This is a genomic window from Kitasatospora sp. SUK 42, assembly GCF_015776785.2.
In the GTDB taxonomy this organism is placed as follows: Bacteria; Actinomycetota; Actinomycetes; order Streptomycetales; family Streptomycetaceae; genus Kitasatospora.
This window is the reverse complement of the sequence record NZ_LFMD02000002.1, coordinates 1,116,938-1,174,147: the sequence shown is the minus strand read 5'-3', so window position 1 is coordinate 1,174,147 and position 57,210 is coordinate 1,116,938. Positions and strand designations below refer to the sequence as shown.

Here is a 57,210-nt window from a genome sequence, read left to right as displayed (position 1 = left end):
CGGCCAGCCCGTCCAGCCGGGGGCGCAGCGCCGCCGCCCCGGCGTCCGTGGTGTAGGCGAGCTTGGCGCCGCCGGTGTGCCAGAACCGCAGGTCGGCGTCCAGGGCGCCGCTCGCGCTGAGCGTCACCTTCAGCGGGTACTCGGGCCGTCCGGAGGCCAGTCGGGCGGACCGGCGCGCGGGGTCGTTGACCAGCAGGCGGGGGTTGTCGGCGCGCAGCGTGTTGCCGCCGACCAGGATCGCGTCGGCGGCCGCGCGCTCCTCGTCCACCCGGTCGAAGTCGGCGGTGTTGGAGAGCAGCAGGCGGTCGGGGGAGGCGTCGTCGAGGTGGCCGTCGAGTGACACGGCGGCGCTCAGCAGGACGAAGGGGCGCTGGCCGGGGCCGGGCATGGGCGGGACCGTTCTGTCGGGTGCGCCTCCACGGTACGGCGGCCGGGTGCGGCGCGGGTGCCCCATGGCCGACATGTGAGACGGTTCTTCTCGCCATGCGGAACGCGGCGTAGCGTCGGGCCGTTCGCGGAAACGGAACGCCGACCACGATTCGAGGGGCATCACATGACCGGACCGCAGCCCGCCGCCGTCTACACCCACGGCCACCAGGAGGCCGTACTGCGCTCGCACCGCTCCCGTACGGCCGCCGACTCGGCCGGCTACCTGCTGCCCGAACTGCGGCCCGGGCAGGCGCTGCTGGACGTCGGCTGCGGGCCCGGCACGATCACCGCCGACCTGGCCGAGCTGGTCGGCCCGAGCGGGCGGGTGGTCGCGCTGGACACCTCCGCCGAGGTGCTGGAGCAGGCCGCCGGGTACGTCGCCGGCCGCGGCCGGGCCAACGTGGAGTTCGCGCTCGCGGACGCGCACCGGCTGCCGTACCGGGACGGCGAGTTCGACGTCGTGCACGCCCACCAGGTGCTCCAGCACGTGGCCGACCCGGTGGGCGTGCTGCGCGAGCTGCGCCGGGTGACGGCGCCCGGCGGGGTGGTCGCCGTCCGGGACGTCGACTACGCCTCGATGACCTGGTTCCCGGAGGTGCCCGCGCTGGACCGCTGGCTGGAGCTGTACCGGCGGACCGCCCGCGCCAACGGCGGCGAGCCGGACGCCGGCCGGCGGCTGCTCTCCTGGGCCCGCGAGGCCGGCTTCACCGAGGTGACCGCCGGGGCGGGCACCTGGACGTACGCGACGCCCGAGCGGCGGGCCTGGTGGGGCGGGATGTGGGCGGACCGGGTGACCGGCACCGCGTTCGGGCGGACGGCGGTGGAGCGGGGCTTCGCGGACCGGGCCGAACTGGAGCGGATCGCGGACGGCTGGCGGGAGTGGAGCGCCGCCGGGGACGGCTGGTTCTCCATGCTGCACGGCGAGATCCTGGCCCGCGGCTGAGCGGGAGACCGGGGGAGACCGGGGGAGGGCCGGGGGTCGGGGCTGCGGGCCGGGGGAGGGCCGTGGCCTGGCCGGGGTCGGACGGGAAAGTCCGGGCAGGCGTTCGGAAAGATCGGGTAAAGTCGCGCGACCGTTCACATCGGGCCCGTTCGGGTCCGATCCGAGCTGCGAACGCCGAGCAGACGCCCGTCCCGGCGGGTTGGGGGAGTCCACGTGTCCAAGCCTGAGCCGGCCCCGGGGGAGGACCCCCGGGTGGACCTCCGCAAGGACGCCGCCGAACCCCCGACCGCCGCGCCCGAGCCGCCGACCGCTGCGCCCGCGCCCGAGCCCGCCGCGGCCCCCGAGCCGGTCGACCCCTGGGCCCCGCCCGCCGGCCACCCGCCGCAGGCCGCCCCCCTGACCTCGCAGGCCCCGCCCCCGCCGCCACCCCCGCCGCTGCCCGCCGGCGGCTGGGCCACGGTGCCGCCGTCCGCCCGGTCCGGCCTCCAGCCCGGCCAGGCGAACCAGCACCAGCAGCAGCAGTACCCGTACCCCTACGGCTACCCGACCCCGTACAACCCCCAGCCGGAGCCGTCCACCAACGGCTTCGCGGTCGGCTCCCTGGTGACCGGTCTGTTCCTGCTCGGGCCGGTGGCCCTGGTGCTCGGGATCCTCGCGCTCAACCGGATCGGCCGCCGCGGGGAGCGCGGCCAGGGCATGGCGGTGACGGGCGTGGTGCTCGGGGTGGCCGGCACGGTGCTGCTGGCGCTCGCCCTGGGCGCGGGGGACTTCGGCCCCGCGAACAACGGCCGGTACGGCCAGGCCGGGAAGCCCCCGGCCGGGTCGGTCCGCTGGTCCGCGCTGAAGGCGGGGGACTGCTACAACTCCCCGGACGGCGGCTCGGTGACCGACGAGAACGGTGACGAGACGGTCTTCTGGGTGCGCCGGGTGCCCTGCGCGGACCCGCACCACGGGGAGGTGGCCGGCACCGCGAAGGTCCCCGACGGCAGCGGCTCGTACCCGGGCGAGAGCGCGGTGCGCGAGCAGGCCGTCGAGCTGTGCCGCACGGTGCTCGACGACTACGCGCTGGACCAGTGGGCCGTCCCGGACGGCATGAGCGACGTCTACCTCTACCCGAGCGAGGGGAACTGGGAGTCCGGCGAACGGCTCGTCACCTGCGGCTTCGAGGACCGCGACGACCAGCACCGGGGGACGGTCCGCACCGACCGGGCCGGCCTGACCTCCGCCCAGCTGGCCTACCTGGAGGCCGTCCGGGGCTTCAACAGCACGTACGCGGACGCACCGGCTAAGGATCTCGACGAAGCCGGGCCCGACTACCAGGCCTGGGCCCGCCGGATGGCGGCCGCCTCCCGGGCCGAGGCCGCCGCGCTGCGCCGGCCGACGGTGGACTGGCCGGCCGAGGCGAGGTCGGACGTCGGGAAGCTGGCCGAGGCCCAGTCGCAGGCGGCCGCCGCCTGGGACACCGCGGCCTCCGGCACCGACCTGGCGGGGGACCTGCGCCGGGCCCGGGCGCTGGTGGCCAAGACGGTGCCGATCAGCGTGGAGATCCGGCGCGCGCTCGGCCTGTCCACCGGCGAGCAGGCGCCCGACCTGCGGGTCTGAGCCGCCACCGGGAGCCCGGTTACCCATCGTTTACCGCGCCCGTACCCGCCGGTAGCCCGTCGCCCGTAGGGTCGCGGACGTGCCCCCGGCCCGACCCCCACGCGGGCCGGGGGCACCCGGGCGCGCCCGGACCGGGGCGCGTACGGCCGGGGGGTGCGCGCGGGCGGGCGGCGCGTGGGCCCGGGGCGCTGGCGCCGGGGGCGCCCGTCGGCGGGGAACCGGATAGCCTCCCGGCATGGGCACCTTCCGGGTGATGCGGCAGGACGACAACGGCAACCGGTTCACGGTCGCCAAGGGCCTCGACGAGGCCGAGGCGCGGCGCCTGGCCGGCGAGTTCGAGGCGCGCGGCCACAAGCAGCTGTACTGGGTCGAGTCCGAGGCCGGGGACGCGGCCCCGTAGGGTCGGGGCATGGACCAGACCGGCGAGACCACCACCGGGCCCCGGATCGTCGTCGGCGGCGCCCTGATCCGCGACGGACGGGTGCTCGCCGCCCGCCGCAACTCGCCCGAGGCGGTGGCCGGGCGCTGGGAGTTCCCCGGCGGCAAGGCCGAGCCCGGCGAGACCGAGGCGCAGGCGCTGGAGCGGGAGCTGCTGGAGGAGCTGGGCGTACGGGCGCGGGCGCTGCGGCGGCTGCCCGGCGCGTGGGCGGTCCGGCCGGGCCTGGAGCTGCGGTTCTGGGTCGCCGAGCTGCTGTCCGGCGAGCCGCGCGCGCTGGAGGACCACGACGAGCTGCGCTGGCTGGGCCCGGCCGAGCTGGACTCCGTGGACTGGATCGAGCACGACCGGGACGTGCTGCCGCACGTCGCCGGGCTGCTCGCCGACGGGCGCGACGCGCAAGCCGCCAGATAGGTCAATCAGACAAGACGACCCGACGACCGGGATAGCCTGGGTCGTGCTGGGTATGTCACTTTTCGGCACTATTCGTCACCATCGGTGAGCCGTCCCAGCCGGCGACGCCGATCCCGACCAGAGCCGGAGGCCCCGTCGGTGTCGACTACCGGAAACGGTGGCGGGGGAGCGCGGCGGGCAGGTACCGCAGGGAGCGCCGCCGCCCGCGCCCGACTGCGCCGCGCCGCCCGTCCGGCCGCCCCGCAGCCGCCCTCCGGCCGCCGCCGCGGCGGGCTCACCGCCCCCGAGGCCACGCGCCCCGTCCAGCCCGCTCCGACCCTCGCCGTCCCCGGGCCCGGCACTCCGCCGGGCCCGCGCGGCCGCCCCGGCCGGGCGTTCCCCGGCGGGCCCGCCGACACCGCCAGGGGCTTCGGCGCCCCCGCCGAGGGCAGCCTGCTCGACATGCTCAAGGTCGCCATCGCGATCCTGGACACCGCGGGCCGGGTGGTGCTCTGGAGCCCGGCCGCCGAGGAACTGCTCGGCTGGCCGAGCGAGCTGCTGGTCGGCCGCCGGATCGACGAGCTGATCCCCGACCCCGCGCAGGTCGTCCGGATCCGGACCGCGATCCAGGACACCCTGCGGTACGGCCGCTGGGCCGGCTACGCCGAGCTGCGCGACCGGGACGGCCTGCCGGTCGCCGTGGACGCCCGGATCTCCCTCCTGGTGGACGGCGACGGCACCCCGTTCCTCCAGGTCAACATGGCCGAGGCGGCCGCCGTCGGGGCCGTCGAGCGGGACCTCGCGGTGCGCGACGCGCTGTTCGAGCAGTCCCCGCTGGGCATCGCCATCATGGACACCGACCTGCGCTACACCGCCGTCAACCAGACCCTGGCCGAGATGAACGGCGTCGCCCTGGAGGACCACGTCGGCCGCACCACCGGCGAGACCCTGCCCGAGCGGGCCGCTGACGAGATCACCGCGATCCAGCGCCAGGTGCTGGCCACCGGCGAGCCGGTCATCGACGTCACCCTCGCCTCCCCGGTCACCACCCGGGCCGGCTACCGCTCGATCTCCTACAGCCGGATGACCGACCGCTCCGGCCGGGTGCTCGGCATCTCCGGCACCGTGATGGACGTGACCGAGCGCTACCGGGCCGTCGCCAAGGTCGAGCACGCCCGGCGCCGGCTCTCGCTGCTCAACGAGTTCGGCTCCCGGGTCGGCGACCTGCTCGACGCCGCCCGGATCGCCCAGGAGCTCGCCAGCGCCGTCGTCCCCCGGCTCACCGACCACTCGGCGGTGATCCTGCTCCAGGCCGTCGCGCACGGCGACGACCTGCCCCGGCACGGCCACGACCGGCGCACCTCGCTGCTCCAGCTCGGCACCGCCTCCGTCCAGGACGGCCCCGAGGTCGAGGTGATGCTGCGGCGCGGCGCCCGGATCACCTTCGCCGAGGACTCCGCCTGCGGCCGGGTGCTGCGCACCGGCCTGCCCGAGCTGCTCTCCGGCTCCGACCAGCTGGACGACGTGACCTACCCGGGCGACCCCAAGATGCAGGCCGCCCACGACCTGGGCGTGCACTCGATGCTGGTCGTCCCGCTGCGCGCCCGCGGCATCGTGATCGGGCTGCTGCTGGTCAGCCGGGCCGGCTACCGCGAGGGCTTCGACCGGGACGACCTCGCCTTCACCGTCGAGCTCGCCGACCGGGCCGGCAGCTCGCTGGACAACGCCCGCCTCTACGCCCGCGAGCGCACCGCCGCGCTCACCCTCCAGCGCACCCTGCTCCCGCAGCAGGTCCCGCAGCCCACCGGCGTCGAGGTCGCCTACCGCTACGTGCCCGGCAGCAGCGGCACCGAGGTCGGCGGCGACTGGTTCGACGTCATCCCGCTGCCCGGCGACCGCACCGCGCTGGTGGTCGGCGACGTGATGGGCCACGGCCTGCGGGCCGCCGCCACCATGGGCCGGCTGCGCACCGCCGTACGGGTGCTGGCCGCCCTGGACCTGCCGCCGGACGTCCTGCTGCGGCACGTCCACGAGCTGGCCGACGACCTCGCCCAGGGCCCGGACGAGGCGCTGCTCGCCACCTGCGTCTACGCCGTCTTCGACCCGGGCACCGGGAAGCTGACCGTCGCCAAGGCCGGGCACATCCCGCCGGTGCTGGTGGTGCCAGGCGAGGAGAACGGCGAGCCGACCCGCACCGGCAGCCCGCTGCCCGGCGGCGCCGGCCGGATCCTCGACCTGCCCTCCGGAGCGCCGCTCGGCGTCGGCGGAGTCCCGTTCGAATCCGTCGAACTGAAGATCCCCGAGGGCAGCCTGCTCGCGCTCTGCACGGACGGCCTGGTGGAGTCCCGCGACAAGGACCTCGACGTCGGCCTCGGGCGGCTGATCACCGTGCTCCAGGAGCCGTACCCCTCCATCCAGGCCGCCTGCGAGGCGGTGCTCGACACCATGGAGCAGGGGCGCGAGCCGGACGACGTCGCGCTGCTGCTCGCCCGGCTCGGACACGGGCAGGCCGGCACCCCGACGGCCGGCTGGACCCTGCCCGCCGAGCCCACCGCCGTCTCCCGGGCCCGCCGGCTGGTCCGCGGCACGCTCGCCGAGTGGGGCGTCGAGGAGCTCACCGACACCGCCGAGCTGCTGGTCAGCGAGCTGGTCACGAACGCCATCCGGTACGCCAGCGCCCCCATCGGGGTGCGGCTGACGCTCGGTGAGACGCTGCTGGTCGAGATCTCCGACCCGCTGCCCGACCCGCCGCGGGAGCGGCACGCGGCCGAGGCCGACGAGGGCGGCCGGGGCCTGGAGCTGGTCCACCGGCTGGCACTGCACTGGGGCGCCCGGGCGGAGGGCATCGGCAAGGTCGTCTGGTTCGAGCTCGCGCTGCCGGGTAATGAGCCCGACGGATCATGAGCGGATCATGAGGCGAGTAGAACGCGAGTAGAACAGTGCTGCATATGCCATCGGGCGCCCAGGGGGAGCGCGCGCTCCGGAAGGGGGCGCGGGCGTGGCATTGTGGTTGCGCGGGCGGTAGGACAAAAACCTTCGCCCGATCTGATGTTGTGATGTTGAGGGCGTGTGAACGCACCCCTCGATGATGAATACTCGGTCTTCTCGACATCCGGACGGTCGCGGGTTGGAGGGGTCGGTCCGTTGAACAGCACTCCGGCGCGGAACGCGCCGAGCAGCAGCGGTCATGCCGTCGTACCCGGGCAGGCCGGTTCCTCGCACCTGCCCGTCCCGGCGGCGCCGCCGGACACCAGGAGCACGGGCCCGGGCCACGGCGTCCGGCCCGCCGCCCGCCCCGCGGCCTACCCCGCCGCCGAGGAGCGGTCCTGGGGCGCCGGCGACCCCGGCTCGATCTACGACTACATCCGGGTCGCGACCTTCGCGATCGGCCCCGACGGGCGGATCAGCCAGTGGAGCGAGCGCGCCGCCGAGTTCTTCGGCGTCCCCGCCGCCGAGGCCGTCGGCTCCGACCCGATCACCACCTTCGTCCCCCGCGAACTGTGGCAGCGCGGCCGCACCCGGCTGGAGCGCACCCTGGCCGGCGAGGAGTGGGTCGGCACCACCCCGTACCGGGACGCCGCCGGCGGCGAGGGCCTCGCCGAGCTCTACCTGATGCCCGACAGCGCCCTGCCCACCGCGGGCGCCACCTGTCTGGCCGTCGACCTCGGGCGGCTGCGCCGGATCGAGACCGACCTCGCCGCCTCCGAGGCCGTCTTCGGCCAGACCCCCACCGGCTTCGTGCTCTTCGACGACCGGCTACGGCTCCAGCGGGTCAACGACGCCTTCGCCTCCGGCATGGGACTCGTCCCCACCGACCTGGAGGGCCTCACCGCGCACGACCTCTTCCCGCCCTCCGAGGCCGACCGGCTCACCGCCGCCCTGCGCAAGGTCCTCGCCACCGGCGAGCCCGTCTTCGACCTGCGCTTCCACGGCGCCGTCCCGACCCGCGAGGGCAACCGGCTCTGGGCCATCTCGCTGTACCGGCTCAACGGCTCGGCCGGGCAGCCGATGGGCGTGGCCGGGCAGGTCTCCGACGTCACCAGCCGGCACGTCGCCGAGCGCGAGGCCGACGGCGTGCGCCGCAACCTCGCCCTGCTCAACGAGGCCAGCGCGCACATCGGCTCCACCCTCGACCTGGAGACCACCGCCAAGGAACTGCTGGACGTCGTCGTCCCGCCGTTCTGCGACCTCGCCACCGTCGACCTCTACACCGCGCTGCTCTCCGGCGAGACCGTCCCCAGCGCCGGGCGGCTCGGCGACACCGTGCTCACCGACGGCAGCGGCGAACTGCGCCGGGTCGCCGTCTCCAGCGTGCTCGGCGGCGCCTCCTCGGTGCTCGGCTCGATCACCAGCCTGCCGATCGCCGAGGCCGGCGGCACCCTCTGCTACCCGCGCCGCTCCCCGCACGCCCGGGCGCTGCGCACCGGCCGCAGCGTCGTCCCCGACCCCGGGCGCGACCCGCTGCTGCGCTCCACCCTGATCGTCCCGCTGGTCGCCCGCGACCAGGTGCTCGGGCTGGTCCAGCTCTCCCGGGCGATCGGCAGCGAGCCCTTCGACGCCCGTGACGTCGCGATCGCCGAGGAACTCGTCGCCCGCGCCGCCGTCTGCATCGACAACGCCCGGCTCTACCGCCGCGAGCACGAGCGCGCGCTGATCCTCCAGCGCAGCCTGCTGCCCCCGGGCAATCCGGCCGCCAGCGGCCTGGAGATCGCCTGCCGCTACCTGCCCAGCAACAACAACACCGAGGTCGGCGGCGACTGGTTCGACGTCATCCCGCTGCCCGGCAACCGCACCGCCCTGGTCATCGGCGACGTGATGGGCCGCGGCCTGCGCGCCGCCGTCGCCATGGGGCAGTTGCGGACCGCCGTACGCACCCTCGCGATGCTCGACCTCGACCCGGCCGAGGTGCTCGGCGCCCTGGACGAGATCGCCCGCGGGCTGGGCGACGACTCCGTCCCGGTCGGCCCGCCCACCCAGTACGGCCGGCTCACCTCGACCGCCGACGAGGAGGCCCGCGAGGTCTACCTGGCCACCTGCGTCTACGCGGTCTACGACGCCGTCACCCGCCGCTGCGTGTTCGCCAACGCCGGCCACCTGCCGCCCGTTCTGCTCAGCCCCGGCGAGCCCGCCCGGATGCTCGACGTGCCGCCCGGCCTGCCGCTCGGCGTCGGCGGCGAGCCCTTCGAGGAGGTCGAGCTGACCCTCCCGGACGGTGCCGTGCTCGGCCTCTACACCGACGGCCTGGTGGAGAGCCGCAAGCACCAGCTGGACGAGGGCCTGCGCGCCTTCCGCGCCGCGCTCGCCGACCGCGGCAAGGGCCTGGAGGACCTCTGCGACCACGTCCTCGGCGAGCTGGACCCGCACCACGGCGAGGACGACATCGCGCTGCTGATGGCCAAGGTGCACGCCTTCCCCGAGGACGCCGTCGGCAACTGGTTCCTGCCGCCGGAGCCCACCTCCGTCGCCAAGGCCCGCGAGCTGGCCTGTAGCTGGCTGCTCTCCCGCGGCCTGGAGGAGCTGGTCGACACCACCGAGCTGCTGGTCAGCGAGCTGGTGACCAACGCGCTCAAGCACGGCCGGGGCGAGATCCGGCTGCGGCTGCTGCGCGAGCGCGGCCTGGTCTGCGAGGTCTGGGACGACGGCTACGCGCAGCCCCGGCAGCGGCGTGCCCAGGAGACCGACGAGGGCGGGCGCGGCCTGCAACTGGTCAGCCTGCTGGCCGAACGCTGGGGCAGCCGGCGCACGCCCAAGGGCAAGATCGTCTGGTTCGAGCTGGCGCTGTAGGCCGCCCTGGTGGGCCGTCCGGGTGCTGTCGCCCGGCGGCCCGCCGTGTCGGCGCGGGCGGGGCCGCCCCGGCGGCGTTCCATGTCCGCCATGCGCGTCCGCCAGCTCACCGCCGCAGCCGCCGCGCTGCTGCTCACCGCCGGTCTCGGCGGTTGTTCCGACGGCCCGGCCCCGGGCCGTACCCCCGAACCCGCCCCGGCCCGGGCCGATCCCACCGCCACCACCGGCGACGTCCGGGCCACCGACCGCACCGCCGTCCGGGACGGCGGCACGCTGCGGTGGGCGGTGGACGGCGTCCCGGCCACGCTCAACGTCTACCAGCAGGGCGCGACCGCCGACTCGGCGCTGGTCGCCCACGCCCTGTACCCCTCGCTGTTCCGGCCGGACGAGCACGGCCGGTTCGTCCCCGACCCGGACTACCTGGCCAGCGCCGAGTCCACCCCGTACGGGCAGCTGCCGCAGGTGGTCACCTACCGGCTCAACCCGCACGCGGTCTGGAGCGACGGCACCCCGCTGTCGGCCGCCGACCTCGCCGCCCAGCGGGGTGCCCTCTCCGGCCTGGACCCGGACTACGAGGGTGGACACCCCGCCGGGTACGACGCGATCGACTCGGTCGTCCAGGGTGCCGACCCGCACGAGGTCAAGGTGACCTTCCGGCAGCCGTACGCCGAGTGGCGATCGCTGTTCGGGCCGCTCTACCCGGCCGCCGAGACCGCCACGCCCGGCGCCTTCAACCGGGCGCTGACCGGCAAGGGCCACCCGAGCGCCGGGCCGTACACCCTCTCCCGGTACGACGCCGAGGGCGGGCGGGTGACCGTGGTGCGCAACCCGGCGTGGTGGGGGGACAAGCCGAAGTCGGACCGGATCGAGTTCCTCGCCGCGCCGCCCGAGCAGCGGCTGGACCAGCTGAACCAGGAGCAGCTGGACGTCGCCCCGCTCACCGCGGCGGTGGACCGGGCGGTGCCCGAACCGTCCTCCGCGAGCCCCTCGGACGGCTCCGCCGGCCAGCCCGCCGCCGCCCCGCCGGCCGCGGCGCCCGAGGCGGCGGAGCTGGCGCTGCGGCGGGCCGAGTCGCTGCCGGGCGTCACCGTGCACCGGGCCGCCGCCGCCTCGCTCACCCAGCTCACCGTCAACGCCGACCGCGGCCCGCTCACCGACCCGGCCGTCCGGCAGGCGCTCGGCCGGGCGGTCGACCGGCGGCGGATCGCCGAGGCCGCGCTCGGCCCGCTCGGCCTGCCGGCCGCCCCGCTCGGCAGCCACCTGTTCGCCGAGGACCAGGAGGGCTACCGGGACAACAGCGCCGCGGCCGGACCGGCGGACGCCGCCCGGCTGCTGGACGAGGCGGGCTGGAAGCGGTCCGGCGACGGCGTCCGGAGCAAGGACGGCAAGGACCTCGCGCTGACCCTGCTCGTCCCGGCCGGCTCCGCGACCGCCAAGCGCACCGCCGACGCGCTCACCGCCGACCTCGCCGAGTCCGGCATCGAGGTGAGGCCGGTGGCGGCGGCCGCCGAGGACTTCGTCAAGGACCACCTGGCCAACGGGGACTACGACCTGGCCCTCTTCTCCTGGCCGGTCGGCCTCAGCCCGGCGGGCGAGCAGCGGGCCACGTACGCCAAGCCCCGGCCGGACCCCGACGGGACCGTCGCGGTCGGCAGGAACTACGGCCGCAGCGGCTCCGACGAGATCGACCGGCTGTTCGACCTGGCGGTCGCCGAGCTCGACCAGACGACCCGGCTGGACCTGCTCCAGGAGGCGGACGTACAGATCTGGCGGCTCGGGCACTCGGTGCCGCTCTACCAGCGGCCGGAGCTGGTCGGGGTGCGGACCGGGGTGGTCGGGGCGGGTGCGTGGGGCTTCGGCTGGCCGCGCTTCCAGGACGTGGGCTGGAGCCGCTAGGCGCCGGATCGGGCGGGTTCGGAGGCACTCCCTCCGGGCCCGCCCGTTCGCGCTCCCGGAGTGGTCGGAGCGCGAACGGGGGAGTGTCGGAGGGTGACCGCCGGATGAAGAGCACGTGACCCGCTTGTGATCTTGATCCCGCTCGACCAGCTCGTTTCTGCTCCCCTGGGCGCTTCCCCGTACCATAGGGAAAAGCCGAGGCATGTCCAGATGCCCGGCGGGTGGACCGGTAGTAGAAGGCGGAACGGGTGGCGGCGGCCGACAGGGCCGCAGGTGCGCGTCCCGCGGCCGGGCCCGCCGTAACCCACGATTCCGGGAGAATCCGCTAGGCATGCCCACGCGCAACGACATCCGTAACGTCGCCATCGTCGCCCACGTCGACCATGGCAAGACCACGCTGGTCGACGCCATGCTGAAGCAGGCCGGCGCCTTCGCCGCCCACCAGCAGCTCGACGACCGGATGATGGACTCGAACGACCTGGAGCGCGAGAAGGGCATCACCATTCTCGCGAAGAACACGGCGGTCAAGTACCACCCGAAGGACGGTGGCGCGCCGATCACCATCAACATCATCGACACCCCGGGCCACGCCGACTTCGGTGGCGAGGTCGAGCGCGGTCTGTCGATGGTGGACGCGGTGGTCCTGCTGGTCGACGCCTCCGAGGGTCCGCTGCCGCAGACCCGCTTCGTGCTCCGCAAGGCGCTCAGCGCCCGCCTGCCCGTCATCCTGTGCATCAACAAGACCGACCGCCCGGACTCCCGGATCGACGAGGTCATCAACGAGACCTACGACCTGTTCCTGGACCTGGACGCGGACGAGGACCAGATCGAGTTCCCGATCGTCTACGCCTGTGCCCGTGACGGCGTCGCCTCGCTGACCAAGCCGGAGAACGGCACCGTTCCCGCCGACAGCACCAACCTGGAGCCGTTCTTCTCCACGCTGCTGGAGCACGTCCCGGCCCCGAGCTACGACGAGGGCGCCCCGCTCCAGGCGCACGTCACCAACCTGGACGCCGACAACTTCCTCGGCCGCATCGCGCTGCTGCGCGTCGAGCAGGGCGAGCTGCGCAAGGGCCAGACCGTGGCCTGGATCAAGCGCGACGGCTCGATCCAGAACGTCCGCATCTCCGAGCTGCTGATGACCGAGGCGCTCACCCGCAAGCCGGCCGAGGTGGCGGGCCCCGGTGACATCTGCGCCGTCGCCGGCATCGGCGACATCATGATCGGTGAGACCCTGGCGGACCCCGAGAACCCGATCGCGCTGCCGCTGATCACGGTGGACGAGCCGGCCATCTCGATGACCATCGGCACCAACACCTCGCCGCTCGTCGGCCGTGGCGGCTCCGGCAAGGGCGCGGACGCCAAGTCCGGCGCCAAGGTCGACCGCAAGGTCACCGCCCGCCAGGTGAAGGACCGCCTGGACCGCGAGCTGATCGGTAACGTCTCGCTGCGCGTGCTGGACACCGAGCGTCCGGACGCCTGGGAGGTGCAGGGCCGCGGTGAGCTGGCGCTGGCCATCCTGATCGAGACCATGCGCCGCGAGGGCTTCGAGCTGACCGTCGGCAAGCCGCAGGTGGTCACCAAGGAGGTCAACGGCAAGACCCACGAGCCGGTCGAGCGCCTCACGGTGGACGTGCCGGAGGAGCACATGGGTGCGGTCACGCAGCTCATGGGCATCCGCAAGGGCCGGATGGACAACATGTCCAACCACGGCTCGGGCTGGGTCCGGATGGAGTTCGTCGTCCCGTCCCGCGGCCTGATCGGCTTCCGCACCGAGTTCCTCACCAACACCCGCGGCACCGGCATCGCGCACTCGATCCACGAGGGCCACGAGCCGTGGTTCGGCACCCTGACCACCCGCAACAACGGTTCGCTGGTCGCCGACCGGGCCGGTGTGGTCACCGCCTTCGCGATGACCAACCTCCAGGAGCGCGGCGTGCTCTTCTGCGAGCCGGGCACCGAGGTGTACGAGGGCATGATCGTCGGTGAGAACTCGCGCTCCGACGACATGGACGTGAACATCACCAAGGAGAAGAAGCTCACCAACATGCGGTCCTCGACCGCCGACGTGGCCGAGTCGATCGTCCCGCCGCGCAAGCTCTCGCTGGAGCAGTCGCTGGAGTTCTGCCGCGAGGACGAGTGCATCGAGGTGACCCCGGAGACGGTTCGCATCCGTAAGGTCGTGCTCGACCAGAAGGACCGCGGACGCACCGCCTCGCGCGCCAAGAAGGCGTGATCCGGACGCTCTGAACGGCCATTGGCCGGAATGCTTCGCCCCCCTTTCCTTTGGAGAGGGGGGCGAACTTTTTCAACTACTCCAAGTTGTCGGGGCGGTTATTCACGGAATAGCGCTCATCACACCCGAGTGTCCGCTGAGCGAACGTGACAGTTCGTCATCCGTGACGACTGTCCGTCTTGTGCCTGTCTGGCTATGTCTCAAATGTCCGGTTTTCGAAACTTACCGACTGTTCATGTGACCTAATTGAGATCGTCACTGGTCACTTTCGTGTCCGTGCGTGACGGATAGTGGGTGCAGTCAGGCTCGGGTCAAGGGTGAACGCGCAGGGGTGCGCGCCGAAACCACGAGCGCGGACGGCACACGGGCCCGGTGACAACCGTTCCGTCGTGCCCTCCTCGTTGCAACGTCGAATTCAGGAGGCACACCGATGCGCGGTGCGAGCCAGGCCAAGTGGGTTGTCGCAGCTGTTGCTGTCGCCCTCGCCGCGACTGCTTGTAGCAGTGGCAGCAGCGACTCCTCCGGGGGCAGCTCGGACGGCGGCGCGGTCAACGCCACGGGCACCTTCAGCTACCAGAGCGGGGAGCCGCAGAACCCGCTCCAGCCGGCCAACGCCAACGAGACCATCGGCGGCCGTGTCATCAAGAACCTGTTCAAGGGGCTCGTCGACTACGACCCCGCGACCGGTGCGCTGCGCAACCAGGTGGCCGACAAGATCGAGACCACCGACGCCAAGAACTACACCGTCACGCTGAAGTCCGGCTGGACCTTCCACGACGGCACCCCGGTCACCGCCGCGTCCTTCGTGAAGGCCTGGAACTGGTCGGCCAACGTCAAGAACAACCAGATCAACTCGTCCTGGTTCTCCGACATCGTCGGCTACGACGCCGTCCACCCGGACAAGGGCGACCCGACCGCCACCGAGATGACCGGTCTGAAGATCGTCGACGACACGCACTTCACCATCGAGCTGACCAGCCCGGTCTCGTACTTCCAGTACAAGCTCGGCTACGCGGCCTTCTCGCCGCTGCCCGAGGGCTTCTTCTCCGACCCGGCGGGCTACGGCCAGAAGCCGGTCGGCAACGGCCCCTACCAGTTCGTGTCGTGGGAGCACAACAAGGCCATCACCGTGAAGGCCTTCGACAAGTACGCGGGCAGCGACAAGCCGAAGAACGGCGGCATCGTCTTCCGCAACTACGCCACCGGTGAGGCCGCGTACAAGGACCTGATGTCCGACACCCTGGACGTCCTGGACCAGGTCGACTCGACCGACCTGCCGAAGTACAAGGACGACCTGGGCAAGCGCGCGGTCGACCAGGCGCAGGGCGCCATCCAGAACATCAGCTTCGCGCTGTACCAGGGCGACTGGAACGCCGCGGGCAAGGAGAAGGTCCGCCAGGGCCTCTCGATGGCGATCGACCGTGACACCATCACCAAGACCGTGCTGAACGGCAACCGCATCCCCGCCGACTCGTTCGTGGCGCCCGGCGTCATGGGCTACAAGGCCGGCACCTGCGGCGACGCCTGCAAGTACAACCCGGAGAAGGCCAAGCAGCTGATCCAGGAGGGTGGCGGCGTCCCCGGGAACAAGATCACCATCCTGTACAACTCCGACGGCAGCCACAAGGAGTGGGTGGACGCGGTCTGCAACTCGATCAAGCAGGCGACCAACGTCGAGTGCCTCGGTGACCCGAAGCCGGACTTCAAGACCGTCCGTGACATCGTCACCAAGCAGCAGGTCCCGAGCATGATGCGCACCGGCTGGCAGCAGGACTACCCGCTGAACGCCAACTTCCTGCGTGACGTCTACGGCACCGGTGCGGCCTCCAACGACGCCCACTACTCCAGCCCGGAGTTCGACAAGCTGTCGAAGGAGGCGGACGCCGCCACCTCGGTCGAGAAGACCGCCGAGCTGTACCAGCAGGCCGAGGCCGTTCTGGCCAAGGACATGCCGGCCATCCCGCTCTGGTACTACAAGACCAGCTCCGGCTACTCGAACAAGGTCCAGAACGTGAAGTTCGACTCCTTCGGTGACCCGGTCTTCACCGACGTCGAGGTCAAGAAGTAATTGGTCGGCACCGCCTGACCCGGTGCCAACGGCCGGTGCCCGTCCCATCCCCACAAGGGCGAGGACTGGTACCGGCCGTTGGCACGCCGACTTATCTCTTGCCGGGTTGACGGGCCCGGCAGAGCCATACATGGAGGCACGATGGGGCGTTTTGTCGCGAGGCGACTGCTCCAGATGATCCCGGTCTTCTTCGGAACGACCCTGCTCATCTTTGTGATGGTGCACGCGCTGCCAGGTGACCCGGTGGCAGCGATGTGGGGCGACAAGGCGCCGGACCCGGCGCAGGTCGCAGCCCTGAGGCACCAGTTGGGTTTCGACAAGCCGATGCTCCAGCAGTACTTCGACTACATGGGGGGACTGCTCACCGGCGACTTCGGACAGACCATGGCCAAGCGGCCGGTGCTCGACGTGATCACCGAGGCGTTGCCGGTCACCGTCCGGCTGGCGCTGTTCGCGTTCGCCATTGAGATCGTGCTCGGCATCGGCATCGGCCTGTTCGCCGGTCTGCGCCGCGGCAAGGCGTTCGACAAGGGCGCCCTGGTCATCACCCTGCTGCTGATCTCGATCCCGGTGCCGGTGCTCGGCTTCATCTTCCAGACGGTCTTCGCGGACAACCTGAAGTGGGTCACGCCGACCGTCCAGGACTCCAACGACATCACCCAGTTGGTGCTGCCGGCCTTCGTGCTCGGCTCGCTGTCGCTGGCGTACGTGGCACGTCTCACCCGTACCTCCATAGCCGAGAACATCAAGGCCGACTACGTCCGCACCGCGGTGGCCAAGGGCCTGCCGCGGCGCAAGGTGATCGGCACCCACCTGCTGCGCAACTCGCTGATCCCGGTGATCACCTTCCTCGGCACCGACCTCGGTGCCCTGATGGGCGGCGCGATCGTCACCGAGGGCATCTTCAACGTCAAGGGTGTCGGCAACGCGCTCTACCACGCGATCAACCTGAAGGAGGGCTCGACGGTCTCCGGCTTCGTGGCCTTCCTGGTGATCGTGTACCTGGCCGCCGGCCTGATCGTCGACCTGCTTTACGCGGTCCTGGACCCGAGGATCCGTTATGCCTGACCTGACCGAGAAGAAGACGGCCGAGGAGATCCCGGCCCAGGCCGCCGTCGCGGCGGACGCCAAGCCCGAGAAGGCCCGCAGCCTCGGCTCCGACGCCTGGCACGACCTTCGGCGCAAGCCGATCTTCGTGATCTCCGCGCTGCTGATCCTGCTGCTGATCGTCATCGCCATCGCCCCGGGCCTGTTCACCTCGGTGGACCCCCGGGCCGGCGACCTGCGCCTGCACTACCTGTCGAAGCCGAACTACAGCCACTTCTTCCAGGCGGACTGGTTCGGCTACGACCTCCAGGGCCGCAGCATCTACGCCCGCGTCGTCTACGGCGCCCGCGCGTCGGTGGTGGTCGGCATCTGCGTGACCCTCGGTGTGACCATCCTCGGTGGCATCGCCGGCATGGTCGCCGGTTACTTCGGCGGCTGGGTCGACACGATCATCTCCCGCGTCACCGACATCTTCTTCGGCATCCCGCTGCTGCTCGGCTCGCTGGTGATCCTGAACGCCTTCACCTCGCGCACGATCTGGAGCGTGGTCTTCGCGCTGGTCGCCCTGGGCTGGACCCAGATGACCCGTGTCATGCGCGGCTCCGTCATCACGGTCAAGCAGGCCGACTTCGTGACGGCGGCCAAGGCGCTCGGCGCCGGCACCGGCCGGATCATGTTCAAGCACATCCTGCCGAACGCGATCGCCCCGGTGATCGTGGTCGCCACCATCGCGCTCGGCGGCTACATCGCCACCGAGGCGACGCTGAGCTTCCTCGGCATCGGCCTGCAGGACCCGACCATCTCCTGGGGCATCGACATCAACTCGGCCCAGAAGGTGATCCGTACGGCTCCGTTCGCCCTGTTCTTCCCCGCCGGCATGCTGAGCCTCACCGTGCTGGCCTTCATCATGCTCGGCGACGCGGTGCGCGACGCCCTCGACCCGAAGCTCCGCTGAGAGAAGAGGTGACGACCCGATGACCACCGTGATCGAGAACAACCAGCAGCCCGACCGTCTCGAAGTCGGAACCCCGCTCCTGGAGGTCAAGGACCTCCACGTGGAGTTCCACACCCGGGACGGCATCGCCAAGGCCGTGAACGGCGTCAACTACTCCGTCGCGGCCGGCGAGACCCTCGCCGTGCTCGGCGAGTCCGGCTCCGGCAAGTCCGTGACGGCGCAGACCATCATGGGCATCCTGGACATGCCCCCGGGCAAGGTGACCCAGGGCGAGATCCTGTACCGCGGCCAGGACATGCTCAAGATGAGCAACGAGGAGCGGCGCCGGGTCCGCGGCCGGAAGATCGCGATGATCTTCCAGGACGCGCTGTCCGCGCTCAACCCCGTGCTCAGCGTCGGCTACCAGCTCGGCGAGATGTTCCGGGTGCACCAGGGCGCCTCCCGGGCCGAGGCGAAGGCCAAGGCCATCGAGCTGATGGACCGGGTGCGCATCCCCGCCGCCAAGCAGCGGGTGAACGACTACCCGCACCAGTTCTCCGGCGGCATGCGCCAGCGCATCATGATCGCCATGGCGCTGTCGCTGCAGCCCGACCTGATCATCGCCGACGAGCCCACCACCGCCCTGGACGTGACCGTCCAGGCCCAGGTGATGGACCTGCTCGCGGAGCTCCAGGCCGAGTACAACATGGGCCTGATCCTGATCACCCACGACCTCGGCGTGGTCGCCGACGTCGCGGACAAGATCGCCGTGATGTACGCGGGCCGGATCGTCGAGACCGCCCCCGTGCACGACCTGTACGCCAAGCCGGCGCACCCGTACACCAAGGGCCTGCTCCGTTCGATCCCGCGCCTGGACCAGAAGGGCCAGGAGCTCTACGCGATCAAGGGTCTGCCCCCGAACCTGCTGAAGGTGCCGACCGGCTGCGCGTTCAACCCCCGCTGTGACGTCGCCACCGACCTGTGCCGCACGGAGACCCCGGCGCTGCACCAGGTGACCGGCAAGGACGGCGTGGAGCTCACCGGCCGCCGCAGCGCGTGCCACCTCTGGAAGGAGACCCTCCATGGCTGAGACCATCCTGGAGGTCAAGGACCTGGTCAAGCACTACCCGCTGACCCAGGGCGTCCTCTTCAAGAAGCAGGTCGGCGCGGTCAAGGCGGTCGACGGCGTCTCCTTCCAGCTGGACAAGGGTGAGACGCTCGGCATCGTCGGCGAGTCCGGCTGTGGCAAGTCCACCCTGGCCAAGGTGCTGATGAACCTGGAGCGGGCCACCGCCGGCCAGGTGCTGTTCAAGGGCGAGGACATCTCCCGGCTGTCCGGCGCGGCCCTCAAGTCCGTCCGCCGCAACATCCAGATGGTGTTCCAGGACCCGTACACCTCGCTGAACCCGCGCATGACGGTCGGCGACATCATCGGCGAGCCCTTCGAGATCCACCCCGAGGTGGCGCCCAAGGGCGACCGCCGCAAGGCCGTCCAGGACCTGCTGGACGTCGTGGGTCTGAACCCGGAGTACATCAACCGGTACCCGCACCAGTTCTCCGGCGGCCAGCGCCAGCGCATCGGCATCGCCCGCGGCCTCGCGCTCAAGCCCGAGATCATCATCTGCGACGAGCCGGTCTCCGCCCTGGACGTGTCCGTCCAGGCGCAGGTGATCAACCTGCTGGAGCAGCTCCAGGGCGAGTTCGACCTCTCGTACATGTTCATCGCCCACGACCTCTCCATCGTCCGGCACATCTCCGACCGCGTCGGCGTGATGTACCTGGGCAAGATCGTCGAGATCGGCACCGACGAGCAGATCTACGAGAACGCCACCCACCCGTACACCCAGGCGCTGCTCTCCGCGGTGCCGGTGCCGGACCCGGCGGCGCGCGAGAGCCGCGAGCGGATCATCCTCAGCGGGGACATCCCCTCGCCGGCCAACCCGCCGTCCGGCTGCCGCTTCCGCACCCGCTGCTGGAAGGCGGAGGAGCGCTGCGCGGAGGAGATCCCGCTGCTGGCGATCCCGACCACCCTGGAGGGCCCGGCCGCGCACGACTCGGCCTGCCACTTCGCGGAGGTCCGGGAGTCGGCCGCGGCCTGATCCCCGACGCACCCGGAAGGGCCCGTGGCTCCGGCCACGGGCCCTTCCGGCATTCGGCCGGTCCGGCGCCGCGTCAACTCCGCGGCAGGTCAGGGCGCTCGTCCGGGTGTACCTGGCTCGCGCCGTCGGCGGGTCGCGCTTCTCATGGGGTGTGATGCGACACACACCCAGAGGAGGGACCTTCATGCCCGTAGCCGCTCGTACTCGGTGGGTCCTCGCCGCTGCGACGTCCGTGGCCCTGGTGGCCACCGGGTGCAGCAACGGCGGCGGGGGCGGTAGCAGCCCGGCGGACGTCGGGAAGACCTTCAGCTACCAGAGCAGCGAGCCGCAGAACCCGCTGCAGCCCGCCAACGCGAACGAGGTCGGCGGGGGTCGCATCATCCAGAACCTGTTCCGTGGCCTGGTGGACTACGACCCGGGCACGGCCAAGATCCGGATGCAGGTCGCCGACAAGATCGACACCAGTGACTCGCAGACCTTCAACGTCACGCTGAAGGACGGCTGGAAGTTCCACGACGGCACCCCGGTGCACGCCAAGAACTTCGTGGACGCCTGGAACTGGGCCGCCAACCCGGCCAACGCCCAGATCAACAGCTCCTGGTTCTCCGACATCGAGGGCTACCAGGACGTCCACCCGACCACCGGGAAGCCGACCGCGGACAGGATGTCCGGACTGGCCGTCGCCGACGACCTGCACTTCACGGTCAAGCTCAACCACAAGGTCTCGTACTTCGAGTACAAGCTCGGCTACATCGCCTTCTCGCCGCTGCCCGACGGCTTCTTCAACGACCCGGCGGGGTACGGGCAGAAGCCGGTCGGCAACGGCCCGTACGAGTTCGTCAGCTGGTCCCACAACACCGAGGTGGTCACCAGGACCTTCCCGGACTACCAGGGCGTGGACAAGCCGAAGAACGGCGGCATCGTCTTCAAGATGTACACCACGTCCGAGGCCGCCTACGCGGACCTCCAGTCCAGCAACCTGGACGTGATGGACCAGGTGCCGCCGTCCGCGCTGGCGACGTACAGGAGCGACCTCGGCGACCGGGCGATCGACGCCCCGCAGGGCGCGATCCAGAACATCGGCTTCACGCTCTACCAGGCCGACTGGTCCTCGCCGGACAGGGCCAAGGTGCGCCAGGGCCTGTCGATGGCGATCGACCGCGACACCATCACCAGGACCGTGCTGCAGGGCTCCCGCAAGCCCGCCACCGCCTGGGTGGCCGAGGGCGTCGAGGGCTACAAGGACGGCACCTGCGGCGACTACTGCAAGTTCGACCCGGCCAAGGCCAAGCAGCTGATCCAGGAGGGCGGCGGCGTCCCCGGCAACAAGCTGCTGATCACCTACAACGCGGACGGCGGCCACAAGGAGTGGGTCGACGCGGTCTGCAACTCGATCCGGCAGAGCACCGGCGTGGACTGCCTGGGGGACCCGAAGCCCGACTTCAAGACCTCGCGCGCCGCCATCACCGGACACACCGTCAACGGCGCCTTCCGCACCGGCTGGGTGCAGGACTACCCCCTGAACGCCAACTTCCTGTCCGACGTCTACCGCACCGGCGCCGCCTCCAACGACTTCGGCTTCAGCGACCCGAAGTTCGACGCGGCGGCCACCAAGGCCGACGAGGCCCCCAGCGTCGCCGACACGGTGACCGGCTACCAGCAGGCCGAGGCCGTGCTGCCGAGCGGCATGCCGGCCATCCCGCTCTGGTACTACCGCACCAACTCCGGCTACTCCACCAAGGTGCAGGACGTGAAGTTCGACTCCTTCGGGAACCCGGCCTGGACCCAGGTCGAGGTCAAGGGCTGACGCCCACCCCGGGGGCCGACCCCCGCACACGGCCCCGCCCTCCCCGCACGGAGGGCGGGGCCCGGTCTCTCGGCCGCCCGGCGCCCCCGGCCGGCCACGTAGGAAGGAGGCCCGGATGGGCAGTTACGTGCTGCGGCGGGTGCTGCAGATGATCCCGGTGTTCTTCGGCACCACGCTGCTGATCTTCCTGATGGTCTACACGCTGCCGGGCGACCCGGTGTCGGCGCTGTTCGGCGAGAAGGCCGCCGACCCCGCCGTGGTGGCGAGCATCAGGCACAAGTACTTCCTGGACCAGCCGGTCTGGAAGCAGTACCTGCACTACATGGGGAACCTCTTCCAGGGCGACTTCGGCACCAGCTTCACCGGCCGCCCGGTCTCCGACATCATGGCCGGCGCCTTCCCGGTCACCATCCGGCTCGCGCTGCTGGCCTTCGTCTTCGAGATGGTGCTGGGCCTGGCCCTCGGCCTCGTCTCCGGCCTGCGGCGCGGCAGCCTGCAGGACACCCTGGTGCTCATCCTGACCCTGGTGGTGATCTCGATCCCGGTCTTCGTGCTGGCGTACATCGCGCAGACGGTCTTCGCCACCAACCTCGGCTGGGTCACCCCGACCGTGCAGAACAGCTACGACCTCTCCCAACTCATCCTGCCAGCCGTAGTGTTGGGCTCGCTCTCGCTCGCGTACGTGGCCCGGCTGACCCGCACCTCGATCGGCGAGAACCTGCGGGCCGACTACATGCGCACCGCCGTCGCCAAGGGCCTGCCCGGGCGCACCATCGTCCTGCGCCACCTGCTGCGCAACTCGCTGATCCCGGTGATCACCTTCCTCGGCACCGACCTCGGAGCCCTGATGGGCGGCGCGATCGTCACCGAGGGCATCTTCAACGTGCAGGGCGTCGGCAACGTCCTCTACCGGGCGATCAACACCAAGGAAGGCCCCACCGTGGTCGGCATCGTCACCGTCCTGGTGATCGTCTACCTGGTCGCCAGCCTGCTCGTCGACCTGCTCTACGCGGTCCTGGACCCGAGGATCCGCTATGCCTGACATCCACGACGAGGGCCCGTACGAACCGCGGCCCAAGCCCGGCGTCTCGCGCCTCGACTACGCAGGGGAGCAGGGCATGGCGGTCGAGCAGGAGACCCTGGTCGAACGGGACGTGGAGAAGCGGGAGGAGGCCCGCAGCCTCTGGGGCGACGCCTGGCGGGACCTGCGCCGGCGGCCGATCTTCCTGGTCTCGGCGGTGCTGATCCTGCTCCTGGTGGTGATGGCGGTCCTCCCCTGGGCCTTCACCGACGCCGACCCCCGCAGGGCCGACCTGGTGCACGACTACCTGCGGCGGCCGGACTGGGGCGACTTCTTCGGGGCCGGCTGGTTCGGCTACGACGCCCAGGGCCGCTCCATCTTCGCCCGGGTGGTGTACGGAGCCCGCGCCTCGATCACCGTCGGCGTCTTCGTGACCGCCGCGGTCACCGTGCTCGGCGGGCTGACCGGCATGGTCGCCGGGTACTTCGGCGGCGCCGTGGACGCGGTGATCTCCCGGATCATCGACATCTTCTTCGGCATCCCGCTGCTGCTCGGCTCGCTGGTGCTGCTGAACGCCTTCTCCACCCGCACGGTGTGGAGCGTGGTCATCGCGCTGGGCGTGCTCGGCTGGACCCAGATCGCCCGGGTGATGCGCGGCGCGGTGCTGACCGTCAAGCAGTCCGACTACGTGGTGGCCGGCCGGGCGCTCGGCGCCGGGACCGGACGGCTGATGTTCCGCCACATCCTGCCGAACGCGATCGCCCCGGTGATCGTGGTCGCCACCATCGCGCTCGGCGGCTACATCGCCACCGAGGCGACGCTGAGCTTCCTCGGCATCGGCCTGCAGGACCCGACCATCTCCTGGGGCATCGACATCTCCTCCGCCCAGAAGGTGATCCGCACGGCTCCGTACGTGCTGTTCTTCCCGGCCGCGGCGCTCTCCGTCACCGTGCTGGCCTTCATCATGCTGGGCGACGCGGTGCGCGACGCCCTCGACCCGAAGCTTCGCTGAGCGTGGGGAGCGCATCGTGAGTACAGCCGCGGAAGCCGCCGGGCGCGAGCGGGAGGCGCCGTACGAGGGGCCGCTGCTCGACGTCAGGGACCTGCACGTCGAGTTCGTCACCCGGGACGGCGTGGCCCGGGCCGTCAACGGGGTCGACTACAGCGTCCGGGCGGGGGAGACGCTGGCCGTGCTGGGCGAGTCCGGCTCCGGCAAGTCGGTGACCGCACAGGCGATCATGGGCATCCTGGACACGCCGCCGGCCCGGATCCCGCGCGGCGAGATCCGCTTCCGCGGCCGGGACATGCTCAAGATGGGCAAGGACGAGCGCCGGAGGATCCGCGGCCGGAGGATCGCGATGATCTTCCAGGACGCGCTGTCCGCGCTCAACCCCGTGCTCAGCGTGGGCTTCCAGCTCGGCGAGATGTTCCGGGCCCACCAGGGCGCCTCCCGGGCCGAGGCCCGGGCGAAGGCCGTGGAGCTGATGGACCGGGTGCGCATCCCGGCCGCCAAGCAGCGGGTGAACGACTACCCGCACCAGTTCTCCGGCGGCATGCGCCAGCGCATCATGATCGCCATGGCGCTGGCCCTCGAACCGGACCTGATCATCGCCGACGAGCCCACCACCGCGCTGGACGTCACGGTGCAGGCCCAGGTGATGGACCTGCTGGCGGAGTTGCAGGCCGAGTACCACATGGGGCTCATCCTGATCACCCACGACCTCGGCGTGGTCGCCGACGTCGCGGACAAGATCGCCGTGATGTACGCGGGCCGGATCGTCGAGACCGCCCCCGTGCACGACCTCTACGCGCGGCCCGCGCACCCGTACACCCGGGGCCTGCTGGACTCCATCCCCCGGCTGGACCAGAAGGGGCAGGAGCTCTACGCGATCAAGGGTCTGCCGCCCAACCTGCTGCGGATCCCTCCGGGCTGCGCCTTCAATCCCCGCTGCCCCCGGGCACAGGCCGTCTGCCGGGGCGAGGTGCCGGAGCTGTACCCGGTCGCCGAGGACGACGGCAGGCCGCTGGAGGGACGCGGCAGCGCCTGCTTCTTCTGGAAGGAGACCCTCCATGACCGTTGAGGGAACGACCCCCAACGGGGCCACCGCACTGGGCGCGGCGGTGCCGCAGGAGGCCGCCTTCGCTCAGGAGGTGCCGCGCGGCGAGCCGATCCTCGAAGTCCGGGACCTGGTCAAGCACTTCCCGCTCACCGAGGGCGTGCTGTTCAGGAGGCAGGTCGGCGCGGTCAAGGCGGTCGACGGCGTCTCCTTCCAACTGGAGAAGGGTGAGACGCTCGGCATCGTCGGGGAGTCCGGCTGCGGGAAGTCCACGCTGGCCAAGGTGCTGATGAACCTGGAGCAGGCCACCGGGGGCTCGGTCCGGTACAAGGGGGAGGAGATCTCCCGGCTGTCCGGCAGCGCGCTCAAGGCCGTCCGGCGCAACATCCAGATGGTGTTCCAGGACCCGTACACCTCGCTGAACCCGCGCATGACGGTCGGCGACATCATCGGCGAGCCCTTCGAGATCCACCCCGAAGTGGCGCCCAAGGGCGACCGCCGCAGGGCCGTCCAGGACCTGCTGGACGTGGTCGGGCTCAACCCGGAGTACATCAACCGGTACCCGCACCAGTTCTCCGGCGGCCAGCGCCAGCGCATCGGGATCGCCCGGGGGCTGGCGCTCAAGCCGGAGGTGATCATCTGCGACGAGCCGGTGTCGGCGCTGGACGTGTCGGTGCAGGCGCAGGTGATCAACCTGCTGGAGCAGCTCCAGGGCGAGTTCGACCTCTCGTACATGTTCATCGCCCACGACCTCTCCATCGTCCGGCACATCTCGGACCGGGTCGGGGTGATGTACCTCGGGAAGCTGGTCGAGATCGGCAGCGACCTGGAGATCTACGACCACGCGACCCACCCGTACACCCAGGCGCTGCTCTCCGCGGTGCCGGTGCCGGACCCGGCGGCGCGCGAGTCGAGGGACCGGATCGTGCTCACCGGGGACGTGCCCTCGCCGGCCAACCCGCCGTCCGGCTGCCGCTTCCGCACCCGCTGCTGGAAGGCGCGGGACCGCTGCGCGGAGGAGGTCCCGCTGCTGGCCTCGCCTTCCTGGCTGCGGGGGGCGGCGTTCCACGCGTCGGCGTGTCACTTCGCCGCGGAGCGCGAGACCGGACAGGGCGCGGCGGAGCGCGAGGGCACCGCCTGAGGCGGCCCGCTACCTGGTGAAGCCGACGTTCTCCCAGACGATGTCGGACAGGCCCTGCGCGCCGATGTTGGCGAGGTCGGCGCGGGCGCCGAACAGCTGCGGGCGCTGGTAGAGCGGCAGCACCCCGGCGACCTTCCAGAGCTCGCCGTCGGCCTGGTTGATCGCCTCGGAGGCGGTGGCGGCGTCCGGCGCGGCGGCGGCCCGGTCGAGCGCGGCGTCCACCGCCGGGCTGCCCGCGCCGACGTGGTTGGTGCCGCCGTTCTGGGCGAAGTTGGCGCGGTTGCCGGCGGTCGGGAACGGGGTGCCGATCAGCGCGTAGGCGGCGATGTCGAAGTCGTTGCGGTTGACGTACTTGTCGAAGAACTCGTTGACGGGGGCGGTCACCGTGGTGACCTTGATGCCGACGTCCTTGAGCATCGCGGTCACACTGGCCGCCTCGTTCTGGGCCACGGTGACCCCGGTCGGGATGAGCATCCGCAGGTTGAGCTCCCGGCCGTCCTTGCGTCGTACGTCGCCGTCCATCTTCCAGCCGGCCGCGTCCAGCTTGCGGGCGGCCTCGGCGGGGTCGTAGCGGGACAGGCCCAGGGAGTTGTCGCGGTAGCCGTTCTGGTTGGCGACCAGCAGGTGGTTGTTGAGCGGGACGGCGGGCCAGTCCAGGCCGTTGAGGTCGGAGCGGATCAGGGTGTCCCGGTTGATCGCCTGGAACACCGCCTGTCTGACGTTCGCGTCGGAGAGCGCCGGGGTGCGGGCGTTCAGGGTGAACTGGCGGAAGTCCGGCCCGCCGGCCCGGCGGATCGCGGCGCCCTTGGTGTTCTTGATGGTCTGGTAACCGGCAACGTCCGGGCCGCTGTTGAAGAGGTCGATCCGGCCCTGGGCGAAGGCGGTGCCCATCGCGTCGGGCGGCATCACGTGGAAGACGATCCGGTCCAGCATCGGCTTGTCGCCCCACCAGGCCGGGTCGGCGACCAGGGTGACGGTCTGCGCGGCGCGGTCCAGCTGCTCGACCTTGAACGGGCCGGCGGTGACCGGGATCGCGTCCAGGTAGGCCGAGTTGAACAGCTCCGGGGTGGCGACCCGGCCCGCCGGCAGCAGCGGGGCGTTGGCGGCGCTGTTGAACATCGACTGCCACTCCGAGAACGGCCGGTCGAAGGTCATCACGGCCTGGAACTCGTCCTTGCCCCGCTCGACCGAGGAGACCAGCTCGAAGCCGGTGCTGCTGGACGGGTGGTAGGCCGGGTCCTTCCCGTTCAGGGCACGCCAGTTGGCCTCGATGTCACGCCAGGTGATCGGGGTGCCGTCGGACCAGTGGGCCTTCGGGTTGAGCGTCCAGACGACCACCTGGTGACCGTCCCGGACCTCGGCGTGCGCCTCCTGCAGGTAGGCCGGGTTGACGGTCTGGGTGCCGGCCGCGTCCGAGCGGAAGAAGGTGGGCAGCAGCGGCTTGGTGACGGCCACGGTCGAGGACTCGCTGCCGTCGGTGTGGATCGGCGACCACTGGTGGGAGAACTGCGGGATCGCCAGGTTCAGGGTGCCGCCCTGGCGCAGCTGGGCCCGGTCGTGGGGGTTGATGTCGATGGAGGTGAGCTTGGGGGCCTCGGTGGAGCCCGGCAGGCCGTCCGCGGCGGCGCCGCCGCCCTGCCCGGAGGAGCAGGAGCAGAGCGCGAGGGAGAGCGTCAGAACGGTGAGACCGGCGAGCAGCGCCGTCCGGTGGTGCTGGAGGCGGCGGCCCATGGGCGTGCTCCCGGGGTGGGTGTGACGGAAGGTGTGGCGTCACATACTGCTGACCGGGAGGGGAGTTGTCGAGGGGTGGGAACGCCGCCGTGACGGCGTCGACGCTCCCACCCCTCGTTCGTGTCCGGTCCGTCAGGCGACGGTGAACTTGAAGGTGCGCTCCCTGTCGCCGGTCTTGTCGAACAGCGAGGTGACGGCGTCCGCGACGTCCTGCGGGGTGATCGCGGCGGTCTGGCCGTTCTTCTTGACCTTCACCTTGTCGAACACGCCGCCCAGCTGGGTGTTCAGCGCGTCGAGGTCCCACTTGGGCACGATCTTGCCGGAGGCGTCCGGGACGAGCGTGAGCGCCCTGGCGGCGGTCCTGCCGCCGAAGTCCCAGGTCTTGGTGCCGGCCACGATGTGGATCTTGCCGTTGACGATCTGCTTGCCGAGGCTGTCGGCGGCGGCCTGGAGGGCCTGGGTGGAGACCTTCGGCTGGGCGGCCGTCACGGCGAGGGCGATCGGCTGGTCGGGCTTGCCGTCGGCGCGGTCGCGGTAGGCCTGCTCGACCACGTCCAGGGCGGCGTTGGAGTCCACCGCCTGGCCGGCCTTGCCGGGGACGACGACCGGCTCGCCGGCCTCGGTGAACTTGACGGAGCCCTCCTGGAGGCTCTGGCCGGAGCCGCCCGCCAGGGAGTCCAGCGCGGCCTTGAGCTTGGCCCGGTCGACCCGGACCTCCGGCGCGACCGCCTTGCTGCCGCCCTTGAGCGACTTGATGACGGCGACCGGGTTGTAGTCGTGCTGGGCGAGGCCGTCCACGGTGGCCGTGGTGTCGAAGCTCAGCCCGGCCACCGTCGGGTCGAGGTCGACCGTCTGCTCGCCGAGCTTCAGCTTGAGCGGCTGCTGCCCGGTCTTGCCGACCGACTCGTCCAGCGAGTGGATCGCCTGGTCGCGGCTGTTGCCACCGATGGCGGTGCCGAGCACCACGGTGCCCTTGGGGACGTCCGACTGGTTGAGCATCAGGCCGGTGCCGTAGGCGGCGGCGCCGAGGAAGAGCACGCCGCCGACGGCGTAGACGCCGAGCTTGACCAGCTTCTTGCCGCCGCCGCCCTTCTTGGCCTTGCCCTTGGTGGCGGGCTCGGCCTTGGCGGGAGCGGGAGCCGGGGCCGGGGCTGGAGCCGGAGCGGGCTGTGCGGCGGGGCCGCCCGGGGCGGGTGCGGCGGCCTCGGGGGCCGGGGCCGGCAGCGGGGTGACCTCGGTGGCCTCGGGGTCGAGGCCGCGCTGCCGGGGGCCGCCGGGGGCGGGCTGCGGCGCGCCCGGGAAGAGCCCGCCGGGGGCCGCCGGGGCGGCGAAGGGGTCCTGGCCGGGGGCGGCCGGACGCTGGGTGGCGAAGGGGTCGGCGCCGGTCGGGGCCGAGGCGAACAGGCCCGGCTGCGGACGGCCGTCGGCCTCGCGCGGGGCGCCGTTCCGGGGCGGGCCGGGTATGGCGGTGGGCGGAGCGGTGTGCTCGCGGATCGGCTCGAAGCCGTCGACCGAGGTGTCCTCCGGGCTCGGCTCGACGACGGCCGGGCCGGCCGAGGCGAAGGCCTGGAGGCCGGCCTGGGGCGCGGCCTGCGGCAGGCCGCCCGGCTGGGGGCCGTTCGGGTGGGCCGGGTTCGGCTGCGACGCGTTCCGCCGGGGCGCGTTCGGCTGGCGGCGGCCGCCGCGCGCACCGGTGTCCGGGCCGGTCGGGGCGGTCGAACCGTTCGTGCCGGCCGGGGCGAAGGGGTCCGCCGGGGCGAAGGGACCGGCCGGGGCGAAGGGGTCGGCGACCGGCGCGAACGGGGCGGCGGCCGGCGCGAACGGGGCGGCGGCCTCGTACACGCCGGGCTCCTCCGCCGGAGCCTCGCCGCCGAACGGCGAAGCGGGCGCGACGGGCGACGGGCCCTGGGCGGGCACCGGGCGGCCGTTCGTACGGACCGCGCCTGCGGCCGGAGCCGGGCGGGAGCCGTTCGGGGCGGCCTGCGGGCGGGCCTCGGCGGCGGTGCCCGGCGCGGCCGGGGTCGCCGGCGCGTTCTGGGTCGCCGGCGCGTTCTGGGCGCCGGCCGGCACGGCGGCCGGGGCGGGCTCGGCGGACTGGGCCTTCTTCTGCCGCGGCCGGAACCACGCACCGGTGGACTCGGACTCGGAGGTCGCCGGCGGGATCGGCGGGATCTGCCACTCCGGCGGCAGGTTCGGCGGGGTCGCCGTGCGGCTGTCGGCGTCCATCACACCGATGACCGGCGAGGTGGGCGCGGAGCGGTGCCGGGGTGCGCCCGGCTCGGCGGCGGTCGCCGGGGCCTGGTCGCCCGGGCCCTCCTCGGTCTTCACAGCCTCGTTCTTGACGGTGCTGCGGACGACGACCGGCGGGATCGGGCGCGAGCCGGGGATGTTGATCCGCACCCGGGTGGTCAGGGTGGTCTCGGTCTTCGGCCCGTCGTCCTCGCCAACCGACCCGGCGCCGTGGTCGGCACCGGCCGCGGCCCGGTCGCCGCCGGGGAGGCCCGGCGTGCCGTAGGGCGGCGTGCCCGACGGGTAGGCGTCCGGACCCGTGCGCCGGGGCGTCGGGTTGGCGTTGTCAGATTCGCGGCTGCTCAATGCTGCTCTGCTCCGGGTTCGCGGGCGGGCCGTGCGGCGCGACCGCGGTTCGTGGTCGCCGGGCCTGGGGCAAACGGCGGTCGGGTACGACGTACTGCGGGACCACCATACTGGGAAGAACTGAGCGGTGAACGGCTTCGGACAGATCCTGATACGTCCGGTTCCTCCGGTATGAGAGTACGGCGGAGTACTCCTGACTGCGCGTTGTATGCGCTACCGTACGCGGTCGTCCACCGGGGTCAGCGGGGAGGGTTGGGCACTCCCGGGAACCAGCTGGTGCGGGTCGGCAGCGTGGCGCAGATCACGCCCAGCACCGAGCCCGTGAACAGCCAGGCCAGCGAGGTGGCGTTGGCCCACAGCACGTTGTCGCCCTCCGGCCGGGGCACCATCATCAGCAGCATCGCCAGGAACCAGCCGGCCGCGGGCAGCGCGGCCCCGAGCCGGGTGCCGGTGATCCGCAGGCCGGCGTAGAAGGTCGCGGCGGTGGCGGCGAGCGCCACCAGGACTCCGACCGGCGGCCACAGGGCCTGCACAAAGGATCCGCAGACCGACACCGCGACGCCCAGCAGGAAGAACAGGACGTACACCGCGATCCGGGCGGCGAGCGGGGGCTGGGCCTCGGCCAGCCGCTCCTCGCGGGTGCCGAGGACGGCCGCCGCGAAGGAGCGGCGAGGCGGGGTGGCGGGCGCGGTCATCGGACGCTCTCCTCGGTCGGAGTCGGGTCGTGGTCCAGGCCCGCGAACAGGTCGTGCTCGGGCCGCTCCGGCCCGGCCTGGCCGCGCACCAGCTGGTAGTACTCGGTGGCGAACAGCGGCTGGCCGAGGTCGTTGGAGAGCGCGAAGAAGGCGCCGTCCACGGTGATCTGGGTGGCGTGCGCGGCCATCGCGGCGGCCTTGCGCCCGGTGTACGCGGCGCCGTCCAGCGCGGTGGTGACCACCTCGTCGGCCACCACCCCGGGCACGTCGGCGGGCTGCGCCACACCCGGGAAGGGCGCCTTGGCGGCGGTCTCGGCGAGCCCGGCCTCGATCACCGAGCGGGGCATCCGGTTCCAGTACACCTTGGCGATCCGCCAGGCCGCGCCCAGCTCCGGGCGGTGCGCCGGGTCGGCGGCCAGCTCGTACGCGCGCATCGCGACCCGGTGCGCCTGGATGTGGTCCGGGTGCCCGTAGCCGCCGTTCTCGTCGTACGTGACCAGCACCTGCGGCCGCACCTCGCGGATCACCGCGACCAGGTGGCCGGCCGCCTCGTCGACGTCGGCCCGCCAGAAGGAGCCGGGCGCGTCGTTGTCGGGCACGCCCATCATCCCGGAGTCGCGGTAGCGACCCGGGCCGCCGAGGAAGCGGAAGTCGGTGACGCCGAGCGCGCCCATGGCCGCGGTCAGCTCGCCGATCCGGTACGCGCCGAGGCGGTCCTCCCGATCGGCCGTCAGGCCGGCCAGCTCCGGCGGGATCACCTCGCCGCCCTCGCCGAGGGTGCAGGTCACCAGCGTCACCCGGGCACCCTCGGCGGCGTACCGGGCCATGGTGGCGCCGTTTCCGATCGACTCGTCGTCGGGATGGGCGTGCACCAGGAGGAGCCGGCGGCCGGTAGTCGGGGTCATGGGAGAAAGCCTAGGGCCTGTCCTCAGGCCCCTGCCGACCGCCGTGGTCCGGTGGGGTCAGAGCTTCAGGCCGTTGATCATCCCGGCCAGGTTGCTGGTGACCTGGCTGATCGACGGGGCGATCGAGCTGGAGGCCAGGTAGAAGCCGAGCAGCGCGCAGACGATGGCGTGCGCCAGCTTGAGGCCGGAGCGGCGGATCAGCACCACCACGATCACCAGCATCAGCACGGCGGCGGAGATGTTCATGGCCATTCGGCTCGTACCCCTTCTCGGGTGCGCCGCCCCCTGGGGGTGGGCGGCGGAGGGACCGTTACGGGAATCGGGGTCGGGTGACCGGGGGCCGGGACGGGTCCGACGATCACTCGCCCGACAAGTCATACCCGATGGGTGAGGGGCGCATTACACTCGGTGAGTCCGCGCGCTCCGGGGCATCGGGGCACCGGCGGGGCGCATGGGCCGGTCGGAGGGGGTTTCGACCTCTTTGGGGCGTACTTGAAGACGATGCTCCGAAAGAGTGATCACCAGTCACCCGGTGGTGGGACCAGGGCGTCGTAGGGTCTGGTGCCATGACCTCCCACACCCCTGCGGACACCTTCCCCCGGCAGTACGCGCGGACCCTGCGCTACACCGTCGGCGCGCCCCGCTCCTTCTCCGTCGCACCGGACGGCTCGCGGGTCGTCTTCCTCCGCTCCCGATCGGGCGGCGACCGGGCCAACCTGCTCTGGACCCTCGACACCGCCACCGGCGAGGAGCGGATCGCCGCCGACCCGGCCGCGCTGCTCGGCGGCGGCGAGGAGGACCTCTCGCCGGCCGAGAAGGCCCGCCGCGAGCGCAGCCGCGAGGGCTCGGCCGGCATCGTCGGCTACTCCCTGGACACGGCCGGGAAGCTGGCCGCCTTCGCGCTGTCCGGCCGGCTGTTCACCGCCGACCTGGCCACCGGCTCCACCGCCGAACTGCCCGCCCGGGGCCCGCTGTTGGACCCGCGGCTCTCCCCGGACGGCGGGCACGTCGCGTACGCCAACACCGCCGGCGAGCTGCGGCTGACCCGCACCGACGGCGCCGGCGACCACGCGCTCGCCGAGCCTGACGGCCCGAACGTCACCTGGGGGCAGGCCGAGTTCATCGCCCAGGAGGAGATGGACCGCGACCGCGGATTCTGGTGGTCTCCGGACGGCGACCGGCTGCTGGTCGAGCGCGCCGACGACAGCCGGGTGCGCCGCTGGTGGATCGCCGACCCGGCCAACCCGGAGCGCGAGCCCGCCGAGGTCGCCTACCCGGCGGCCGGCACCGCCAACGCCGAGGTCGGGCTCTGGCTGCTCGACCTGCACGGCGGGCGCACCGAGGTGAGCTGGGACCGCGAGGCCTTCCCCTACCTGGCCCGGGTGCACTGGTCCGGCGGAGGCGTGCCGCTGCTGCTGGTCCAGTCCCGCGACCAGCGCACCCAGCGGATCCTCGGCCTGGACACGGTCACCGGCGCCACCGAGGTGCTGTTCGAGGAGCACGACGAGGTCTGGCTGGAGGCCTTCCCGGGCGTCCCGGCCTGGACCCCGGACGGGAAGCTGGTGCGGATCTCGGACGAGGGGGGAGTCCGGGCGCTGGTGGTCGGCGACCAGGCCGTCACCGGGGCGGACCTGCACCTGCGGTCCGTCCTCGCGGTCACCGAGGAGGAGGTGTTCTTCACCGCCTCCGGCGGCGCCGAGGAGACCGACCCCGAGCCCGGCTGGATCGCCGTCGGCCGGATCAGCCACGACGGCAAGCGGCTCGGCTGGGAGTCCTCCAACGGCCGGCCGTTCACCTCCGTCACCAGCGCGGTGCACGCCGGCGGCATCACCGTCCGGGCCACCGCCGAGCCCGACCTGCCCGGCACGCTCGTCCAGGTCGCCCGCGACCTGTCGGAGGGCGTGGTGGTCGACGACGTCGCCACCATCGCCTCGTACGCCGAGACGCCGGTCATCACCGCCCGCCCGGTGTTCCGCTTCGCCGGCGAGCGCCGCATCCCGGCCGCCGTCTTCCTGCCCACCGGCTACGACCGCGAGCGCGACGGCCTGCTGCCCGTCCTGATGGACCCGTACGGCGGCCCGCACGGCCAGCGCGTCGTCCAGGCGCACAACCCGCACCTCAACTCGCAGTGGTTCGCCGACCAGGGCTTCGCGGTGGTCGTCGCCGACGGGCGCGGCACCCCCGGGCGCGGGCCGGCTTGGGAGAAGTCGATCGCCTTCGACTTCGCCGGGGCCACCCTGGACGACCAGGTGGAGGCGCTGCGGGCGCTCGCCGAGGAGTTCCCGCTGGACCTCGACCGGGTCGCGATCCGCGGCTGGTCGTACGGCGGGTACCTGGCCGCGCTCGCGGTGCTGCGCCGCCCGGACGTGTTCCACGCCGGGGTGGCCGGGGCGCCGGTGACCGACTGGGAGCTGTACGACACCCACTACACCGAGCGTTACCTGGGCCACCCGGGCGAGCGGCCCGAGGTGTACGAGGCCAACTCGCTGAACGGGTACGCGGCCGGGCTGGAGCGCCCGCTGATGATCATCCACGGCCTCGCGGACGACAACGTGGTGGCCGCGCACACCCTGCGGCTCTCCTCGGCGCTGCTCGCGGCCGGCCGCCCGCACACCGTGCTGCCGCTGTCGGGCGTCACGCACATGACCCCGCAGGAGGAGGTCGCGGAGAACCTGCTGCTGCTCCAGGTCGACTTCGTGAAGCGCTCGCTGGGCGCCTGACCGGCTGAACCGAACCGACGGCCGGTACCCCCTCATCGCCGACGGGCGTGACGCGGGTACCGGCCGTCGGCATGACATCCGTCATGCCGAAGCCACGACGGCCGGCACTGCCGCCGCCGGCCGCCCGCGCGGGACTCTGTGGTGGTGCGAACAGCACCGTGACACGACACCACCAGGGGAGAGGAACGGGCGATGGTGACCGAAGTGGCCGCCTTCCGCGGCGTCGGCAAGAGCTACGGGCGGGTGCGCGCCGTGGACGGACTGGACCTCGTGCTGAGGCCGGGCGAGACCGTCGCCCTGCTCGGCCCGAACGGCGCCGGGAAGTCCACCAGCCTGGACCTGCTGCTCGGCCTGCGCGAGCCCGACCAGGGCGACGTGACGCTGTTCGGCGGCACCCCGCGGTCGGCGATCGAGGCCGGCCGGGTCGGCGCGATGCTGCAGAGCGGCGGGCTGATGACCGACGTCAAGGTCCACGAGCTGGTCCGGCTCGCCTGCGACGTGCACCCGCGCGGTCGGTCGGTCACGGAGGTGCTGACCGACGCGGGGATCACGGAGCTGGCGGAGCGGCGGGTCGACAAGCTGTCCGGAGGCCAGGAGCAGCGGGTCCGCTTCGCCCTGGCGATCGCGGGTGACAGCGACCTGATCGTGCTGGACGAGCCCACCACCGGCATGGACGTCAACGTCCGGCAGGCGTTCTGGGCGAGCATGCGGGCGCAGGCCGACGCCGGGCGCACGGTGCTGTTCGCCACCCACTACCTGGAGGAGGCCGACTCGATCGCCGACCGCGTCCTGGTGCTGCACCGGGGCCGGCTGATCGCCGACGGCAGCTCCGCGGAGATCAAGGCGCGGGCCGGCGCCCGCCGGATCGCCTTCGAACTCCACGACGGGGACGGCGGGGACGGCGGGTTCGCGGAGTCCGTGCTGCGGGCGCTGCCGGGCGTGCAGTCGCTGGACGTCACCGCGAGGGTCCCCGGGGTGCGGACCGTCCGGATCCGCACCGCGGACGCCGACGCGAGCGTGGCCGCGCTCTACGGGGCCGGCCTGTACCCGCGCGGGCTGGAGGTCACCGGGGTGGGCCTGGAGCAGGCCTTCCTGACCATCACGGGCGAGCTGGACCGCGCGGACGCCGAGCGCACCGCGGACGACAAGGAGAGCGTGCGATGACCACCCTGATCAGGCTGGAGATCCTGCGGACCCTCCGCAACCGGCGCTACCTGTTCTTCACCGTCGTCTACCCGGCCGTGCTGTACGTCTTCTTCATCAACGCCTACGGCTCCGCCGACCAGGCCGGCGGACTGCCGGTGAAGACCTACTTCATGGTCTCGATGGCCACCTTCGGCGCGGTCGGCGCGGTGCTCTCCGGCAGCGCGCAGCGGATCTCGCTGGAGCGCAAGAGCGGCTGGGTGCGCCAGCTGCGGCTGACCGCGCTGCCCGGCCGGGCGTACACCATCGGCAAGATCGCGGCGACGGCGGTGACCACGCTGCCGGCGATCCTGGTGGTCTTCGCGGTCGGTCTGACCCAGGGCGTCTCGCTGAGCCTGCCGCAGTGGATCGGGCTGGCGGTCGCGCTGTGGCTGGGCAGCTTCGTGTTCGCCGCGCTCGGGGTGGCGCTCGGCTACGCGGCGACGCCGGACGCGGTGCAGCCGATCGTGATGATCACCTACATGGCGATGGCGCTGCTCGGCGGTACCTGGTTCCCGGTGAGCGGCTCGCTGGAGAAGTTCGCCCGGTTCGACCCGGTGTACCTGTACAACCAGCTGGCCACCTTCACCCGGCCCGGGCAGTCGCTGGACATGGTCGCGGTCGGCGGACTGGCCGCCTTCTTCGCGGTGTTCCTCGTCGCCGCCGCCGCGCTGTACCGCCGCGACACCCGCCAGGCATGATGACCGACATGAGTGACGCGCGCCGGACCCACCGCACCGACGGACAGCCGGAGGTGGGTGTGGCGCGCGTCTCGCTCATCAACGTCCCGGGCTCACCGATCGAGACCAGACGGCAGCTGATGGTCAAGGTCAGCTGGATGCTGCTGTGGATGGTGTACCTGGCCTACCCGGTCAACGACCTGCTGCACGGCGGTCACGACGTGCTCGGCCAGGTGCTCGGCTGGGTCAGCCTGGCGGTCTTCCTCGTCGGCTACGTCCTGCTGGTGGTCTACCGCTCGATGACGGGCATGCGGCCGAGGGAGTGCCGGGCGATCGTCGCGATGATGGTCACGCTCGCCATCTCCACCAGCCTCACGCTCGGCGAGTCCTTCCTCACCCTGTTCACCTACGCCTCGGTGTGCGTCGCGGTCATCGTTCCGGTGCGCTACGCGCTGGGCTCGGTCCTCGGCATGGCCGCGCTCACCGCCGCCACCGGCCTGGTGGGCGGCGCCGGCTCGGACACCATCGCCACCCTGACGCTCACCTCCTTCCTCTCCGGAGCGGCGATGACCGGCATGCAGCGGCTGGTCGCCACCATGAAGGAGCTGCGCGAGGCCCGCGCGGCGGTCGCGCACCTGGCCGCCTCCGAGGAGCGGCTGCGCCTCGCCCGCGACCTGCACGACCTGCTCGGGCACTCGCTGTCGCTGATCACCCTGAAGAGCGAGCTGGCCGGACGGTTCATGGACGCCGGCAAGGACGAGGCGGCCCGGGCGCAGGTCGCCGACATCGAGCAGGTCGCCCGGCAGTCGCTGATCGACGTCCGGGAGGCGGTGACCGGCTTCCGCCGCCCCACCCTGCCGGTCGAGCTCGCCGCCGCCCGTACCGCGCTGGCCGCCGCGCAGATCCGGCTGGAGGCCGCGCCGGAGCTGGTGGACACCTGGCCGTCGCTGGCCAACGAGGAGGCGGGCGCGCTGGCCTGGGCGCTGCGCGAGGCCGTCACCAACATCGTCCGGCACGGCGAGGGGGCGGCCGTCTGCACGGTGCGGGCGGACGAGAGCTGGGAGCCGAGCGGCGAGCGGTACGCCGTCCTGGAGATCACCGACGACGGGCGCGGTCCGGGCAAGTCCCAGCCGGGGAACGGGCTTTCCGGCCTGGAGGAGCGGCTGGCGCTGGTCGGCGGGCGGCTGGAGACCGGGCCGGGAGCGCGGGGGAGGGGCTTCCGGCTGCGGGCCTCGGTGCCGCTGCGGACGGTGTCCGCGCCTGCGGTGAACCCGCTCTAGCGAACGGACCTCAGCGAAGGGGCCTCAGCGAACGGGCCTCAGCGAACCGGAGGCCTGGGAGTCCTGGGCCGACGGCAGTTCCAGCACGAAGCGGGCCCCGCGCGGGGCGTGCGCGACGCGCAGGGTGCCGCCGTGACGGGTGGCGATGTCCGCAGCGATGGCCAGGCCCAGGCCGCTGCCGCCGGCGTCCCGGCTGCGCGCCTCGTCGAGCCGGGTGAACGGCTCGAAGATCCGCTCGCGGTCCTGCTCCGGCACGCCCGGGCCGTCGTCCCGGACCTCCAGGACGCAGCCGCGCCCGGTCTGCCGGGCGGACAGCACCACCTCGGTGCTCGCGTGCCGCCGGGCGTTGTCCAGCAGGTTGCGCACCAGCCGGTGCAGCCGGATCCGGCTGCCGCGCACCAGCACCGCCTCCGGCGCGTCCACCCGCAGGGCAGGCCGGGCGCCGACCACCGGGCGGTACTGGTCGGCGAGTTCGCGCAGCACGGCGGACAGGTCCACGACGGTCGGCCGGCCCGCCGTCTCCGGGTGCGCGCCCCGGGCCAGGAACAGCAGGTCCTCGGTGAGCTGCTGGAGCCGCTCCACCGAGGTGAGCGCCTCCGCGGTGGCGGCCGCCCAGTCGGTGCGCTCGGGGTGGGCGAGCGAGACCTCCAGGTTGGTGCGCAGCGCCGCGATCGGGCTGCGCAGCTCGTGCGAGGCGTCGGCGACGAAGCGCTGCTGCTGGCCGGCCGAGCGCTCCAGCCGGTCCAGGGTGGCGTTGGTGGTTCGGGCCATCCGGGCGATCTCGTCCCCGGAGCGCGGCACCGGGACCCTGCGGTCCAGCCGGTGCTCGCCGATCTCGGCCAGTTCGGCCCGGATCGCCTCCACCGGGCGCAGCGCCCGGCTGGTCGCCGCCCAGGCCATCAGCGCGACCAGCAGTGCGGCGGCCGGCACGCCGGCCAGCAGGACCGGGTCGATGGTGTGCAGCGAGGCCTCGGCGGCGAACGGGGTGGCCAGCACGTACACGGTGAACGGCCCGACCTGCGGCTGCACCGGCCGGCCGGACGCGTCGCTCTCCCGCAGCAGCGGGCTCCAGCTGCCCATCGCGGTGAAGGTGCGCCCCGAGTAGCGGTTGGCGGCGGCCGGCCCGGCCGGGCCGATGGTGATCCGCTGCACGGACTGCCAGTTGTCCGGCGCCAGGCGCGGTACGGCGGCGGGCGGCTCCCCGGCCAGGTGCTGGGTGGTCAGCGGGCCGCCCATGATCACCACCTGGCCGTCGCTGCCCAGGACGACGTACGGCAGGCTGCCGCTGTCGACCAGCTGCTGGCCGTGCTTGTAGCCGCTGCCGAGCTCGCGGGCCTTCTCCTGGGCGTCCTCCTCGGCGACGGCCAGCTGGGCGTCGTACATGTGGCCGCGCAGCCACCAGGCGCCGCCGGCGAGCAGCAGCAGCGCGGCCAGGCCGGCCGCCACCGAGGTGCGCAGGCGGGTGGAGAGGCGGCCGAGCACCGTCAGGCCTCCAGGCGGTAGCCGGCGCCGCGCACGGTGGTGATCGAGCGGACGCCGAACGGGGTGTCCACCTTGCGGCGCAGCATGCTGACGTACACCTCGACGATGGACTCCTCGCCGTCGAAGGCGATGTCCCACACCTCGTCGACGATCCGGCGCTTGGACAGCACCTCGCCGGGGTGCTCGGCCAGGCAGCGCAGCACGGCGAACTCGCGTTCGGTGAGGGTGATCTCGGCGCCGCCGCGCCCGCAGCGGCGGGCCGCCGGGTCCAGCCAGAGGTCGCCGACGCGCAGCAGCGGGCCGGGGGTCTGGCTGCGGCGGATCAGGGCGCGCAGGCGGGCCAGGAAGACCAGGTAGGAGAACGGCTTGGTGAGGTAGTCGTCGGCGCCGGTGTCCAGGCCCTCGGCCTCGTCGTACTCGCCGTCCTTGGCGGTCAGCATCAGGATCGGGGTGGTGACGCCGTCGGTGCGCAGCGCCTCGCACACCTTGTAGCCGTTCAGACCGGGCAGCATGATGTCGAGCACGATCGCCCGGTAGGGGTGCCGCTGGGCCAGTCGCAGGCCGGTCAGGCCGTCCGGGGCGAGGTCGACGGTGTAGCCCTCGGCCTCCAGCCCGCGCCGGACGGCTGCGGCGACCTGGGCGTCGTCCTCCACCACCAGTATCTCCATGCGGATCAGCATGCCACCGGCCCGGAATCCGTTCCTTAAAAGGGCTTCAGCTTTCTCAGCCGCGCTTCAGGACGCTTCGCGCATGCTCTCGGCGTTCTCGCCGGTCCTCTCGGGCCGGTGCCCGGAGCGAGAGGGGCTGGCGGATGACCGTTCTCCAGGAGGGGGCCGTCGGCTCCGGACTCGGGCTGCGGCCGGAGCCGGTGACGGCCGGGGAGTACGCGGCCCGGGCGGCGTCCGGTCCCGACAGGGCGAGCTTCCCGCAGCGCCCGTCCCGGGGGCGGGTGAAGAGCGGCGGGCGGGTCGTCGAGGGTGCGGGGGAGTGGGAGCTGCCGCTGGTCCGGCCGCTGGACGCGGCGTTCGGGCGCTACCCGGCGCGGAGGCGGGGGTGAGCGTGCTCGACCGTCCCGCCGTGGCCGCCCGCCACCGCAGACCGCGCCGAACCCTCCCGCCCAGCCTGGTGATGGCGGCGGGGACGGTGGTGTCCCGGGCCACCGGCTTCGTCCGCTCGGCGCTGCTGGTGGCCGTCCTCGGCTCGGGGGTGCTCGCGGACGGGTACAACGTCGCCAACACCGTGCCGAACATCCTGTTCGTGCTGCTCATCGGCGGCGCGCTGAACACCGCGCTGGTGCCCCATCTGGTGCGCGCCGCCAAGGAGTCGGCGGACGGCGGGGCCGCGCACGTCGACCGGCTGGTGACGGTGCTGGTGGTCGCCCTGCTGGTGCTGGCCGCCGTGGTGGTGCCGGGTGCGCCGTACGTCGTGCGGGCCTACACCTCGTACGGGGGTGCGCAGTTGGACCGCACGGTGCTGCTGGCCTACCTGTGCCTGCCGCAGGTGTTCTTCTACGGGCTGTTCACGGTGCTCGGCCAACTCCTCAACGCCCGGCGGTGGTTCGCGCCGATGGCCTGGGCGCCGGTGCTCAACAACCTCGTGGTCATCGGGGTGTTCGGGGCGTACGTCGGGCAGCGCTCGTTCTCCTCCCGCGACCTCGTGGTCCTCGGGGCCGGGACGACGCTCGGCGTCGTCGCCCAGAGCCTGGTGCTGCTGCCCTGTCTGCGGGCGGCCGGGGTGCGGCTGCGGCCGCGCTGGGACTGGCAGCGGGCAGGGCTCGGCGAGCCGCTGCGGGCGGCGGGCTGGACGCTGCTGCTGGTGCTCAGCGACCAGGTCGGCTACTGGGTGGTGACCAGGCTGTCCACGCTGGTCGGCTCCGAGGCCGCCGCGGCCGGACTGCCGGGGGTCGGGTACACCGCGTACAGCAGCGCGTACCTGCTGTGGATCGTGCCGCACGGCGTGGTCACCGTCTCCGTGGTGACGGCGGTCGTCCCCGCGCTGAGCGCCGCCGCCGACGATCCGGCCGAGGTGCGTGCGCTGCTCGCCCGCACCGTCCGCACCGTCGGCGTGGTCACCGTCCCGGCCGCCTGCGCGCTCGCCGTCCTGGCGCCCCGGCTGTGCGACCTCGCCTTCGGTCACGGCCGTACCGGCGACGGCGACGTGCAGGCCATCGCCGGCATGCTGACCGCCTTCGCGCCCGGCCTGGTCCTCTACTCCGCCGCCTACGCCCTCACCCGCACCTTCTACGCCCTCGGCGACAGCCGCACCCCCTTCCTGCTCAACCTCCTCCCGGTCGCCGCCACGGCCCTCGGCGCGGTGCTCTGCCACCACCTGCTGCCGCTGCGCTGGGCCGTCACCGGGATGGCGGGCTGCTACGGCGGCTCCTTCCTGCTCGCCTGCGCGGCCGCCGCCCTCCTCCTGCGCCGGCGCCTCGGCCCCCTGCGGGTGGCGGGCGCCCACGGGAGGCTCCTGCTGGCCGCCCTGCCCGCCGCGGCCGCGGCCTGGTACACCACCCCCTTCGGCCTGGTGCCGGCCGGTGCGGCCCTCGCCGGCGTGTACCTCCTGCTGGCCAAGCTCCTCCGCATCGAAGAACTGTCCGCCCTCACCACGCGATTGCGCCGCCGATGAACCACCTCCCCGCCGATGTCGCCCGTACCCTTGACGTCCTCCTCCCCGAGGGTCACCCCCTGCGCGCCCAACTCCCGTACCTGCGCATCGAATCCAGCTGCGCCTGCGGTTGCACCGCCTACTTCACGGGCGCCGACGCCGTCACCGGCGCGGAGATCGTGGCCGAGGCGACCATCGGCTGCGACGGCGAGGTCCTGCTCTTCGCCGAGGGCGGCCGGCTCTCCTGGCTGGAGGTCTGTTCCTGGACCGACCCCAAGCTCACCCTCTCCGACGCGGCCCGACACCTTCTCCAGGAACCCGGAGACCCCGACTGATCGTCCTACCCGGCATGTCCACCGTCCTCGTCCTCGGCTTCGACCCGCACAGCGTCCCCGGTATGGACGGCGACGGCCTGCGGGCCGTCCTCGACGCCGAACTCGCCCGCTTCGCCGACCACGGCATCGACGCGTCGATGACCCTGGTGGCCCCCGACGGGACCGCCGAACCCGCGATCACCGCCGCCCTCGCCTCCCGCCCGTGGGACGTCGTCGTCATCGGCGGTGGCATCCGCAAGCCCGAGCCCGCCCTGCCCCTCTTCGAACTCGTCGTCAATCTCGTCCGCCGCCACGCCCCACAGGCCGCCATCGCCTTCAACACCACCGGCGCCGACAGCCTCGACGCCGCCAGGCGCTGGCTGTGACACCTGTGCCTGTGCGGCGGTAGCGGAGGGCGGGGCGGCCGGCGAGGAGGAACTCCCCGGTGACGGTGAAGGCGTTGCGGGTGGGGACGGCCCGGGAGGCCGGGTTGTCGAGGGTGGTGACGGCGGTCAGGGTGTGGAGGGCCTGGAACCGGGTGGTCTCGGCGGTGAGCCCGGTGCGCCGGGCGAGGTCGCCGATCGAGTAGCGGATGTCGTCTCCGTCCATGGGCACCACTGTGCGGTCTCCTCCTACCGGAGACTCAAGCCCGTTCCCCTCTAAGGTCGTGGCCATGGGTAACGCAGAGAACAGCCCCTCGATCCGCGTGCTGCTCGCCGAGGACCAGGGGATGGTCCGGGAGGCACTGGCGGCGCTGCTCGGGCTGGAGGGGGACATCGACGTCGTCGCGCAGGTGGGCCGCGGGGACGAGGTGGTGGCGGCGGTGCTGGCGAACGAGGTGCAGGTCGCCGTGCTGGACATCGAGATGCCGGGCCTGACGGGCATCGAGGCGGCGGCCGAGCTGCGCCGCCGGGCGCCGGGTACGAAGGTGGTGATCGCGACGACCTTCGGCCGCCCCGGCTACCTGCGCCGGGCGATGGAGTCGGGCGCGGACGCCTTCCTGGTGAAGGACGCGCCCGCCGCCGAGCTGGCCGAGGCGATCCGCCGGGTGCTGCGCGGCGAGCGGGTGATCGATCCGGTGCTGGCGGCGGCCGCGCTGGCGGAGGGCGCGAACCCGCTGACCGCGCGCGAGCGGGACGTGCTGGGCGCGGCCGCGGACGGCGCGGTGAACGCGGACATCGCGAGGCGGCTGCACCTGTCGGAGGGGACGGTGCGCAACTACCTCTCGATGGCGATCCAGAAGACCGAGGCCCGCAACCGCACCGAGGCGGTCCGGATCGCCCGGGAGAAGGGCTGGCTGTAGCGGCGGACAGGTCCTAGTTGAGCCGGTGCCGCGCCGCCCGGGCCTCCTGCCGGACCTTGGCGGCGCCGTCCGGGTCGAAGGCGTCCAGGATCTGCGCGTACGAGTCCATCTCCGCCGAGCCGCCGAGGAAGTCCCCCATCCGCACCAGGAGTTCGGCCCGTTCGAGCCGCAGCTGGGCGGGGTGGCGGGGGAGCAGCAGGGCGAGTTCGGTGGCCCACAGCTGGGTGCGGGCGTGTTCGGGACGGTCGGCCGCCCAGGCGCGGATGTTGCCGAGTATCCGCAGCACGATGTCCAGCGGCTGGGCCGGGGTGAGCAGGGCGGGCGTGAACTCGTGCCCGGAGGCGGCGACCAGGTGTTCGACGTCGGCCGGGTCGAGCAGCCGTCCGCCGTGGAACGGGTCGGCGAGGACGTACTGCTCGCCGCCGGTCGGGCCGCCGACCGCGACGATGAAGTGGCCGGGCAGCGCGATGCCGTGGACGGTGAGCCCGGCCTTCTGCCCGACCGCGATCCACACCAGCGAGAGCATGATGGGCAGTCCGCGCCGCCGCCGCAGCACGTCGGGCAGCAGCGAGGACTCCAGCCGCCGGTAGTCGGACTGCCGCCCGTGGAACCGTTCCCGTCCGCCGAGCACGGCGGCGAGCAGGGCGGCGGTCTCCTCCGGCCCGGACGGCGAGCGCTCGGCCACGGCGAGCCGGACGGCGGCCGCGTGCCGTTCCAGCGCGGCCTCGCAGGCGGCGAGCACGGCGTCCACCCCGGGTGGTTCGCCCGGGTCGCCGGGGTCCAGGACGGGGTCGTGCTCGGCGGCAGCGAGCAGGCACAGCAGCACCGGATCGGGGTCCTCGGTGCGGGCGGCGGTCCGGAAGCGGTCTCTGCTCTGCTCGGTCACGGTGACGGCGACGGCTTTCGTACGGCGGACGGACAAGCGGACAAGCGGGACGAACAACGACGTAACGGTCAGGTGGTCACTCCTGGGGGAGGAGCGCGTAGTGGTAAGTGTGACTGGTCGTGAAGCCGAGTCCGTCATACAGCGCGATCGCACCCTCGTTCCCCGCCTCGACCTGGAGGTACGCGCCGCTGGCGCCCTCCTCGGCCGCGCGGGCGGCGAGCACCGCCATGACCGCCGTCGCCAGCCCGGCCCTCCGGGCGTACGGCTGGACCTCGATCGCGCCGAAGCAGGCCCAGGGGCCGTCGACGACGCAGCGCCCGATCGCCAGCGGCGGCTGCCCGGGGGCGCCCGGCACGGTGGCGAACCAGACGGAGGGGCCGCCGTGCAGCACCCGCCGGGCGGCCTCCCGCACGGCGGGGTCCTCGCCCAGTCGGCCGTACAGGGACATCCAGTCGGCGTCCGCCGTCCGCGAGAGCCGGACCCTGTCCTGCCCGGTGCCGGCCCGGGCGACCCCGGCCAGCGGGGCGGTGCGCACCAGGGTGGGGGAGTGCGGCGCGCCCAGCAGCTCCCGCAGCCCGTCCGCCGTCCCGGGGGTGACCACCTCGACCTGGGCGGGCAGTCCGCGCGCCGCGTACCAGTCCCGTACGGCGGCCAGCGCCTGAGGCAGCGGCAGTCCGGGGTCGCCGAGGGCCTGGACGGAGTTGGCCCGCCGCGTGAACCCGGCGGCCGCGCGCAGCGTCCACTCGCCGAGCGCCTCCTGCTCGACCCCGGGCCAGCCGCGCCCCGCGATCCGCTGCAGCTCGACCGGCGTGGCGGCCGGCAGCGGCGCGCGCCGCGCCGGGAACGGCGGCACCACCTTGCCCGCGACCAGCAGCTTCTCCGGTACGAGGACCGGCTCGCCCGAGCGAGGCACCACGGTCAGTCCATGATCGTCCCACGATGTGAGCACGCCGATCGAATCCCGGAACACCGGCCGGTCGTCCACGAACTCCGAGAGGCGCCGAACGGACACACGTCGTCCCACGTCAGAGCGATCTATCCGGACTTCCGGACGGCTCTGCGACGGGTCTCGGGTCATGATCAGGCCACCTCCTGTGCATTTGCGGTCTCCGACCCGCGATACTAGGGGCGGGCATCGACGACGCCGCGCTCACCGCGCACGCGAGCAGAACAGAACGGGCCGCCAGGCCCTTCCGAGGAGGAACGACAGCGTGACCTACGTCATCGCGCAGCCTTGTGTCGACGTGAAGGACAAGGCGTGCATCGAAGAGTGCCCGGTTGACTGCATCTACGAGGGCAACCGCTCCCTCTACATCCACCCGGATGAGTGTGTCGACTGTGGCGCTTGCGAGCCGGTCTGCCCGGTCGAGGCGATCTTCTACGAGGACGACACTCCCGAGGAGTGGAAGGACTACTACAAGGCGAACGTCGAGTTCTTCGACGACCTGGGTTCGCCCGGTGGCGCCTCGAAGCTCGGTCTGATCGAGCGGGACCACCCGTTCATCGAGGCCCTGCCGCCTCAGAACGCCGACCACTGACGATCGGTGGCATCTGAAGCTGTGAGCATCGACGACAGCACGCGCGCGCCGTTCCCGGGCCACCCGGGGGCGGCGCGCCGCCATTCCGACCGGGGAAGGGTGTCCGATCGGCTCCCCGTGTTCCCCTGGGACAAGCTGGAGCCCTACAAGGCCACCGCCCTCGCCCACCCGGGCGGCCTGTGCGACTTCTCCGTCGGCACCCCGGTCGACCCGGTCCCCGAGGTGATCCAGAAGGCGCTGGCCGCCCACACCGACACGCCCGGCTACCCGACCGTCTGGGGTCCGCTGGAGCTGCGCGAGGCGATCGCCGGCTGGCTGAACCGCCGCTGCGGCGCCGAGATCGGCCCGCAGGCCGTCCTGCCGACCGTCGGCTCCAAGGAGCTGGTGGCCTGGCTGCCGACCCAGCTCGGCCTCGGCCCGGGCGACCAGGTCGCCTATCCGCGGCTGGCGTACCCGACCTACGAGGTGGGCGCGCGGTTGTGCGGTGCCGAGCCGGTCGAGTACGACTCGGTGGACGAGCTGGACGGCTCCCGGGTGCGCCTGCTCTGGGTGAACTCGCCGTCCAACCCGACCGGCCGGGTGCTCGGCGCGGACGAGCTGCGCCGCGCCGTCGAGTGGGCCCGGGAGCACCGGGTGCTGCTGGTCAGCGACGAGTGCTACCTGGAGCTGGGCTGGGAGGCCGAGCCGGTCTCCGTCCTGCGTCCGGACGTCTGCGGGAACGACCACGAGGGCCTGCTGGCCGTCCACTCGCTCTCCAAGCGGTCCAACCTGGCCGGCTACCGCGCCTCCTTCGTGGCGGGCGACCCGGTGGTGGTCAGGGAGCTGCTGGAGGTGCGCAAGCACGGCGGCATGATCGTGCCGGCGCCCGTCCAGGCGGCGACCGTCGCGGCGCTGGCGGACGACGCGCACGTGGCCGAGCAGCGCGGGCGTTACGCGGCCCGGCGTTCGGCGCTGCGGACGGCGCTGGAGGCGTACGGCTTCCGGATCGAGCACTCCGAGGCCAGCCTCTACCTGTGGGCGACCCAGGACCGCCCGTGCTGGGAGACCGTGGCCGAGCTGGCCGCGCTGGGCATCCTGGTGGCGCCCGGTGACTTCTACGGGCCGGCCGGCGAGCGCTTCGTCCGGGTGGCGTTCACCGCGACCGACGAGCGGGTGGCCGCGGCCGTGGAACGGCTGAACGCGGCGCGCTGACGGTACGCGGAAGGGGTCGGTGTCCCGGGTGGGAGCACCGGCCCCTTCGTCGTGCGTACGTGGACTTCGTCGTGCGTACGTGGACGCGGCTTCGCGGAAGCAGGGCCTTGCCAACAGCAGGGCCCTGCAACAGTCGGGCCTTAGAGCGGCAGGCCGCTGATGCTGCCGCCGTTCGCGCCGCCCAGCAGTCCGCCGAGCGGGCCGAGCCCGCCGAGCAGGCCGGACAGCGGGTTGTTCTGGCCGAGGTCGGCGCCGCCGAGGCGGTTGGCCGAGCCGTGCTCGGCGAGGCCCAGCACGTCGGTGGCCGGCAGGCTCTCCTCCACCGAGCCGAGCGGCAGCGCCCGCTGGACGGAGCCCAGCGGCAGCGCGTCGGCGACGGCACCGGCGCCGGGAACGGCACCGGCGAGCTTGTCGGCGCCGGGCAGGGCCTGGGTGACGGAGCCCGCCTGGGCGAGGTCGCCGACCGCGCCGGCGCCGGCGTTGGCGCTGCGGGTGCCCGCGGCCCTGCCGGTGACGGCCTCGCCGAGCTTGCCGGCCAGGGCCGAGGCGACCTTGGGGGTGACGGCGGAGAGCTGGCCGGTGGTGGCGGCGGTCTGGTCGACCGGGGCGGTCAGCGAGCTGGCCTTCTCGTTCGCCTCGGGCAGCTGGTGGGCGACGATGCTCCCGGCGGCGTCGGCGGCGGACGGCACGCCCGCGGCGACGGTGGCCGCACCGGTGGTGCCGGCGGCCTGACCGAGCTGGTGGGTGGTGTGCTGCAGGGTGGAACCGGTGTCGTTGTTGGTCAGCTGGCTCAGGGGCGCCGCGAGGTCGCTCTTGGGAAGCAGGGCGTCACCGCCCAGGGCGGACGCGGAGCCGGCCGCGACCAGCGGGGTCGCTCCGGCCGCCACGACGAGCGCGGCCTGGGCGATCCGGCGCGTGAGGGGGTGAGACATGGGGCTCCTCGAAGGGGTCTGGGTCCGTCCCGCCCACCCGGGTGGACGACCGGTCGTGGACGGGACCGGGCGGACGAGGTTGTTACCGCTTGAGAAGCCAGAAGGTTTCGGCCGGTGCAAGGAAAGATCCCGACCGACCATCGGATGGTACGACCACAGCGGAGGCGTCCACCGGGCCCGCCGCGCACCGTCGAACCGGCCCCGGCCAAGGGAAGTGACGGTTCTCCACCGGGGGCCGCCGGAACGGGGGGTCGGTCCACCGGGGTTGACCCGAATCACCCGTCCGGCGGCAACCCGAACACCAGTGCGTCAGCTCTTGTCGTACGGCGCGAGGGTGACCTGGACGAGCTTGGTCGACGTGCCGGAGCCCTGGGCCTGCCAGCCGTCCTCCGACTTGCTCTTGCGCCAGATCTTCCCGTCGTAGGCGACCGTCGCGATGCCCAGCTGCTGGGCCTGGGCGACCGCCCAGTGGGCCACCTCCCAGCCGCTGGCCCGCTCGGCGCTCACCCCGCCGTCCGCCGCGGCGTCCGCCGAGGAGGTCAGCGCGGCGGCCGCCGGGTCCAGGGTCAGCGAGACCGCGTTCTCGGCGCCCTTGATCGTCGAGGTGTAGCCGGCCGCCGGGGTGACGGTCCGGCCGAACTCCCGGCGCACCCGGTCGGACAGCACCTGGGTGCGGTCCGGCAGCGCGGCCGGGGTGGCCGAGGCGCCCGCCGTCGGCGAGGACGCGTCGGCCGGATCCGGCTTGGCGTAGTCCTTCACCACGCAGTTGAAGGAGCCGGGCTCGCGCCCGGACAGCGCCGAGGTGAGCAGGGTCGCCTTGGTCTCGTGCTTGGCGTACGCCTGCGGGTAGCCGCTCTTCTGCACCGCCTGGGCCGCGTCGGTCAGCGGGATCCGGGTGTAGCCGGGGACCTTGACCAGGCCGTCCAGGAACTTGTTGGTCGCGTACACCGGGTCCGCGATCTGCTCGGGGGTGCCCCAGCCCATCGAGGGCCGCTGCTGGAACAGGCCGATCGAGTCCCGGTCGCCGCCCGCGAGGTTGCGCAGCTTGGACTCCTGCATGGCGGTCGCCAGCGAGATCGTGGTCGCCCGGTCCGGCAGCCCGCGCGAACGCGCCACCGCGGCGATCGTCGCGGCGTTGGCGGCCTGCGGCAGCTCCAGCGTGCCGCTGCCGGCCGCGGTCTTCACCGTGCACTCCTCGGTGGCCGCCTGCCGGAAGCCGAACCACCAGATCCCGACCACGGCCAGACCCGCCACCATCGCCAGGCCGAGCAGCCCGACCAGCACGAGCAACAGCGCCCGCAGCGGACCGCGGCGTGGAGTCGACTCCTCGTCCAGCTCCTCGCCGTCCAGCTGCTCGCTGCCCCTTCTCCTGGCCACCCTCGCCCCTCTCGCGCCCGCTCCTTGATCCGACACCGTACCCACTCGGACGGGTGTGCGGCGCATCCCGGTTGCCGTTCCGGGCCTTCTCCGTGTCACAGTCCGTGTCACAGAACGACCACACCGGGCACACACACCCACGACTAGGCTGACGCCATGAGCAGCCCGAACCCGACGCCCCTGGACCTCACTCTCGACGGCGGCGCGCTGACCGCCCGACTCGTCGACTTCCCCTCGGTGAGCGGCGACGAGCAGGCGCTCGCCGACGCCGTGGAGACCGCCCTGCGCGGCTACCCGCACCTCACCGTGGACCGCTACGGCAACAACGTGGTCGCCCGGACGAACCTCGGCCGTGCCGAGCGTGTCCTGCTCGCCGGCCACCTGGACACCGTGCCGATCGCCGACAACCTGCCCTCGTACGTCGAGGGCGACCTGCTCTACGGCTGCGGCACCTCGGACATGAAGTCCGGCGTGGCCGTCCAGCTGCGCCTCGCGGCCACCGTGGCCGAGCCCAACCGCGACCTCACCTTCGTCTTCTACGACTGCGAGGAGGTGGAGGCCCACCGCAACGGCCTCGGCCACCTCGCCAAGGACCGCCCGGAGTGGCTGGCCGCCGACTTCGCGGTGCTGATGGAGCCCAGCGGCGGCGTGGTCGAGGGCGGCTGCCAGGGCACCCTGCGGGCGCAGATCCGCCTCTCCGGCGTGCGCGCCCACTCGGCCCGCAGCTGGCTCGGCGACAACGCCATCCACCACGCCGCCGAGGTGCTCACCCGGCTGGCGAACTACCAGCCGCGCCGGGTGGAGATCGACGGCCTGGAGTACCGCGAGGGCCTCAACGCGGTGCGGATCGACGGCGGCGTGGCCGGCAACGTGATCCCGGACGAGTGCGTCGTCACGGTCAACTTCCGCTACGCGCCGGACCGCAGCGAGGCCGAGGCGGAGAAGCACGTGCGCGAGGTCTTCGACGGCTTCGAGCTGACCGTGACCGACTTCGCCCCGGGCGCCCTGCCGGGCCTCTCGCAGCCGGCCGCGCAGGCCTTCCTAGCGGCCACCGGCGGCCAGGCCCGGGCCAAGTTCGGCTGGACCGACGTCGCGCGGTTCAGCGCGCTCGGCGTCCCGGCGGTCAACTACGGCCCCGGTGACCCGAACCTCGCGCACAAGCGGGAGGAGCACTGCTCGCTGACCGCCATCGCCGAGACCGAGGACCGGCTGCGCGCCTGGCTGACCAGCTGACCCCGCCGTGACCGGCCGGTCCGGCCATCGGTCGAACGCCACCTTCCGGTTGCCCAACCGACCTTCCCCCGTTGCCTGAAAACGGGGGAAGGCGGGCGTAGGGTTTCGTCATGACAGGCACAGGAGACGAGAAGCAGTACGGGCACGGCCCCGAGAAGGTGGGCGTGCCGCGGAAGAGGAAGGCCTGGCCCGAGAAGCAGAAGGGCCCGGTGCTGGTGCGCCGGGACCAGGTCGGCACGAGCACCACGGACCAGCGTCTGCTGGACACCACCGGTCCGACCGACTGGCTGCACACCGACCCGTGGCGGGTGCTGCGGATCACCTCCGAGTTCGTCGAGGGCTTCGGCGCCCTCGCCGAACTCCCACCCGCGATCAGCGTCTTCGGCTCGGCCCGGACCCCGGCCGGCTCGCCCGAGTACGAGGCCGGGATGGCCATCGGCCGGGCCCTCGCCGAGGCCGGCTACGCGGTGATCACCGGCGGCGGCCCCGGCGCGATGGAGGCGGCCAACCGCGGCGCCTCCGAGGCGGGCGGGCTCAGCGTCGGGCTCGGCATCGAGCTGCCCTTCGAGCAGGGCCTCAACGAGTACGTCGACCTGGGGCTGAACTTCCGTTACTTCTTCGTCCGCAAGACGATGTTCGTGAAGTACGCGCAGGGCTTCGTGGTCCTGCCCGGCGGGCTCGGCACGCTGGACGAGCTCTTCGAGGCGCTCACCCTGGTGCAGACGAAGAAGGTCACCCGCTTCCCGGTGATCCTCTACGGCAGCGCGTACTGGGGCGGCCTCTACGAGTGGCTGAAGAACACCCTGGTCGAGCAGGGCAAGGCGGCCCCGCACGACCTGGAGCTGTTCCACATCACCGACGAGATCGACGAGGTGATGAAGATCCTCGCCGACGCCCGCCGACCGGCCAACGAGATCTAGGCCCGACGAGATCCAGGCCCGAGGAGATCCAGGCCCGACGGGATTCCGGGCCCGACGGGATTCCGGGCCCGATCCGGCGCAGGCCCTACGCCAGCCCCCGGCGGGCGACCGCCGGGGGGCGGGTGCCGCGGATCGAGGCGACCATGTCCAGCACCTGGCGGGTCTCCGCGACCTGGTGCACCCGGTAGACCTGCGCGCCCAGCCAGGCCGAGACCGCGGTGGTGGCCAGGGTGCCGAGCAGCCGCTCGTTCACCGGCCTGTCCAGGGTCTCGCCGACGAAGTCCTTGTTGGAGAGCGAGACCAGCACCGGGAAGCCGGTCGCGGTCATCTCCGGCAGCCGCCGGGTCGCCTCCAGCGAGTGCCGGGTGTTCTTGCCGAAGTCGTGCCCCGGGTCGATGATCACCGCGTCCCGGCGCACCCCCAGCTCCACCGCCCGCTCGGCCAGTCCGACGGTCACCCGCAGGATGTCCGCCATCACGTCCTCGTACCCGACCCGGTGCGGACGGGTGCGCGGCTCGGCGCCGCCGGCGTGGGTGCACACCAGCCCGACGTCGTGCCGGGCGGCCACCTCGGCGAGCTTCGGGTCCACCCCGCCCCAGGCGTCGTTCAGCAGGTCCGCGCCCGCCTCGCAGACGGCCTCGCCGACCTCGTGCCGCCAGGTGTCCACGCTGATCACCGCCTCGGGGTGGCGCTTGCGCAGCTCGGCCACGAAGGGCACGGTGCGCCGCAGTTCCTCCTCGACCGTGACCTCGTCGCCCGGCCCGGCCTTCACCCCGCCGATGTCCAGGATCGCCGCGCCCTCGGCCATCGCCCGGTCCGCCGCGGCGAACGCGGCCTCGTCGGCGAAGGTGGCGCCCTTGTCGAAGAACGAGTCCGGCGTCCGGTTCACGATCGCCATGATCACCAGCTCGTCGTCGCCGAATGCGCGTGGTCCCAGACGCAGTGCCACCGATGTCTCCTCCTCCGCTCCTGCGGGTGCGATGATGGCCCCCGGCCTCACTGGGGACCATGCTGTCATGATCAGTCTGGTTCCCCGGCACTTCGAAGAGGACCGTCCGGGAGTTCGGGAGGACAGCTCGTGTTCTGGGTGATCGTGGTCGCCATGGCCGTGGTGGTCGGCGGCGCCGCGCTGGTGGCGCTGGGCGGGGGCGGCTCGATGCCGGAGGCGGTGCCGGACCGCATCGCCGCGCGTCTGCCGCAGGACCGCCCGCTGGGCAAGACGGACGTGGACGACCTGCGGCTGCCGATGGCCCTGCGCGGCTACCGGATGGACGAGGTGGACGACGTCCTGGACCGCCTCGGGGCCGAACTCGCCTACCGCGACTCGCGGATCGCCGAGCTGGAGGCCGCCGCCCACCTGCGCGGCGCGGTCGAGGCCACCGCCGCCCCGGACCCGGCCGCCGAACCGCTGCCCGGGCTGGAGGAGTTCGCGAAGGCGGCCGAACCGGCCGTCGCACTGACCAAGGCACCGGCCCCCGAGGACGCGAAGCCGGGGCAGGAGCGGTGAGCGGTGCCGTGCTCGGCGCGGACGGTCTGCTCCGCTGCGGCTGGGGCGAATCGACCGACGACTACCGGGTCTACCACGACACCGAGTGGGGCCGCCCGGTGCACGGCGACGACGCGCTGTTCGAGCGGGTCTGCCTGGAGGCCTTCCAGTCCGGCCTGTCCTGGCTGACCATCCTGCGCCGCCGCGAGGGCTTCCGGGCCGCGTTCGCCGGCTTCGAGATCGCCAGGGTCGCCGAGTTCGGCGAGGCGGACCGGGAGCGGCTGCTCGCCGACACCGGCATCATCCGCAACCGGGCCAAGATCGAGGCGGCGATCGCCAACGCCAGGGTCGCCCGCGACCTGGACGGTGGTCTGGACAAGCTGATCTGGGAGTTCGCCGCCGACCCGGACCGGCCGGCCCCCCGCTCGCTGGACGAGGTGCCGGCCGTCACGCCCGAGTCGACGGCGCTGGCGAAGGCGCTGAAGAAGGCGGGCTTCCGCTTCGTCGGCCCGACCACCGCCTACGCCCTGATGCAGGCCTGCGGCCTGGTCGACGACCACCTGGCGGACTGCCACGTCCGTACGGGCGAGTAGGGCCCGCCCGCCAGCTCCCGTCGACCGGCCGCGCCCGCTCAGCGACCCAGGTACTCCGGCTTCTCCTTGGCGATGAAGGCGCGCACCGCGATCCGGTGGTCCTCGCTCTCGCCCGCCAGGGTCTGCAACTCGTCCTCCTTGTCGAGGAGTTCGTCCAGCGAGTGGGAGGCGCCGTACGCCAGCGACTCCTTGATGGCGCCGTACGCGACGGTCGGGCCCTCGGCCAGCTCGCGGGCGAAGACCCGTGCGGTGGCGGCGAGTTCGTCGGCCGGCACGACCTTGGTGGCCAGGCCCAGCTCCATCGCCTCGGCGGCCTTCACCGTCCGGGGCAGCATCAGCAGCTCGGTGGCCTTGGCGTGCCCGACCAGCCGGGGCAGCGTCCAGGAGGCGCCCGAGTCGGCGGTCAGGGCGATCCCGGCGAAGGCGGTGTTGAAGCCGGCCCGGTCGGAGAGGATCCGGAAGTCGCAGGCGAAGGCGAGCGAGGCGCCCGCGCCGGCCGCCACTCCGCCGACCGCGGCGACGGTCGGCTTGCGCATCCCGGCCAGCGCCCGCACCAGCGGGTTGTAGTGCTCGGCGACGGTCCGCAGCGCGCCCTCGCCGGTCTCCTCGGCCCGCTTCAGCAGCGCCAGGTGCTCGTTCAGGTCCTGCCCGACGCAGAACGCCCGCTCGCCCGCGCCGGTCAGCAGCACGGCCCGCACCGAAGGGTCCCCGGCGGCCCCGGTCACGGCGTCGCGCAGCGCGACCTTGGTGGCGACGTCCAGGGCGTTCATCGCCTCCGGACGGTTGATGGTGATGACGGCCAGGCCGCCGTCCAGCTCGTACAGCACGGAATCGGACATGGGCGAGGGCTCCCTAGACGATCGTCGTGTCGGTGGTCGTGTGCCAGGATGCCGGAGCAGACGGCGGGCTGGGGAGTGTGAGGTATCGCACCTTCCCATGGTGTCGGGGGTGCCGCCACGCCGGGGCTTATCACGTGAATTGCGGCGGTTGGTGCCGATCCGGCCGAGGTTGCACCGAGAGTGATGTTGGTCATCAGGCCGTGGCATGCGGGATAATGGCTTCCGATCAATGCGTTCGATACCGGCGGTGGACGGACTGCCGGTGCGTAGCTGAGCGGTTGCAGGAAGGGGAACGAGCATGGCGGCCATGAAGCCGCGGACGGGTGACGGCCCGCTCGAAGTCACCAAAGAGGGGCGGGGCATCATCATGCGCGTTCCGCTCGAAGGCGGCGGACGCCTCGTGGTGGAGCTCACGCCTGACGAGGCCGACGCCCTCGGCGAGGCCCTGAAGAAGGCCTGCGGCTGACCGCAGCAGGTGCTCGCCATCTCCTGGAGATGTGCAGTCGGGCCCGGGTACGACGTCACGTCGGCCCGGGCCCGCGTGTTTCCCGACCGCCGGAGACGCCGCGCAGGCGCCGCGGAGCCGGCGTCAGCGCTTGACCGCGCAGAGCAGCCCGTCCGAGACCGGCAGCAGCGCGGGCAGCAGCGCGTCGCTCTCCCGCACGTCCCGGACCAGGTCGCGCACCGCGCCGGTCTGCGGGTCCTGGAGCTCCGGTTCGGCGAGCCGGCCCTCCTGGAAGACCCCCTCGAAGCAGACCATCCCGCCCGGCCGCAGCAGCCGCAGCGACTCCAGCAGGTACTCACGCGACTCGGCCGGATCGCCGTCGCAGAACACCAGGTCGTACTGGCCGTCGGCGAGCCGGGGGAGCACGTCCAGCGCCCGGCCCGGTATGAACCGGGAGCGGTTGGCCGCGAACCCGGCCGCCTGGTACGCCTCGCGGGCCAGTTGCTGGCGCACCGGCTCGGAGTCCACCGTGGTGAGCACGCCGTCCGGCCGCATCCCGCGCAGCAGGTAGACCCCCGAGACCCCGGTGCCGGTGCCGATCTCGGCCACCGCCTTGGCGTCGAGCGCGGCGGCCAGCAGCCGCAGGCACGCCCCGCCGCTCGGCCCGATCGCGCGTATGCCGGTCCGGGCGGACTGCGCCCGGGCGTAGGTCAGCACCGCGTCCTCGCCCACGTAGGTGTCGGCGAGGGCCGCGCGCGCGGGCCCGAACTCGCTGATGGCTGCCTCTTTCGGAGCCCCGGGTGGCGGCCCGGTGCCGAGGGATGTCGATATTTCCTGGCACAGATTACTGGCCGACCGGGAACCGCGTACGGCGGCGGGCCGTTGTCACTGAGGACCGGGTACGAGAGACCTCCCGGGCACTTTTATCCGGGCTTGACGGGTGAGGTGGATATGGTGGTGGCCCTGCTGGGCAGAAGAGCCGACCGAGGAGGTGTGGCCGAGGGCGACGTCCCCGTGCGGCGGCACTCCCGCGGCACCGCGTCGGCCCGTACGCCGAAGCCCGTGATGAACCAGCCTGCGCACTCCGACATGGACCAGCCCGCCGCCGCCGTTCCGACGCCGGCCGCCGGTACCGCCGAGGCTCCCGCCCTCGCGACCTTCGCCGAGGGCCCCGACGCGCAGAGCTGGACTCCGCCCACCTGGGAGGAGATCGTCGAGGCGCACAGCGCCCGCGTCTACCGCCTCGCGTACCGCCTGACGGGCAACCAGCACGACGCCGAGGACCTCACCCAGGAGGTCTTCGTCCGGGTGTTCCGTTCGCTGTCCACCTACACCCCCGGCACGTTCGAGGGCTGGCTGCACCGGATCACCACCAACCTGTTCCTGGACATGGTCCGCCGCCGCCAGCGCATCCGCTTCGACGCGCTCGGCGAGGACGCGGCCGAGCGGCTCGCCTCCCGCGAGCCCAGCCCGGCCCAGCACTTCAGCGACACCCACTTCGACGCCGACGTGCAGCAGGCCCTGGACACCCTCGCCCCGGAGTTCCGCGCCGCCGTGGTGCTCTGCGACATCGAGGGCCTGTCCTACGAGGAGATCGCCGCCACGCTGGGCGTCAAGCTCGGCACCGTCCGCAGCCGCATCCACCGCGGCCGTTCGCACCTGCGCGCCGCGCTCAAGCACCGCGCCCCCGGCTCGGCCCCCGGCCGTGAGCGCCGCGGCGGCTCGGAGGAGCCGGTGCCGGTCGGCGTCGCCGCCGGTGAGGCCGTGGTCGCGCCGGGCGGGCGCGGGCGGAGGCGATCGTGAGCGGAACCGGCCGGTCCGGTCCGGACCGTTCGGATGCGTCCGAGCGGTCCCTGACCTGGCGGGGCTGGGCACTGCCGGGCCGCCGCGGCGCCGGGGATCCGGCGAGCGGCGAGCCCGGCGAGTCCCTGCTGCCCGCCGCCCCGCTGCCCGCCGACACGGCGCTGCGCGCCCTGCCCGTACGCCCCGCCGAACCCGCGGCCGAGGAGCACCACCTCGGCGACCGCCTCTCGGCGTTCCTGGACGGCGAGCTCGGCCACGACTCGCGCGAGCGGGTCCTGGCCCACCTGGCCACCTGTCCGCAGTGCAAGGCCGAGGCCGACGAGGGCCGCTCCGTCAAGCACCTGCTGACCCGCACCGACACCCCCGGCCCCTCCTCCGCGCTGATGGCCCGGCTGATGGCCGTCGGCAGCCTTCCGGAGGACGCCCCGGCGGACGGCGGCTGGCCGGGCGACCGCCGCCGACGTGACGACGACGACCTGCCCGGCGGCGGGGTCGGGGCCACCGGCACGCTCGGTGGCAGCCGGCTCACCGGCGGCTCCTTCGGCCGCGGCGCCGGAGCCTCCTTCGGCGCGGGCGCGCTCGG

The 57,210-nt window shown here is 72.9% G+C and carries 51 protein-coding genes and 1 pseudogene (1 of these 52 running past the window's edge); 36 read left to right on the top strand and 16 right to left on the bottom strand.

Annotated features, from left to right (window positions below; genetic code table 11):
- Positions 1-388 (bottom strand): annotated as a pseudogene (locus RZ50_RS30305) (dihydrofolate reductase family protein); it reaches 760 nt to the left of the window's first position.
- Between the two features lie 165 nt (positions 389-553).
- Here RZ50_RS30305 and RZ50_RS04935 point away from each other — a divergent pair.
- The 18 genes from RZ50_RS04935 to RZ50_RS04850 all read left to right on the top strand — a co-directional run bounded on the left by RZ50_RS04935 (position 554) and on the right by RZ50_RS04850 (position 25,893).
- Positions 554-1,372: a methyltransferase domain-containing protein gene (locus RZ50_RS04935; RefSeq protein ID WP_196948695.1), complete on the top strand. Its 819-nt coding sequence runs from the start codon at positions 554-556 to the stop codon at positions 1,370-1,372.
- A 213-nt stretch (positions 1,373-1,585) separates the two neighbouring features.
- A complete protein-coding gene (locus RZ50_RS04930) occupies positions 1,586-2,974 on the top strand; it encodes a DUF4190 domain-containing protein (protein ID WP_217680268.1) in 1,389 nt (462 codons plus the stop codon).
- 235 nt (positions 2,975-3,209) lie between these two features.
- Entirely contained in the window at positions 3,210-3,374 is a 165-nt protein-coding gene (locus tag RZ50_RS04925; RefSeq protein ID WP_217680266.1) for an SPOR domain-containing protein, read from the top strand.
- A 9-nt stretch (positions 3,375-3,383) separates the two neighbouring features.
- Positions 3,384-3,824: an NUDIX domain-containing protein gene (locus RZ50_RS04920; RefSeq protein WP_217680264.1), complete on the top strand. Its 441-nt coding sequence runs from the start codon at positions 3,384-3,386 to the stop codon at positions 3,822-3,824.
- A gap of 138 nt (positions 3,825-3,962) precedes the next feature.
- Entirely contained in the window at positions 3,963-6,707 is a 2,745-nt protein-coding gene (locus RZ50_RS04915; RefSeq protein WP_308271398.1) for a SpoIIE family protein phosphatase, read from the top strand.
- A gap of 240 nt (positions 6,708-6,947) precedes the next feature.
- Positions 6,948-9,587, top strand: a complete 2,640-nt coding sequence (locus RZ50_RS04910; RefSeq protein WP_196949825.1) for a SpoIIE family protein phosphatase — start codon at positions 6,948-6,950, stop codon at positions 9,585-9,587.
- A 90-nt stretch (positions 9,588-9,677) separates the two neighbouring features.
- On the top strand, positions 9,678-11,483 hold the full coding sequence (locus tag RZ50_RS04905) for an ABC transporter family substrate-binding protein (protein WP_217680259.1): 1,806 nt from the start codon (positions 9,678-9,680) through the stop codon (positions 11,481-11,483).
- 331 nt (positions 11,484-11,814) lie between these two features.
- A complete protein-coding gene (gene typA, locus RZ50_RS04900; RefSeq protein ID WP_196949722.1) occupies positions 11,815-13,719 on the top strand; it encodes a translational GTPase TypA in 1,905 nt (634 codons plus the stop codon).
- 430 nt (positions 13,720-14,149) lie between these two features.
- A complete protein-coding gene (locus RZ50_RS04895) occupies positions 14,150-15,787 on the top strand; it encodes an ABC transporter substrate-binding protein (protein WP_196949721.1) in 1,638 nt (545 codons plus the stop codon).
- A 141-nt stretch (positions 15,788-15,928) separates the two neighbouring features.
- Entirely contained in the window at positions 15,929-16,855 is a 927-nt protein-coding gene (locus tag RZ50_RS04890) for an ABC transporter permease (RefSeq protein WP_196949720.1), read from the top strand.
- A complete protein-coding gene (locus RZ50_RS04885) occupies positions 16,848-17,789 on the top strand; it encodes an ABC transporter permease (RefSeq protein ID WP_217680257.1) in 942 nt (313 codons plus the stop codon). Before RZ50_RS04890 ends, RZ50_RS04885 begins: the two co-directional genes overlap by 8 nt.
- A 19-nt stretch (positions 17,790-17,808) precedes the next feature.
- Positions 17,809-18,858 (top strand): ABC transporter ATP-binding protein, encoded by a 1,050-nt coding sequence (locus RZ50_RS04880; RefSeq protein ID WP_217680255.1) that lies wholly within the window; start codon positions 17,809-17,811, stop codon positions 18,856-18,858.
- Complete coding sequence (locus RZ50_RS04875) at positions 18,851-19,867, top strand: ABC transporter ATP-binding protein (RefSeq protein ID WP_196950277.1); 1,017 nt, start codon at positions 18,851-18,853, stop codon at positions 19,865-19,867. The genes RZ50_RS04880 and RZ50_RS04875 overlap by 8 nt, the downstream gene beginning before the upstream one ends.
- A 184-nt stretch (positions 19,868-20,051) precedes the next feature.
- Entirely contained in the window at positions 20,052-21,674 is a 1,623-nt protein-coding gene (locus RZ50_RS04870) for an ABC transporter substrate-binding protein (protein ID WP_196950278.1), read from the top strand.
- A 115-nt stretch (positions 21,675-21,789) separates the two neighbouring features.
- On the top strand, positions 21,790-22,716 hold the full coding sequence (locus RZ50_RS04865) for an ABC transporter permease (protein ID WP_196950279.1): 927 nt from the start codon (positions 21,790-21,792) through the stop codon (positions 22,714-22,716).
- Positions 22,717-22,792: 76 nt separating this feature from the next.
- Positions 22,793-23,707: an ABC transporter permease gene (locus RZ50_RS04860; protein ID WP_254802253.1), complete on the top strand. Its 915-nt coding sequence runs from the start codon at positions 22,793-22,795 to the stop codon at positions 23,705-23,707.
- Between the two features lie 16 nt (positions 23,708-23,723).
- Positions 23,724-24,776 carry an ABC transporter ATP-binding protein gene (locus RZ50_RS04855; protein WP_217680248.1) on the top strand — a complete coding sequence of 351 codons (1,053 nt, stop codon included), beginning with the start codon at positions 23,724-23,726 and terminating at the stop codon, positions 24,774-24,776.
- Entirely contained in the window at positions 24,766-25,893 is a 1,128-nt protein-coding gene (locus tag RZ50_RS04850; protein WP_196950280.1) for an ABC transporter ATP-binding protein, read from the top strand. The genes RZ50_RS04855 and RZ50_RS04850 overlap by 11 nt, the downstream gene beginning before the upstream one ends.
- Before the next feature lie 9 nt (positions 25,894-25,902).
- Here the strand turns inward: RZ50_RS04850 and RZ50_RS04845 are convergent, their stop codons facing one another.
- From RZ50_RS04845 to RZ50_RS04825, 5 genes are all read right to left on the bottom strand, one after another.
- Complete coding sequence (locus RZ50_RS04845) at positions 25,903-27,624, bottom strand: ABC transporter family substrate-binding protein (RefSeq protein WP_196950281.1); 1,722 nt, start codon at positions 27,622-27,624, stop codon at positions 25,903-25,905.
- A gap of 132 nt (positions 27,625-27,756) precedes the next feature.
- Entirely contained in the window at positions 27,757-30,219 is a 2,463-nt protein-coding gene (locus RZ50_RS04840; protein WP_217680247.1) for a peptidoglycan binding domain-containing protein, read from the bottom strand.
- A 239-nt stretch (positions 30,220-30,458) separates the two neighbouring features.
- Entirely contained in the window at positions 30,459-30,914 is a 456-nt protein-coding gene (locus RZ50_RS04835) for a DUF6113 family protein (protein WP_254801987.1), read from the bottom strand.
- The gene (mshB, locus tag RZ50_RS04830) at positions 30,911-31,819 is read right to left on the bottom strand and encodes an N-acetyl-1-D-myo-inositol-2-amino-2-deoxy-alpha-D-glucopyranoside deacetylase (RefSeq protein ID WP_196947688.1); all 909 of its coding nucleotides are present in this window, start codon (positions 31,817-31,819) and stop codon (positions 30,911-30,913) included. The genes RZ50_RS04835 and mshB overlap by 4 nt, the downstream gene beginning before the upstream one ends.
- Before the next feature lie 57 nt (positions 31,820-31,876).
- Complete coding sequence (locus RZ50_RS04825; RefSeq protein WP_030062563.1) at positions 31,877-32,071, bottom strand: DUF2304 family protein; 195 nt, start codon at positions 32,069-32,071, stop codon at positions 31,877-31,879.
- 314 nt (positions 32,072-32,385) lie between these two features.
- On the opposite strand from RZ50_RS04825, the gene RZ50_RS04820 reads away from it, so the two are divergent.
- From RZ50_RS04820 to RZ50_RS04805, 4 genes are all read left to right on the top strand, one after another.
- A complete protein-coding gene (locus RZ50_RS04820) occupies positions 32,386-34,539 on the top strand; it encodes a prolyl oligopeptidase family serine peptidase (protein WP_196947687.1) in 2,154 nt (717 codons plus the stop codon).
- A 192-nt stretch (positions 34,540-34,731) separates the two neighbouring features.
- The gene (locus RZ50_RS04815) at positions 34,732-35,703 is read left to right on the top strand and encodes an ABC transporter ATP-binding protein (RefSeq protein WP_196947686.1); all 972 of its coding nucleotides are present in this window, start codon (positions 34,732-34,734) and stop codon (positions 35,701-35,703) included.
- The gene (locus tag RZ50_RS04810; RefSeq protein ID WP_196947685.1) at positions 35,700-36,422 is read left to right on the top strand and encodes an ABC transporter permease; all 723 of its coding nucleotides are present in this window, start codon (positions 35,700-35,702) and stop codon (positions 36,420-36,422) included. Before RZ50_RS04815 ends, RZ50_RS04810 begins: the two co-directional genes overlap by 4 nt.
- Before the next feature lie 8 nt (positions 36,423-36,430).
- Entirely contained in the window at positions 36,431-37,681 is a 1,251-nt protein-coding gene (locus RZ50_RS04805; protein ID WP_196947684.1) for a sensor histidine kinase, read from the top strand.
- 24 nt (positions 37,682-37,705) lie between these two features.
- Here RZ50_RS04805 and RZ50_RS30040 read toward each other — a convergent pair whose 3' ends face one another.
- Positions 37,706-39,163, bottom strand: coding sequence for a cell wall metabolism sensor histidine kinase WalK (locus RZ50_RS30040; RefSeq protein ID WP_217680246.1), 1,458 nt, complete (start codon positions 39,161-39,163; stop codon positions 37,706-37,708).
- Between the two features lie 2 nt (positions 39,164-39,165).
- Complete coding sequence (locus RZ50_RS04795) at positions 39,166-39,831, bottom strand: response regulator transcription factor (RefSeq protein WP_217680245.1); 666 nt, start codon at positions 39,829-39,831, stop codon at positions 39,166-39,168.
- A gap of 143 nt (positions 39,832-39,974) precedes the next feature.
- Between RZ50_RS04795 and RZ50_RS04790 the strand changes: the two genes are divergently transcribed.
- The 4 genes from RZ50_RS04790 to RZ50_RS04775 are packed head-to-tail and all read left to right on the top strand — an operon-like array spanning position 39,975 to position 42,467.
- Positions 39,975-40,220: a hypothetical protein gene (locus tag RZ50_RS04790; protein WP_196947683.1), complete on the top strand. Its 246-nt coding sequence runs from the start codon at positions 39,975-39,977 to the stop codon at positions 40,218-40,220.
- A complete protein-coding gene (gene murJ, locus RZ50_RS04785) occupies positions 40,217-41,788 on the top strand; it encodes a murein biosynthesis integral membrane protein MurJ (RefSeq protein ID WP_308271388.1) in 1,572 nt (523 codons plus the stop codon). The genes RZ50_RS04790 and murJ overlap by 4 nt, the downstream gene beginning before the upstream one ends.
- A complete protein-coding gene (locus tag RZ50_RS04780; RefSeq protein ID WP_196947682.1) occupies positions 41,785-42,102 on the top strand; it encodes a hypothetical protein in 318 nt (105 codons plus the stop codon). Before murJ ends, RZ50_RS04780 begins: the two co-directional genes overlap by 4 nt.
- A gap of 14 nt (positions 42,103-42,116) precedes the next feature.
- Positions 42,117-42,467: a hypothetical protein gene (locus RZ50_RS04775; protein WP_196947681.1), complete on the top strand. Its 351-nt coding sequence runs from the start codon at positions 42,117-42,119 to the stop codon at positions 42,465-42,467.
- On the opposite strand, the gene RZ50_RS04770 is transcribed toward RZ50_RS04775, so the two are convergent.
- On the bottom strand, positions 42,418-42,690 hold the full coding sequence (locus tag RZ50_RS04770) for a hypothetical protein (protein ID WP_196947680.1): 273 nt from the start codon (positions 42,688-42,690) through the stop codon (positions 42,418-42,420). The genes RZ50_RS04775 and RZ50_RS04770 overlap by 50 nt on opposite strands.
- A gap of 64 nt (positions 42,691-42,754) precedes the next feature.
- Between RZ50_RS04770 and RZ50_RS04765 the strand changes: the two genes are divergently transcribed.
- Complete coding sequence (locus RZ50_RS04765) at positions 42,755-43,384, top strand: response regulator transcription factor (RefSeq protein ID WP_196947679.1); 630 nt, start codon at positions 42,755-42,757, stop codon at positions 43,382-43,384.
- A 13-nt stretch (positions 43,385-43,397) separates the two neighbouring features.
- Here the strand turns inward: RZ50_RS04765 and RZ50_RS04760 are convergent, their stop codons facing one another.
- Together RZ50_RS04760 and RZ50_RS04755 are read right to left on the bottom strand one after the other, a co-directional pair.
- Positions 43,398-44,270, bottom strand: coding sequence for a transglutaminase family protein (locus RZ50_RS04760; RefSeq protein ID WP_374199899.1), 873 nt, complete (start codon positions 44,268-44,270; stop codon positions 43,398-43,400).
- Between the two features lie 76 nt (positions 44,271-44,346).
- The gene (locus RZ50_RS04755) at positions 44,347-45,186 is read right to left on the bottom strand and encodes a GNAT family N-acetyltransferase (RefSeq protein ID WP_308271385.1); all 840 of its coding nucleotides are present in this window, start codon (positions 45,184-45,186) and stop codon (positions 44,347-44,349) included.
- Between the two features lie 295 nt (positions 45,187-45,481).
- On the opposite strand from RZ50_RS04755, the gene fdxA reads away from it, so the two are divergent.
- Positions 45,482-45,808, top strand: coding sequence for a ferredoxin (fdxA, locus tag RZ50_RS04750; RefSeq protein ID WP_196947676.1), 327 nt, complete (start codon positions 45,482-45,484; stop codon positions 45,806-45,808).
- 99 nt (positions 45,809-45,907) lie between these two features.
- Positions 45,908-46,999 carry a succinyldiaminopimelate transaminase gene (gene dapC, locus RZ50_RS04745; protein ID WP_217680243.1) on the top strand — a complete coding sequence of 364 codons (1,092 nt, stop codon included), beginning with the start codon at positions 45,908-45,910 and terminating at the stop codon, positions 46,997-46,999.
- Between the two features lie 140 nt (positions 47,000-47,139).
- On the opposite strand, the gene RZ50_RS28860 is transcribed toward dapC, so the two are convergent.
- A complete protein-coding gene (locus RZ50_RS28860) occupies positions 47,140-47,931 on the bottom strand; it encodes a hypothetical protein (RefSeq protein WP_254801985.1) in 792 nt (263 codons plus the stop codon).
- A gap of 309 nt (positions 47,932-48,240) precedes the next feature.
- Entirely contained in the window at positions 48,241-49,308 is a 1,068-nt protein-coding gene (locus tag RZ50_RS04730) for a hypothetical protein (RefSeq protein ID WP_196947674.1), read from the bottom strand.
- A gap of 156 nt (positions 49,309-49,464) precedes the next feature.
- Here RZ50_RS04730 and dapE point away from each other — a divergent pair, with 156 nt between their 5' ends.
- Positions 49,465-50,541, top strand: coding sequence for a succinyl-diaminopimelate desuccinylase (gene dapE, locus RZ50_RS04725; protein ID WP_196947673.1), 1,077 nt, complete (start codon positions 49,465-49,467; stop codon positions 50,539-50,541).
- A 110-nt stretch (positions 50,542-50,651) separates the two neighbouring features.
- Positions 50,652-51,461: a TIGR00730 family Rossman fold protein gene (locus RZ50_RS04720; RefSeq protein ID WP_254801984.1), complete on the top strand. Its 810-nt coding sequence runs from the start codon at positions 50,652-50,654 to the stop codon at positions 51,459-51,461.
- A gap of 85 nt (positions 51,462-51,546) precedes the next feature.
- Here RZ50_RS04720 and folP read toward each other — a convergent pair whose 3' ends face one another.
- Positions 51,547-52,359, bottom strand: coding sequence for a dihydropteroate synthase (gene folP, locus RZ50_RS04715; RefSeq protein WP_196947691.1), 813 nt, complete (start codon positions 52,357-52,359; stop codon positions 51,547-51,549).
- 180 nt (positions 52,360-52,539) lie between these two features.
- On the opposite strand from folP, the gene RZ50_RS04710 reads away from it, so the two are divergent.
- Both RZ50_RS04710 and RZ50_RS04705 read left to right on the top strand, forming a co-directional pair.
- Entirely contained in the window at positions 52,540-52,968 is a 429-nt protein-coding gene (locus RZ50_RS04710; protein ID WP_196947672.1) for a DivIVA domain-containing protein, read from the top strand.
- Complete coding sequence (locus RZ50_RS04705; protein WP_196947671.1) at positions 52,965-53,540, top strand: DNA-3-methyladenine glycosylase I; 576 nt, start codon at positions 52,965-52,967, stop codon at positions 53,538-53,540. Before RZ50_RS04710 ends, RZ50_RS04705 begins: the two co-directional genes overlap by 4 nt.
- Positions 53,541-53,578: 38 nt before the next feature.
- Here the strand turns inward: RZ50_RS04705 and RZ50_RS04700 are convergent, their stop codons facing one another.
- Entirely contained in the window at positions 53,579-54,379 is an 801-nt protein-coding gene (locus RZ50_RS04700) for an enoyl-CoA hydratase-related protein (RefSeq protein WP_196947670.1), read from the bottom strand.
- Between the two features lie 298 nt (positions 54,380-54,677).
- On the opposite strand from RZ50_RS04700, the gene RZ50_RS04695 reads away from it, so the two are divergent.
- The gene (locus RZ50_RS04695) at positions 54,678-54,845 is read left to right on the top strand and encodes a DUF3117 domain-containing protein (RefSeq protein ID WP_014137929.1); all 168 of its coding nucleotides are present in this window, start codon (positions 54,678-54,680) and stop codon (positions 54,843-54,845) included.
- A 123-nt stretch (positions 54,846-54,968) separates the two neighbouring features.
- Here RZ50_RS04695 and RZ50_RS04690 read toward each other — a convergent pair whose 3' ends face one another.
- Entirely contained in the window at positions 54,969-55,601 is a 633-nt protein-coding gene (locus RZ50_RS04690; protein ID WP_188303549.1) for a class I SAM-dependent methyltransferase, read from the bottom strand.
- A gap of 312 nt (positions 55,602-55,913) precedes the next feature.
- Here RZ50_RS04690 and sigE point away from each other — a divergent pair, with 312 nt between their 5' ends.
- Together sigE and RZ50_RS04680 are read left to right on the top strand one after the other, a co-directional pair.
- Positions 55,914-56,627 carry an RNA polymerase sigma factor SigE gene (gene sigE / locus RZ50_RS04685; protein WP_374199898.1) on the top strand — a complete coding sequence of 238 codons (714 nt, stop codon included), beginning with the start codon at positions 55,914-55,916 and terminating at the stop codon, positions 56,625-56,627.
- A partial coding sequence (locus tag RZ50_RS04680; RefSeq protein ID WP_374199872.1) for an anti-sigma factor occupies positions 56,624-57,210 on the top strand: 587 nt, incomplete at its 3' end. The genes sigE and RZ50_RS04680, both read left to right, overlap by 4 nt.

Bases quoted from the DNA above. Each gene is read 5' to 3' on its own strand.
- RZ50_RS04935 (WP_196948695.1), top strand. From the start codon at position 554: ATGACCGGACCGCAGCCCGCCGCCGTCTACACCCACGGCCACCAGGAG.
- RZ50_RS04925 (WP_217680266.1), top strand. From the start codon at position 3,210: ATGGGCACCTTCCGGGTGATGCGGCAGGACGACAACGGCAACCGGTTC.
- RZ50_RS04920 (WP_217680264.1), top strand. From the start codon at position 3,384: ATGGACCAGACCGGCGAGACCACCACCGGGCCCCGGATCGTCGTCGGC.
- RZ50_RS04905 (WP_217680259.1), top strand. From the start codon at position 9,678: ATGCGCGTCCGCCAGCTCACCGCCGCAGCCGCCGCGCTGCTGCTCACC.
- typA (WP_196949722.1), top strand. From the start codon at position 11,815: ATGCCCACGCGCAACGACATCCGTAACGTCGCCATCGTCGCCCACGTC.
- RZ50_RS04895 (WP_196949721.1), top strand. From the start codon at position 14,150: ATGCGCGGTGCGAGCCAGGCCAAGTGGGTTGTCGCAGCTGTTGCTGTC.
- RZ50_RS04890 (WP_196949720.1), top strand. From the start codon at position 15,929: ATGGGGCGTTTTGTCGCGAGGCGACTGCTCCAGATGATCCCGGTCTTC.
- RZ50_RS04885 (WP_217680257.1), top strand. From the start codon at position 16,848: ATGCCTGACCTGACCGAGAAGAAGACGGCCGAGGAGATCCCGGCCCAG.
- RZ50_RS04880 (WP_217680255.1), top strand. From the start codon at position 17,809: ATGACCACCGTGATCGAGAACAACCAGCAGCCCGACCGTCTCGAAGTC.
- RZ50_RS04875 (WP_196950277.1), top strand. From the start codon at position 18,851: ATGGCTGAGACCATCCTGGAGGTCAAGGACCTGGTCAAGCACTACCCG.
- RZ50_RS04870 (WP_196950278.1), top strand. From the start codon at position 20,052: ATGCCCGTAGCCGCTCGTACTCGGTGGGTCCTCGCCGCTGCGACGTCC.
- RZ50_RS04865 (WP_196950279.1), top strand. From the start codon at position 21,790: ATGGGCAGTTACGTGCTGCGGCGGGTGCTGCAGATGATCCCGGTGTTC.
- RZ50_RS04860 (WP_254802253.1), top strand. From the start codon at position 22,793: ATGGCGGTCGAGCAGGAGACCCTGGTCGAACGGGACGTGGAGAAGCGG.
- RZ50_RS04850 (WP_196950280.1), top strand. From the start codon at position 24,766: ATGACCGTTGAGGGAACGACCCCCAACGGGGCCACCGCACTGGGCGCG.
- RZ50_RS04845 (WP_196950281.1), bottom strand. From the start codon at position 27,624: ATGGGCCGCCGCCTCCAGCACCACCGGACGGCGCTGCTCGCCGGTCTC.
- RZ50_RS04835 (WP_254801987.1), bottom strand. From the start codon at position 30,914: ATGACCGCGCCCGCCACCCCGCCTCGCCGCTCCTTCGCGGCGGCCGTC.
- mshB (WP_196947688.1), bottom strand. From the start codon at position 31,819: ATGACCCCGACTACCGGCCGCCGGCTCCTCCTGGTGCACGCCCATCCC.
- RZ50_RS04825 (WP_030062563.1), bottom strand. From the start codon at position 32,071: ATGGCCATGAACATCTCCGCCGCCGTGCTGATGCTGGTGATCGTGGTG.
- RZ50_RS04820 (WP_196947687.1), top strand. From the start codon at position 32,386: ATGACCTCCCACACCCCTGCGGACACCTTCCCCCGGCAGTACGCGCGG.
- RZ50_RS04815 (WP_196947686.1), top strand. From the start codon at position 34,732: ATGGTGACCGAAGTGGCCGCCTTCCGCGGCGTCGGCAAGAGCTACGGG.
- RZ50_RS04810 (WP_196947685.1), top strand. From the start codon at position 35,700: ATGACCACCCTGATCAGGCTGGAGATCCTGCGGACCCTCCGCAACCGG.
- RZ50_RS04805 (WP_196947684.1), top strand. From the start codon at position 36,431: ATGAGTGACGCGCGCCGGACCCACCGCACCGACGGACAGCCGGAGGTG.
- RZ50_RS04795 (WP_217680245.1), bottom strand. From the start codon at position 39,831: ATGGAGATACTGGTGGTGGAGGACGACGCCCAGGTCGCCGCAGCCGTC.
- RZ50_RS04790 (WP_196947683.1), top strand. From the start codon at position 39,975: ATGACCGTTCTCCAGGAGGGGGCCGTCGGCTCCGGACTCGGGCTGCGG.
- RZ50_RS04780 (WP_196947682.1), top strand. From the start codon at position 41,785: ATGAACCACCTCCCCGCCGATGTCGCCCGTACCCTTGACGTCCTCCTC.
- RZ50_RS04775 (WP_196947681.1), top strand. From the start codon at position 42,117: ATGTCCACCGTCCTCGTCCTCGGCTTCGACCCGCACAGCGTCCCCGGT.
- RZ50_RS04770 (WP_196947680.1), bottom strand. From the start codon at position 42,690: ATGGACGGAGACGACATCCGCTACTCGATCGGCGACCTCGCCCGGCGC.
- RZ50_RS04765 (WP_196947679.1), top strand. From the start codon at position 42,755: ATGGGTAACGCAGAGAACAGCCCCTCGATCCGCGTGCTGCTCGCCGAG.
- RZ50_RS28860 (WP_254801985.1), bottom strand. From the start codon at position 47,931: ATGTCTCACCCCCTCACGCGCCGGATCGCCCAGGCCGCGCTCGTCGTG.
- dapE (WP_196947673.1), top strand. From the start codon at position 49,465: ATGAGCAGCCCGAACCCGACGCCCCTGGACCTCACTCTCGACGGCGGC.
- RZ50_RS04720 (WP_254801984.1), top strand. From the start codon at position 50,652: ATGACAGGCACAGGAGACGAGAAGCAGTACGGGCACGGCCCCGAGAAG.
- folP (WP_196947691.1), bottom strand. From the start codon at position 52,359: ATGGCGATCGTGAACCGGACGCCGGACTCGTTCTTCGACAAGGGCGCC.
- RZ50_RS04700 (WP_196947670.1), bottom strand. From the start codon at position 54,379: ATGTCCGATTCCGTGCTGTACGAGCTGGACGGCGGCCTGGCCGTCATC.
- RZ50_RS04695 (WP_014137929.1), top strand. From the start codon at position 54,678: ATGGCGGCCATGAAGCCGCGGACGGGTGACGGCCCGCTCGAAGTCACC.
- sigE (WP_374199898.1), top strand. From the start codon at position 55,914: ATGGACCAGCCCGCCGCCGCCGTTCCGACGCCGGCCGCCGGTACCGCC.